A 57,671-nucleotide genomic window follows, 5' to 3' on the forward strand; every position below is an offset into this window, starting at 1 on the left:
CCCGTATGCCCAAAATCGGAAAAACGATGTCTAATGAGCTTACTTCCAAACAACAACCACTATTTCAAGGCGGAGGAATCCTGCGAATGAGTGAGTATACTTGAGATAAACCCTTAAAACCGAGGGAAAGGGGACGTTAGTTTAACGAACTGGCTGCAATTGGTACATTTATCATTCATAAAAAGAACTCTCCAGAAACCGGTACAACGGCTGGCGAAGGCAGTCGTCCTTTCTTGGTGGTCGACCCCGTTCCTTTATCAGACTAATATGAGTAACTTATCACTGGCCCATGGCAATATATGTATGCTACTGTATGGGGGATGGATTTTCACAACGGAGATTGATCGATTGAGCACATTTAATTGAGATCATAGTTTTATTCATCATCCGTTTTGAGTCGCTTGGAAAAGGGGAGGTCGATGAAATGGTTCCAAAGCATATCGTATCTGCGGCAACCATTGTAGTTAACGAGTGCAACGAAATTTTATTGATCAAAGGACCAAAACGAGGATGGGAAATGCCGGGCGGGCAAGTTGAAGAAGGGGAATCGTTGAAAGATGCCGCGATAAGGGAAACAAAGGAGGAGAGCGGGATCGATATAGAAGTAACAAAGTTTTGTGGGATATTTCAAAATGTAGGTGCTAGTATTTGCAATACTTTATTTTTAGGCAGACCAATCGGAGGAGAATTAACAACTTCTCAGGAGTCGTTGGAGGTAGGATTTTTTCCAATCGAGACCGCATTAGAGATGGTAAGCTGGGGAAATTTCAAACAAAGGATGGAGCTTTGTTTAAATGAAGAACGTCATCCTTTCTATGTTGAATTTTCCATTCCGCTAAAGCATTGCTAGGGTGCCACACGTCTTTTCGACGTATTGTCTTTCCTTATGTTTGCCGACAGATTGGAGCTGCCGACGACGATGGAATATCGCCCCGCCCTCTTAAAAACAGCTTCGTGCGCCAGTAAACTGACCGCAAGCGGGCCGAAATGAAGAATATACTGGGTTTGCAAACGTAGAGTGACAAGTGAACGTATTCTTTAGAAACCGCGTAAATCGCGGTTTTTTTACATTCTAAGATTGTTACTGCAAAATCATTAATTGCGGGTGCCAAAGGCTCCTATTTTGTGTAGAGCCCGCATACGGAGACGGTTTTGGCGAAGGCGAACACAAACTGTACACAAAAATGAGCATAACGGGCTTCAGTTCAGTTGGAGTCGAGTCTTTCCCACAAACCTCATCGATAAGCGCCTGAAGCGGAGGTAGCCTTTCCCATTTACGCACACACAAACGTGAGGGTTTGCACGTCAACGTACCGTCTGAACATTCTACTGGTTCTGTACCCCGATAAATACACGACTCCATTTACCATAGCGACCCCATTACGGACAATCAACGTTTTGTATCGCACCATCGAAGTGAAAATTAAGACCATTACAATAGTAGTGACAGTAATGACGACTAGAACTATGTTTATTGCCTTTTACAATAATTCCCTTGCAGCTATAATGAAGACAATTGCTATTGCAATCAGGATAAGGAGCTGATCCACATGCGGAATCATCCGGTCTTTCATGTTCTTCGTTATGCGTTGGGGTTAATTTATGTAGCGGCAGGGGTCAACGGTTTTTTCGTACTGGGGGGACTTGAACCGTTTCTGCCCGAAAGTCCGGAAGCGCTCGAGTTGCTAGGAACAGGCTACTTGCTTGCGATGGAGAAGTCGGTCGAGCTGCTCGGCGGCCTGCTGCTGCTCTGGGGCCGGTTTATTCCGCTTGGTCTGGCCGCACTCTTCCCGCTGACGATGAACATCGCCGCCTTCCATCTGTTCCGCGACCCTCAACTGCTGATACCCGTCCTCGTCATGTCAGCCGCTCATTTGTATCTGTTATGGGTGATCCGTGACCATTACCGGCCGCTCTTTGCCTATCGGCTGTAGTCGATGGGGCAGCACTCGAAAGAATTGATCGAGAAGACTACAACACCGAAGATGGAGCGGCTGACAGGCGACGAGCGGTGGGGGCGGCTGTACCGGAGCAACGGTGAGGAAGTGCCGGAAGGCTCGGACAAATCGCAGTTCAGATGGCGCGGCTACGGGATACGCGACAGTTCGGAATATTGGACATCCGCGAGCTCTCAGGCGTGTCTCCGCGAGCTGACCGAGCTGGAGGAGGACCCTGAGCTGCGGAGACGGGGCTGGCGGTTAACAGGGACAGAGCGCTGGCGTATGTCCGGGAAGCGCTGGCGGAGCCGTTCGACAATGCCAATACGCTTGCCTTCGAGACGGATTGGTGCTTCCTGAACGAGTGGTGGGAGCCGCAGGCGACCGTCGAGGACGCTTTGCGCATCGCCAGCGTGCAGTCCCGGCAGTGGAACCTGCGCTCACCGCGCAAGCATTTCGAAGCGATTCGCGTGCGCGAGCCGCTTTTTGCGGCCTGGTTTGTCGTGCTGGGAACGCTCCGACAAGACGTAGACGAGGGACATCTCTGGATCATCTACGATAAGGCTGCCGTCAGGCAGTCTTTGTTGCGCTATCGGATCGTTGAGTAAGTGCGCTGAGAATCCGGAAATATGCGAAAAATCATCGAGCGGAATGCCGTCGCGTGTATAACCATCCCGGCGATCCGTCAGACCGGGAACCGCACCCCGGACTCTAAAGAGAATTGACTATTGAAGTGCGTTTTTCGTCAGTATGATATAATGCTCCATAGAATTTAATTACTCCGCAGTGACCTCTTCCAAATCACATATGCCTACAACTACAACTACGGCTTCTGCAAACCCTCTACTTTCCCAACATCCGACACTATAGCTCCGCCGACTCGCCATGCTCGAAAGTTGACCGCATCGGGCTCTACTATTCTACATCCATTCAACGAATCATGGGCGCACCGAACTCGCCCTTCCAATCTCTATTAATACAAGGAGGATTTTATGCAGGTAGATGGACACTCTTTTTTTGTCATTACAGGTGGCCCTGGCTCAGGGAAGAGTACGCTCCTCGATTATTTCGAACAACAAGGCTTTCTGCGGTCGATCGAAGCGGGACGCAGCATTATCCAGGAGCAAGCGACGATCGGCGGGAATGCTCTGCCCTGGAAAGACAAAATGCTTTTCGCAGAGCTCATGCTGTCTTGGGAAATGCGTTCATACGAGCAAGGACTGAAGCAAGGAAATACCGTCCCTGTGTTATTTGATCGAGGCGTGCCGGACGTCATCGGGTATCTTCGACTGGAGGGGTTGGACATCCCGGTTCATGTCCAGCGCGCTGCCGACTTATTTCGATACAATAAACGCGTCTTTATAGCACCGCCCTGGCCGGACATTTATCGTCAGGATGCCGAACGAAAACAAGATCTGGAGACTGCCTTCCGAACCTTCGACACGATGACAGCCGTTTACACCGAACTTGGTTACGAATTAGTCGAGCTTCCGCGTTGCAGTATCGAGGATCGCGCTGAATACATTCGATCGAACATACGTTGACCGGGAGTGATGGCGGCTTAGGCAAGCAGGGCAGAGGACATTCATTTTACAAAGGAATATGTTTAGAATTATCGCGTACCTATGCGACACTATCGGGCAACCGGCATCTGGGATCGGAATGTTGGAAGTAATCGATAAGCCGAAAGATCAAAAATTAGTTATCTTCATTAATTATTATCGTCATTAAACATTTTGGAGATGGCTTATGAGATAGTCTTATAAAAATATGTTAACCCCCGTATCAATCTACAGATTTTTTACGTTATATGTAGTGAATGGGCACGGTTTGATGATCTTGACAGCAAAAAGCTAAAATGAAGGATAACGGGAGGAAAGCTGCTATAACATTTTCATCCATGTGACGAATATCCCTTTCTATGATGGACGGACGACAATCCGGTTGCTGAAGAGGAATGTGACTTATCACCCATAAGGGAGATGGGGGAATCAATGTTGCATGATGAAAGAATGGTGAGGTTAACATAATAACTCTTATGTAAACAATGGTTGATATGCACACATTCCCCACCATTGTTTAGCGCTGTCGGAATCAATCGCTGCCTGCTTATGCGAGAGCTCGATATGAGGTCACCTGGTGGGGATATACCGGCGGAATCATTACGCAATCGGGCAAGGATTGGCAAAGTGGAGAAACGGTTGGTAAAAATAATACTGCCGAGGGGACAACAAGTACTCGCATCCTATGAATCCGCGTAAATCGCGGACTTTTTATTTTAAGGATATAGATTCATGTCCGAAAGTTAATGTTAATGCTTCGTATATGGAGGAGACTGGGGCTGCCGACGGAATCGGCGGCCTCGTTATGCTTTCCGGGCTAATAATCTGGTATTAATGGTGTCTAACTGCCGTCATAAATGAACTTATGTTTCATATTACATAACTGTATTGCATTAAACGAAATTAGATAATATAATTTGGTCGAAGACCGGATGGAGAAGCGTCGATTTTCCGCTCAAACTTCTGAAGACAGAGGACTTCTAATGACAATCAAGCAAGCTGTCGGGTGCGGGACGGGAAAAGGGATCTTACAAAACGGAGGAGAAGCGCGAGCGAACGCTGGAGGTTCTTACAGCAGAGCAGGGGGGTCGCGACCGCCAAGGTTCATGTAGGCACAGCCACGACTCTATGAGTGAAGGGAGATGATCGGAATGTAACCGCATACAATTTTTAAAAGTGAGAAAGAGTCCCACTTATGAGGAGTTCAGGGAGAGGTACCTACCGATTGGTGAACTGTAGAGAGTGCTGAACCGATACGATGGAACCATTGATTTTTAAGAATTACTATGGGGGGGAAATTTAATGTTTCGTAAAAGGTACTATTATGTAAGTTTGGCTTTAACCGCATTACTTTCTGTGGGTGTACTATCTGGTTGTGGAACTAGTGAAAAAAATAATGCCAATGAACAAGCTGAGAAAGATTCGGATGTTAAGACGATAAACGAGTATACCGGCCCTCCGGTTGAACTTCTCTTTTTGGATGCAAACACAGGAATTACAATAGAAAAATTCGAGGAGCACTTTGCCAAACCCGTTAAAGCCAAACATCCTAATATTAGTCTCAAGCTGCTAAAAGTAACGAGCCCCGCTAAAGATGGTATTGAAGCTTTAGTCGCTGCAGGAACGATACCGGATATTGTCGCAGATAGTAATACGGGTTTGAACAAATATTTAGATATGGATTATGCTGAGGATTTAAATCCGATGATTAAAAAATTCAATATCGATCTTAATCGATTTGAACCGGCTATAGTCGATACTCTACACGGGTTAGGTCGAAATAAGGGGATATTTGGTTTACCTTTCGCTATGAATTATGGAGCTTTACTCTATAACAAGGATATATTCGACAAATTCGGTGTTAGCTATCCTGAGGACATCATCACCTGGGATAAGTTTATTGAACTAACCAACAAATTAACCCGCAAGGATGCAGAAGTTCAATATATTGGCAGTGCGCCTCCTACTCCAGTGAATTGGTTAAGGCAGTACGGAGCATCTAATTTCGATGAAAAAGATGAAAAGGCCGTACTTACTGATGATAAACATAAATATGTCTTTTCTTTACAAGAGAAGCTGTTTGAAATTCCTGGGTTCGTTGAAGGTAATAAATGGCGCCCAACTAACATGGCTGGCGGTACGATTGCTATGCAGGCTGGCTGGATTATGGCTACCACAACTCTTGTTAGTACCAACCTTCCATTCGATTGGGATCTATCTGCTTATCCAGTATTTAAGGAGAACCCTACTTATGGAAACTCTGTAGACTTTGGCATGCTAATTGTCTCCAAGGCGAGTAAACACAAGGAAGCAGCATACCAGGTAATTATGACGATGATTTCTGATGAAGTACAGGAGCGGCTCAACAAAAATGGTCAGATTACGGCTTTAAAAGATCCCAAATTGAAAATGACCTATGCACAGGATTCCCAAATCTATAACGGTAAAAATTTGCAAGCTATTTTCAAAGTATCCCCTGCGCCGTTACCCGATTACTCCAGATGGAAATCAGCAACGGATACATTTATAAATGCAGTCGCTCAGGATATGGCTTTACAGAAGAAGGATATTAATACAGCATTGCGGGAACAGGAAGAAAAGGCCAATAAGGCCATGCAAGAACTGAAATGATGACATGAAGGCACTTCTAGACGTACGGATTGATCCTAAATGCATGGGCGAAAGGAAGGGGTATAAACAAATGACTAACAACAGGAATAATCAAAATGAGACCGGAACTGAGTCGTTGAGCGATCTGGGCAGCCTGAAGAAGTTGAGCAGAAGGAAGTTGTTGAGTGTTGCCGGTACGGCTGCTGTTGCAGGAATGTTGTTTCCCCGTAGTGTTGAGGGACTGACCGGCCATAGCAATACGGTGACGGGCGACGTGTATGGGAATCAGGAATGTGAGCAGCAATGTTCCGAGCTGCTGACACTAACGGTTCGTGAGTTTCATGAACGAGGAGTAAATTTCAAAAGTCTGGGTGCTGTCGATGATGGAATAACAGATAATAGCGCTATACTCAATCAAGCTTTAATAGATCATGTGCATGTTTTCGTTCCGCCTGGAAAGTTTGTGGTTAAAAATATGAACATTCCATCAGGTTCGATGATTAGCGGAATAGAAGGGTTAAGCGTTCTAAAAGCAAAAAATTACAATGATGTTGGACAATATGTGGATTCTCTATTTGATATTCAGAGTAAAGAAAATTTAATTTTCAGCGGGATTACTTTTGATGGGGGGATTACTTCATCGGCTTACGTAGCAACAGACGATAAAACGAAAGTCCGGAATCTGTTGCGGTTCAGACAAAGTAAACATATCAGATTTGAAAACTGTACATTCACTGGTTTTGTCAGTAATACAATCAATGCGGGAGTAAGGGTACCAGGGGACTTTGTTCGTTGGCATTTGGCCACATTTGAAGAGTGTGATGGAGTTCATTTTGAAGGCGGCCAATTAATCAATACATTCTTAGAAGGCATTTCTGGATACAAAACAAAAAATATGACTTTCGATAAATTCTATTCCAATAATACACGATTATCAACGCCTATTTCTGCGTGGTATTGCGATGGATTTGTTCTTACGAATTCAGATATTCGGGAAGATGTTAACAGAGGAAGCAACGCAGGCAGTGTACTTAACATATACTCGAAAAATGTCAGAATACAAAACAATATCATTCAAGGCGGTACGTCTATCGATTTTGGAAATGAAGCGAAAGACATTACGTTAGGAGGGTTGTTTGTACAAGAAAATGTGTTGTTTGAAAACAACAATGTAATCGGTTGCATAAACGTTATTGGTCCGGATGATGCACACCAGCTTAACAGAAATGTTAAAATCCGAAATAATTTTATCAATGCGTCAGGTTTCTCAAGGGGAATCAATACAGGGAACTGCGAAGATGTAACAATCGAAGGGAATACGATTAACGGGGCAGATGTTGCGTTTACTTATTCATTGAATCGAATAAACAGGTTAAGAATAATCAATAATGTGGTAGTAGATTCTTATAAAATATGCAGATTTGTCGTTGTCGGGAAAGATATTAAAGATGTAGAGATTAGAGATAATAAAGCAATCACACGAACACTTTCTGATATCGGTGGAAACGGTGGATTTGTAGTGTTTTCAAATAGCACCAATACGACAGGAACAGAAGTTGTTGAAAATATAACTATTTATAATAACAATGTAAAAGCTTCCGGTTCATGGGTTTACAATTATCAGACAGGAACGAATAGATTCAAAATTAAAAACATGATAATTGAAGGTAATACATTTGATAGTCTTGAAGGCGGAACGTGTGAAAGAAGCTTATCACCACTTTATGTTGACGGGTTGACAATAAGGAACAACAGAATGTTTAATTCGCAAAAAGGAAATGTATTTTCTATTTGTTCCGATGTAAAACTCGAAGAAAACGAAATGAGTTTAATTAATGTATCAAGTGTGTCTTATCTGTACGATTTCAGGGATAGTTGTACGGGTTTTGTTGAAGCAACGAAAAACATTTTGGTAACAGGAGGTACAGCAATTTCTCATTTTATCATTAGAACTGGTGCGTCAATTAACAGAATTAGAACACAAGGAAATGTTCCGGACACTTATGCAGAAGCTTTTAAGCCTTCTCATTTTGGCCCAACCATTAATCGCCCTAGTGATCCTAAGGTAGTAGGGTTTACCTATTTTGATACGACTCTAAATAAACCTATTTCGTGGAATGGTACAACGTGGGTAGATTCAACAGGAACAGGTGTTTAATTTGTGTTTGGATTTGGAAACAGATGATGTGCAGAACATCATGAGCTACGTTTGAAAGATTGCTTGTATGAATAAATTTATCGGGGCCGTTCTAATTTATTAGAACTTTAAAGAGCGGCCCAAAGATCCCGATGAGCAAGCAAAACAACGCCCGGCGTTTTTTAATACTAATAACATATTCACAAAACCCGTATTTTGTACATATGTGTGCGAATCGAATATGGAGCCAAACGATCTTCCTTCTGAATATCGAAGCTAACGTTCTCGAAGATCTGTCTCTTATTTGTGATACGGTTCACTTATCACCAAAAAGGCGAAATCGCATGGCGCCGCAGCACGTAGGTTTCGCCTGAATTGGGGCATCTTCTGCCTATTGAACGCAACTGCAACTTATTCTCATCAATTGAATCTCGTCAAAACCTGTGCTGATCACTTATGCATGACCTCACCAGTACGAGCGAAACCATACAGGAGTGCCTATACCGTCACCATATTCGGCGGATCTGACACCAACCCTCAGGATCACAACAGACCGGAAGTTATTATAGCATCGATCCTAGGAGTGCCGACGGAAGTGCTAATTATGACTAAATCATTTTGATTTCGAGCAGCTCATACTGAAGATTGCCCATCGGCGCGTTTACGTTAATTATATCCCCTACCTTTTTGCCCAAAAGACCCTTTCCGAGCGGGCTTTCGTAAGATATTTTGTTCTCCGCTACATTAGCTTCAGCCGGACCGACAATGCGGTATTCAATCCTCTCGGCAAATTCAATATCATTCAAGATCACATAAGAACCTACGCCGACTTCATTCAAGTCCACACTGTCCGCACTCACGACTCGTGCCCGCTTTATCATCCACTCCAGGACCAAAATCCGGGTTTCCATGTGCGATTGATCATCCTTGGCAGAATGGTACTCACTGTTTTCTTTAAGATCGCCATAACTAATCGCCACCTTCAACCGCTCCGCCAACTCCTTACGCTTGACCGTCTTGAGCTCGTTGAGTTCTTCCTCTATCTGCTCCAAGCCCTCTTGCGTCAATATTACTTCATCTTTATTCATAGTTATGCCCATTCCTTTCGCTTCGCTCAAGGCACAAAACGGAATGAAATCCGTTCGCCTCGGGCGATTTTTTTGTATTCTAGAGTTGCAGAGATATTCAGTACACTACAAATCACGCGGAGGTGAGTGGGCCACTGCTTTTATCGGGTGACCGCATAGTTATATGTGTAGATTGCCTTTCCAAGCACAAATAAGTGTCGCCTCGAGCACGCAGACTTATCTTTGATAAACAACTCGTTTATAGCTGGGCAATCAGTCCCTGCTGGCTATCTCTGTACCTCACAGAAAGGAGCTTCTCTATGGCCTTAAAAATTGTTTATCCCATTTGCTGCGGAATCGACGTGCACAAAACCTTCGTGGTCGCGTGCATCGCTTCCACCAATAGCAAAGGCGTCACGACTTACAAAAGCCATCGCTTTTCTACCTTCACCAAAGGGTTGAATGAGCTGTCACAGTGGCTTTGTGAGCATGACTGCAAAGATGTCTGCATGGAATCGACCGGGAAATACTGGATTCCCGTGTTCAACATGCTGGAGCATTCCTGCAACATCACACTCGCGCATCCGAAGTACGTCAAAGCCATTCGCGGCAAGAAAACAGACAAGAAGGATGCAAAGTGGATTGCCGACTTGTTCAAACACGATCTTGTCGCTGGAAGCTTTATGCCACCCTTGCCGATCCGACAGTTGCGCGACTTGATGCGTTACCGCTTCAAGCTAACGAACTTTACGTCAAGTGAGAAGAATCGGCTTCAAAACAGCCTGACGGTTTCGAATATCCAGCTTGGCAGTGTCGTTTCGGATACATTCGGCAAAAGCGCCATGAATATCATCGACAAGCTGCTGGACGATCCGGCGGATACCTCTTTTGATCTTGAACCGCTGATTCACGGCTCCTTGAAAGGCAAACTTCCTGAACTTGCGCTTGCGATTGACGGCTTTATTACACCCGAGCAGGCCGGGAAAATCAAAGTCATTAGACAACATTACGAAGACCTTGAATCCCGCAAAGCTGAATTGGAAGCGATTATCCTTTCCCTTGCCGACGCCTACACAGAAGAACTCCACTTGATCTTGACTGTTCCGTCCTTCAAAAACATCTTTTCCGCCATTGCCGTGGTTTCGGAAATCGGTGTAAATATGGACGTGTTCCTGACAGCCAAGCATTTGTGTTCTTGGGCAGGACTTACACCTTCTAATGATCAGAGCGCCGGCAAGAGAAAGTCAGTCAGGATTTCGAGAGCTGGCATCTACATCAAGCCGCTTTTGGTTCAGTGTGCCACCGCTGTCGTCAAAAGCGAAAAGCATCCCGAAATTCGAAACCGCTACTTGCAACTCAAGAGGCGCAGAGGCCACAAACGCGCGATTATTGCGATTGCGCGAATGCTGTTAACGGCCATCTATCACATCATGAAGAACAAAGAACCTTATAACCCTGATTTGTACAAGAAATCCGACATTCGTCCAGTAGACCGTGAAATCACGGTAGAACAGGCGATTAAATTGGCTCAAGCCCAGGGTTACCGTATAATGGCCACTACGACTTGACTTTGATTAAACCATAAATTACCAAAAGTCGTTTAGAGAACGGCTTGTTTGGCATGCTCATTTCCGTTACTGCGTGCGTTGGCTAAGGATTTCAGACTTCAGCCCTCATTCCCTGTAGTCTATACCATATTACCTTACTTGGAGTGCAATAGCTAAAATAGTTATTGGATATTAGGATGGCAGAAAATTGACTTTTCACTATGCTTCGGATATCACAAGGGTTTCGCTTGGCAGACTAGCCTTCCATGCCCGCCACTCCATGTAGAATCAAGTCTTTTTTTACCCATTTCGAGTAGCGAGGAAGCCAAATTCCTCAGTCCCGTCAGGGCGGCGCGAAATTCGGATGGACCGAGCTAAGCGTCTTATTTTTCTATCGGTTATGTTAACTCTCTTTTCAGTAAAGCAATTTCATGTTTATACGGAGGGTTTTATATTTAATAGGTCCTATAGATGGGGTTTCGAGCAGTTTAGGGATAGAAAGTTGAGGATGGTGAACAGTATAGTCCAAGGCTTGTTCTTGGAATCATTAATGTGAAGCACCTTTAACCGATTATGCCCAATGATGCGATCGAACTGATCAATCACACCGTCAAAGTCATGGACAATATCGTATCCGGCATCATGAACGTGGCAAGTGTCCAAGCAAATTGAAAGACACTCATTGTTGGTTACTCCGTCTATAATGCGAGCCAGTTCCTCAAAGCGAACGCCACATTCCGTGCCTTTACCGGCCATCGTCTCTAACGAGATTTGAACTTTTTCATTCCGGGTAAGAACTTCATTAAGCCCCTTAATGATCTTGTTAAGTCCCTTGTCTACTCCTTCTCCAACGTGTGATCCGGGATGCATAACAATCTGTTCCGAACCCAATGCTTCCGTCCGTTCCATTTCATCGCGCATAAAGGTAATGCTATGACTGAATACTTGATTGTTCATAGAATTCCCCAGATGACCAGGAAAGGAGCGTGAACAACAATATTGCTGATTCCATGCTCTTTCATATGCGCATGCCCCTCTAGAATCTTGTAATCAGAGATCGGTTTTCTTTTAGTATTTTGTGGAGCACCGGTGTATATCAGGAAAGTATTCGCTCCATTAGAAGCAGCCTCATTGCTGGCTTTAAGTAACATCTCCTTGCCGCCATGGATACGTGACTTCCGATTAGCATGTATTATCCCCCGAATTCCGCATTTCGTTTAACAGATTATTTTCAGCGCCTGACAGCCACTACATAAGAATCAAAATCAATCTGTGGAGTTTGTTGTCATATTCTTGTCACCTGTGGGGCATGTTGTCGAGTTCTTGTCATTGACCCAAGACAAGAACATGACAACATAAATGAAAAGAGCCGCGATATACGCGACTCTTAATGTTATATTTTTCTTGTCAGCCGACACTCGGAGTGATGTCATTAAAAAATGGATTAATATTGTAGATTCGTAGATTGGAATGTTTAGATTACACAGTGACAATTGCTTCTAATTCCTAATTCGAAACACCATCTTAATATCCCATCGTTCAGACGCTTTCAAAAAAATGAATGAACTGCGTCTTCTTCAGTGCGGCCTTTTCCTGCTACTGCGGACTTAATTTTCATGGGAGCGTAATAACCTGTTGCACACAATCGATAACAATTTCGGAGCTGACTCGCCGGCAAAAATCATCAGATTACGAATATTGTAAATAAAGCAGCTCCGGACATATATGCCGGGACTGCTTTGAACGATGCTTTACTAGCTCATGTTGGGTTTTCCTGTGAAAATGGTGTTGTGATGACTTCCATTTTACACGATTCCATTCATTGGCTTCTTTGTGTTTAGCTGCGGAAAGTTGTTTTTTAACTTCTTTTTCGTTCATCTTCTTTGAATGGATTCCTCCTGCATTTGAGAAAGTATGGAAATTTGCCCGTTATCGCCGAAGTTTAGTCCAAGAACGTTCTCGCGAACATAATCGTGTGCAAAAAGTCCTCGAAGGAGCCAACATTAAACTGGCTTCCGTCGTTTCCGACATTATGGGGCAATCCCTTTCCTCGCAATTATCACATAACGAACCGTTTAGTGTACCTCTGCCATACAACGTGCCGCAGTTCGAACAAAGATCATAATTTTCTTTATGACTCTCACAAACCGCGTTACCTGAATTTGTATATTGAAAAAGAACCGTTAACCTTACAAAGCCCATCTCCATAAATGTACTCATGACCACTAAAAGAAGTTGTATATGCTGTTATTTCGACAACAGCTACAAATCTACCGTGGAACGACGCTTCCTTTTCATAAAAGTCCACAGACACTACATCAAGTGCAGGGGTCCCATCAACACCCAGCATTTCAACATCCGGAGCTGCCATCATCTCTATATTCGCAATTCGATTGTCAATTTCCTTATGTACCGCAAGATGTCCAAATAGCTCTGTATCAGTACATACAATCATATTCTTGCTCGTTTCTTCACTAAACTCTCGGAACAATTCAGGTCTCGTGATCCACTATCCTTTCCCCTGCTTTAATCCAAAAGTGATATGTATGAATCCAGTGTATCAAAGTAGAAAATATTTTCCAACAGCATACTTCCCTGTTATAATTTTCTGTTCGTTGGCAAGGTTATTCCCCTTGCTACAATGTAGCCGTATTTGTGTCATTATGCGACAATATAGCCACATTTGTGCATTTCATGATGGCACAAATGTAACTACATAAAATTAAAAAAGCCTGATTTCTCAAGCTTTTTTGAAATAATTTATGTAGACGGATTTGTGTCATTGGACGATAAACCCCTGCGAATATTGAAGCGCATGATTCTCGTATGAACAAAGAACTGACCGTTATTTCATTTCCATGCGGTCGAGCCGGCTGTTCCCCTCCCAGGCGTGGTTGTAATACAGCGTGTCGTCCGCGAAGTAAAGTGAAGTCGCACGAGCGGTCGTCAGGCCGGTTTCTTCCGTACCGTCAATGCGGAGCTTGTCGATATTGCCGGAGCCCATAATTCTGAAATTACCTGTGCCCATGTAAATCCAGCCCTGGCGGTAATGAATCGCCCTAATCAAATGTGCCGAGGTATACAGCGGAATATCGACCAGTCCGTCCGCACTCATTTTGTTCAATTGTATGCCATTATCGCTAACGTAATAAATCCATCCATCGATGACAACCGCGCGGGTCACCTTCTCCCGAAGCTTCCGGTTTTCAGAGCCATCCAAGTTCATCCGATACAGACTGTTCTGTCTTACATAATAGATCGTATCTCCATCCAGGAAAAATCCGGAAAAGGACGAACTTTGGTCTTTGGCCAGAATCACTTGATCCTCCATACCGTCAGTCTTCATCCTACGGATGCTGTCGGTCCAGTAATAGCCCCCGCCGTTCGTATCGTGCATGTAATAAATCCAGCCGTTGTTCACCCAAAGATTTTCGGCCGGGCCAACGGAAATCTGCATGCGCCCTGTTCCGTCGGTTTTGATCTTATAGATGCCGCCGGGTCCAAATGAAGAACGAATCGTGTAATACAGCCAATCCCCTTCCAGGTTTAGGTTTGCGGCATTGTCGTCCGACAGCTTGATTTCCTCGCTGCCATCCATTTTCCGCTTGACCAACTGACCCGTCCCGAAATACTTGATCTCCGGATTCATGTAGAGCCAATCGCCCTGAACGGCAAGTTGCCCGGTGTTCGCCACATTAAGCGCATCGCTCTGCTTCTCTTGCGTATTCGTTACGCCTCCGCAAGACTCGATTCCGAGACCCTGCTCCGCATCCCAGCTCGTCGCCCATCCGAACACGTCATGCGTAAACCGCCACGTCATCGGAAAATACGTAATATTGCGGTAGAGCAGCAGCGGATACGGTTCAGCCGCATGGTCAATCCCTTGTCCGTTGACTTGCATCGGAAATGTGGCAAGCTCGGCTTCTTGAGTATTAACGTTTGAATGAATTGTGGAATTCAAATCCTGTTGGAGTGGTACGCAGGCATTCGTTTTTGCAAGCGACATCCCCTGCATCGGGTTCCACTGTGCAGTAAGCCCCAGCGCGGTCATGTAGTTCCAGGTCATGGGGAAGTACGTAATGTCCTTATACACGAGGAACGGATATTCGCTGTGCCGCACATCCAGCACGGTACCGTTCACGGTTACGGGAAATTCGGGAAAACTTACCTCGATCAGGTCAGTTGCAGCATTGGAGGCGGCCGGCTGCAAGGCAAGAGGTAAACTCAGTAGTAACGCACTAAGCCAAATGCGGGCTTTGTTCAAATCGAACTCATCTCCCCATGAATTACTTCTTATATTATATAAATAAACGATCGAAATTCCCATAATGTTACAGGAGATGAATGTCGCTGGTGAGGCTCCGTTTCGACTGTTACTTTTAATGGAGATCTGTACGCTTGGCCCATAACCACTTTCTAACCAACCTACCGTTTAGTGATTCAGAATGAATGTAAGGCGTATCCCGGTCCGAAAGCAGGAAAAAATCCTCCCCCCAGTGTCCAGCACAGCCGACTCGGCTCCACTGGCTAAGGAAAGATTCAAAATTACGTCCCAATCGCCAGCCGTGCATTTCCATATTTATGGATAAATAAATCACTTCACCTGTAGACCTCTTGATTCCAAAATAGCTGCCATTCCCATGTCTGCAGAAGATCAAAGAATCCTGCCATTGATTGCGTACTTCACTGTCGTTGAAGGTATTCCCCTCGCGTTCTTCTTCAAGTTCCTCCAGCAGGCTCAAGTCCCATATTCCATCCATGTAACCGCCACTTGAAACAGACATGTTTGTGAAACTCATAATTTGTTCATGGTAACCTGTATATACTCCTTCATTTTTAATAGCGATATTTTCGTTATTGAGTGACCAGAAGAAGTTTAGCTTCCCCGAGTAGTTTAACAACGTATTGCGGAAGGATGCAGGCAGCTTTTGTTTGAGCTTGGACTCCACCTGCCGGATCTCCTCCAACGAAGCAGGGGCACTGCGGTTGTAGCATGCCATGCCGCCACGTTCCAGTATAATGTCATGTACCTTTCGTAACCGCGTATCCATTTCGACAAAATCCAACTTCTCGAATTGCTGCGGTATGCGATTCTCCGGCTGAACTACCATCGGTGGCACATAGTCTTCTCCCATGAAACGAATCCAGTGAGCCAGATCATCTTCCTCGAATGAAAGCTCCTTTAAAAATCTTCGATGTTCCTCGTAAAATTGCATACCTTTATCCGTAACAATATACCAGTCTTCCTTAACGCCAAACGGATCTGTTTTTTTCTCAAGAAACCCCATCTTGGCAAAATCATGTAGAGCCTTTAAGAATTCTTCTTGTGACATTTTGTAGATAAGTCGTGACAGTTCCTGGCTGCACAAAGTCCGATGAATTAGATGAAATAATAATCGCACTTACCGATCCTCCTTGATGTCATTTTTGCACAAAAAGGTTAAGTCCAATATCTCTCTTTAGGAGATGACGTAAGTTTCCATAAACGTTCGAATTATCCTGCCCGTTCAATGAAAAAAGAGCAGTCACCGCGTCATCTGCTCCCGTCTAATTCCATTATCGTACCTGGTAGTTCCATAAATCAAGCTGCAATGTTCCCTAATCGAGATACTTTTCCTTTTTGAAAGTAGGAATAAACCAACCATCCAATGAACGAGCCACTTACATAAAATAAGATATCATTTACATTTAATGCTCCTGTATTGGTTATAAACTGCACCAATTCAATAAACATACTAATGATTAATGTATAAATAACGAATTGGGTCAAAGTTGGAACCTTTAATAATACCGGAAGAAAAAATCCCAATGGAATAAATAGCAAGCTTACCCCTATCGCTGTTGTAAAAAAAGTGATATCAAAAGCATTTCTAGTTGACACCCAGAAAATAGATTGGTAGATTTCACGGTCGATGTTTTTAAAGGGGATCAAGTTTGATGGATAATCTCCCCATTGAAATCTTAATGTAACCGTGCCGTAGTCTTTATCTATCATTCTATCAAATTTACCGATGATCAAGACCATTACCAAAAACCATATGTAAACACACAAAGATAACCATAGTGATACTCGAAAGATTTTTTTAAAGGGATTTAATTCCATCTCCATTTTGTGTTGAAGCAGTTTACTGTCTCCAAAGTCAAATACTGCACACTTTTCTGCAAGATCGTCTGCAAGCCCCTTCTCTATGTATTCCCTCTTTAATAACATCAAATGATCTTGAAACTCTTCAATTAGCTCTTGTTTTATACTCAAATCGCAATCAAGCTTTGAATAAAGTTGTTGAAGGTAATGATGTATATGGCTCATATCGCTCCCTCCGTGACATTTACGATCATGAGATTAAGTTCCTTCCAGTGTCTAATCTTCCGAGTGAATTCAGTCTTGCCGCTTTCAGTTATTCGATAGTATTTTCTTCGGCCGCCATCGCTGGTTTCTCCCCAGTAGGATTCTACAAATCCCTTATTCTCCAAGCGTTTTAAGGCGGGATATAAGGTTCCTTCACTCATATCGTAGAGGTTATTGCTTCTATGTTTTAAGTTTTTAACAATTTCATATCCATAAGAATTGTGTCTGTTTAGTTCAGACAACAATAAAATATCAATACTACCCTTCATCATCTCCTTGTCCACTTCACACACCTCCAATTAAGTTATTCAAATTGTATTACAATGTACATCGCATTACAAGATTAGTTTCACTCCGCTAACCTTTCTGTCAGCATAACGAGGATGCTGATCTACATCGATAGCCATATCTTGTTGTATTATTGAACTCTCGCACCTATAAGAATCGATGCTTTTTCCTCAATGGTACTTCCGAGGAGCATCATCTAGCTTAACGGGCTATCGGCGATAAATTCAAAAAGGAGCTGTCGCGGCGCGACAAGCTCCTGGAAATCCATTTTATTAAATTTTTAATATAAATCTAAGACCATGCTTGCCTTACTCGTCAGCTGAGGGACCGTAGGGGCCCGGTACCGGAATGTCGAGAAGCCGCAAATAAACTCCGAGCTGCGCCCGATGGTGAACCATATGACTTAATCCGAAGGTGCGAAGCGCAATCGCCCGTGGTTGGCACAGGATGATATGATCACCGTTCCGCAAGGTCCACTCCTCGCCAAGTGTCTTCTCGTCGCACTCGGCTAACAGTCTTTCAATCTTGACGACGTTCGCGTCGAATTCCTTCAGCACGTCTTCGCGTCTTTCCAAAGCTTCCCGCCGAAACGGCACCGTCGATAGATCGAATTCCGGATAAAGAAAAATCGCGACTTGCCAGTTCAGCAGGTTGATCAGATGCGTGGTTAGTCCGCCGAGTGTCATCGATTTCGCGTGAGGCTTCCAAGACATTTGCTCATCGGGCAAACGCTCCAGGATGCGGCGCGTAGCAGCCAACTCCTGCAAAGCGTCTCCGACGATCAATTGTTTCACCATAGTTCCCCTCTCCCTCCATATAAAGCTAGCATACAATAAATCCGTTCGAGTGGAAAGGCCGCCGACTCGGAATAAGCCGACCGTACGAAATAAATACTAGATTTACTTACGGTGTCCCTCGCTCGCTGCGGCTGGGCTGGAAAAGCAAAGAAGCCTGCCGATCCACTTTCAATCGTGTAGGCTTCTTTGTCCTCTTTCATTGCCCTGTACTTTCCCGGTGTCACCGCGATGTCCTGAATTGGCCCTCCCCCTTGCGTTACCACTTCGGATACAAGGCTATAATTGCCTGTGTGCGCGATTGCATCCGTCCGTTTCACGCTTTGCGCGGTGGCGTCGGGTACCCATTTTGTCCAAGGGGAAAAGGTGTTTTCGTTACTGCCGCTTTCAAAGTTGCCGTGATAGTTCCGAAAGAAAAAGGCTTGCAGCGTACGATCTTCGTTCGGGTAAACACCGATACTGGAAAAAGGAATAACTCGAATCGCACTCCAGCGATCGCTCCCCATACTTGCATTAGCTGCCCAGCCAGCGTCTGTATGCGGAATCGGCGTCCCCTCCGGCATTTTTCTGTAAACGAACTTCACGCCCTTCGGATTGGTGTAATAACCGGAGTACGCGCCTTCCGGGTTAAGGGTCACATACGTTTCGATCGAGTCGTCCGCGCCGCTTCTCCACCAATCGTTAGGAGCATCATCGCTCGCGACCATATTCGCCAATGCAAGGTCGAAGTTTTCGTATCCGACATACAAGTTTTCGTTATCCCACAACAGCCGTACTTTGGTTTGTACGGGCGCCTCCTGCCATGAGTTCTTCACTAGAAAGTCGGAGAAAGGTTCTGCTTCTGTCCATGGTCCTGTATGGAAATCGAGGGATTGCAAAATTTGCACTTTTGGCGCATTCGTTTTGACTGCGACTGCAGAACTCCCGAATCCGGGAATTTGATCAAGGAATTGGCGCAGCTGCGTGGAGACGACTTGTTCCTGCGGGATCGTCCCGACATAGCTTTGCAGCGCGGAAATAAGCGACATCTGCACGCCGTCCCAAACGCCTCCGTGCAGTGGGGGGTTGAGCGGCAAGTATAACGTCGGATTTCCCGCAAAATCGGTCACCAATTGCATCCGCTTCTGGCCCATCTCATAGCTTTGGACGAGATCCTCCAGCATCAATAGCGCATCTTGCTCATTGGAGGGAGACTCCACAACTCCGCTTCGCGGATAACTGAGCGCAGACGCTTCGTAAAATTCAAACGCGCGTAGCAGCAACCCGGCACGAGCTTGCTGTTTCTCCGTCCCCGCATGCGCGACAGCCAGTTCCAGCAGGCGCCGGCTCTCGGCAATATCCGCTTTCGTTACTTCTTTCAAATAACTGTGCTCGAACAACTTCAGGAAGTTGGAGCGGCTCGGACTGTTTTTCCACTCCAAATACCAGCTCGAGTTAAAGATGCGGGTCGTCCAAAACTGCTCCCACAACTCGTCGTATTGCTGTACGTAAGGTGCCGCTTCTTCGCCGACGGCGCGAACGTACCACTCCTGCAGCAATACCCAGCCTATCGAGCCTTGTGTTTGGCTGATACCCCGTCCAAGGGCTGTCTGTGCTTCAACAATTCGAACGCCAGTAGTTTTATTACGCTGACCAAATCTTATATCACTTCACTAAACTCATATAGTATATTTAATATTATATATTTTGTATTCATTGCATTCAATTGTTACTTCTTTTTCAAACCCCAGGAAGCCATCATACAGATCGGTTATGCTTGCCCAGCTTCGGCCGCAATGTCGTTACCTCAAACTTGCCTTTAGACGTTTCAGCTTCTCCAGGTAATCGATGGCCCGCGGGACAAACCGCTCGGCGATCAGTCTCCCCTTCTCTGGCGTAGCGGAATCGGGATAACCCCAATACCCGTCCGCGCATAATTCGGTCATGTCCAAATAATCCAGCATACTTTGATCCGCTTCGGGCAACACGCCGCCGGGAACCGGCTGTCGGACAAGATCGGGCCGCAGATGCATGATCAACGAAGTTTCTTTCTCACCTGCGTGTATATCACTCGAACCGGGATGTTTGAATGGGCTGTCGTCTCCAATTGCGTTTATGATCGCTCCGCTCAGCAGCACGACCTCCATCTCTGCCTGCCGATCCGCGTAGTCCCGGTTCAGTTGTCGGATCGCAGGTTTTAAAATATAGTTGCCGCCATGCCCGTTAACGAGCAGCAGCTGCTTGAAGCCCGAGCCGTAGAGCGAGTCGGCAATATCGCGGATCACCAGCGCCAAAGTATCTGCACGCAGGTAAACGGTTCCGATTGCCTTGCGATGCTCGATCGAGGAACTGATCGCCAAGGTCGGAAGCAAAAAGGCATCCAGATGCTGCGCCAGCCGTTCCGCATATTCGGCGGCGATCATGCTGTCCGTGCCTATCGGCAAATGACTGCCGTGCTGCTCGAGGGCGCCGACTGGCAAAACCGCGATCTGCGGCTGCGCCTGCTCGAAGTCCCGCCGGGTGTTGTTCATGGATAACATGGAGCTCCCCTCCCAGGTTCAGGTCACCGTCAAATAAAATACGGCTCGCCGTATACCGACACCTCCAGCACGCCGACGATCTCCTCCTCGGAGTTGCGTACCGGGTAATAGACGGTTTCTTCGCCTCCCGAACGGATGCGCGAGGTCGGCATACCGGCAAATGCGCGGCAAAGCTCCGGCCCCATCTCGATAATATGATGTCCTTCGACCGGCAGCGATCTGCCCCCGATCAGTGTCTCCGCTCGGCTCGGATGGTCGGGCCTCCGCACCCATAGACAGCAAGTGACGTCCCGGCGGCTGCGATCGATCCGTTCCGTCAGCAGCAGCGTACGCTTCAGCGCATTGAAGCTGTCCTCGTCAAAGTCAATATCGTCACCGCTGACATAGCTGCGGCGCTCCGGCGTCATTACCTGCTCCAGCCAGTCCCCGCAGAGGAATAGCGAACCGACTCTGGCGATCTCCATCAGCTCGTAAGTATGAGACATTCCCTTTCCTCCCCTTCAATGATCCGCCATAATCGATGCTTGAGCTGCTCGAACAGCAGGGGTGACCGGCCGATATGGAGAGCCGACGGGGACGCTTCACTCAGCAGTTCGTTCGTCCACTCGTAGGGGGGCCGATCGATAAATGCCGGAGGCTCCGGCCAATCGAATGTGCTGTCGCCGTCCAGGATGGAGCCTACGAGCCGGGTCATCTCGCTTCTGCTGGGCTCGCCGTGATCCCGGATCCACTTCTCCATACATTCCGAAACCTGCATTGCATTCCGCAGCACCTTGAGCCGGATCGTCGGGATCGGACCCGGGATCTCGAACAACCGATCGCCCGGATAAAACACGGCCGTTTTGCCGTTGCCGGCGGGCGTCCGATGCCAGTCGCTCCCCCAATCGACGTTGTTCCACAGCACAAACCCGTTCAGCCCTTGAGCAACGCTGGCCAGCGGCGCGATTGCCGAGCCGAGCAGATTGTGATCGATCGGCTGAGCGCCCAGATAATACCAGAACAAGCAGCCGCGGCTTTGCAGATACGACTGTCCTTCCGGATACCACTTCATGATATTCCGGTTAACGACCCAATGCTTGATCACATCCGCGTATTTCCCGTAATGCAGACCGTAATTCCAACTGGAGTCCGTGCGGAAAATAAAACGTGCCCCGTCTTTGCGCTCCAGCACATCCGAAGCAAACCCGTAGAAGATGTCGTTGATTTTCTCATCCCAGATAAACCGGGTTTCGTCGCCGTCGTAGGGGAACAACTTGTATCGCTTCTTATGATTGAAGAACAGCTCGAACCGGGTCGACAACCAGCCGCGTTCAGTGAAATGCTCATAAAACTCGCGAAATACATTGGAGAACTCCGTAGCGTATCCCTTCAGCCCGAACTTCGTATAATCAGCCGGCCAGTAGAAATTTTGCGGCAAATACATGTGGGGAATCGGAATCTCCCCCCGCTTCGTCCCCTTGAATGCCGATCCGTCCAGATAACCGGAGAAATGCTCGTCGAACAAGGACCAATCCTTAACGCGAAGCGACTTGCCTGCGCCTTCCAGCACCGGAGCGAAACTTTCGGGAATGCGCCCGTCATGCGAGTAAGGCAGATTATGGAACACAGTCCGGTGCTCATGCGACATCCGATAAAATTGCTTTTCCACCGCAAAATACGATCCGTCGCGATACCGCTCGGCACGGCGCTCGAGATGGGCGAATTTCCCGGAGATTGAATCGGCGTAGTTGTTCAGACTTGCGGTAATCGTCGATTCATCGGGTACGATCGCCTTCAGAACCGTCAATTGCCACTCATGCTTCTCCTCGCTGGCTCCTCGCCGGACCGTAATCGTCCCCGAATATTCGCCAGGAGCCGTATCGGCAGGTACGAACAGATCCATCCAGATTCCCGCATATTGCTGGCGCGGAACCGCATTCAAGCGGGATACGGACGCAAGGGGGCTGCCGGCCGTTTTCCCTTGTCCCCATGGTACAAGCCCGTCGGGATAGTAACGCTTTCCAATGAGATGGTACCACTGTACATAAGGTGTGTATTCCTCTGCCGAAATGCCCGCATCTCCCTCTCCTCGCAGTGATTCCGGCAAAATATCTATTTCCTCCGGTCCGTCCGCCGTCATGTCCAGAATAATCTGAAAGGACACATATGCGTTCCGAGGCGAAACGGACCGAAATGGACGGTCGACAAAGATTGGCCGATTGCGCAGCTCCTCTTCCGTTTCCAGCGTTTGGCCGCTTTGCGGACAGACGCGCAGCATATCCGTGATCAACCAGCTTCGTTTCATTGCGGCTCCCCCATCCTGTTCGGACTAATTAAACCTGCCACTATCGTAACACCGGCTGCATACGAGCTCTATACGCGAAACCCGGCGTTTACCCGGTCATTTTTATCGTATTTGCCGTGAACCGGATCTGCTTAACGTTATAGCGACAAAGCTGCAGAACTGCAGTTCGGCAAGGAGGAGTTAACAGGATGAGAGAACCTGCCTCAATCCTTCCAAGGACTCCCGGGAGCCGTCCATGATGGAGCCGCTATCCGGTTTGTAGTGGGTTTCGATGACGTAGATTCCCTTGTAGCCGTCTCGTTCCAGTGCCGCGAATTGTTCCTTCCATGGAACGACGCCCCGGCCGATCGGCGCTCCCCTGAACCTGCCATCTCCGCTTCGCCTCGTATCCTTTAGATGCACATGCGCCAGACGCTTTTTGACCGCCTCGTACCCGTCCGGGAACGGACGCAGCCCGAGATATGCTTCGTTGCCGGGATCCCAAACGATCCGCAGCCATGGTGAGTTTACCCGATCCGCCATTTCTCCGGTTTCTCTTGCCGTACCGCAATTGCAGGATCCTTCATTTTCCAGAAGCAGGGTCGTCCGCGACCTTCCGGCGAGCTCGGCGGCCCTGCTCAGGTAGGCCGCGATATCCTCGTTATATCGCTCCGGCTCCTTCTCTCGCCAGAATGAAAATACGCGGATCATACTCGTATCCAACGTCTGGGCCATTTCAATCAATCGCGGCAGCCGCTCCAGATGCCGTTCCGGAGACTCCTCTTCATGTCCGAATACATCGCCGTGAGACGTCTGACGGGACGGGTCGAGCTTGCACTTGAACAACGGCGAAGCAATCGCAGACACAAGCAGCCCGCGTGACCGAATATCCCGCGATACCGTCTGCAGCTCCTCGTTCGTCAAGCTGCTTATGTTCTTCCCGTCGATCATCCGTAATTCGACATTATGCAAGCCTTGCGCGGCGATCCAATCCAGCGCCTCTGAAAACCGCTCCGATACCTCATCGGTAATCACTCCGACTTGCTCCCATCGCATCGTCGTTTCCTCCATTCAATTTGCGTTTGCTTTATCAATCGCCAGCTTCGCCAGCGCCAACGTCGGATCGAACCATTCGTAACGATTGTCCGCCATGAGAAAAGGAATTAACAACGGCAGTTCCGTGCAGCCGGCTATAAAGAGGCGAATGCCTGACGCTGCGTGCCGCTGCACGATTAGGTGGAGTGCGGGCAGCTCTTCATTGTTGTCCAGCTTCCCCGCCTTGACACCTTCGATGGCGTTCCCCACTACGCCTTGCTCCTCCTCTGACGGGAGGCGGATCGGATACTCCGCCAATGCGAATGCACGCTGATACAAGCCGGAGGCAATAGTAGCCTGCGTAGCGAACAGCATCGTCGCGCCCGCGCAATCCGCAAAATCCCGAGTTACCGCTTCAACGGTGCTCCCGATTATGCTGTACAGCGGAATATCGATCGCCTTGGCGATTAGCTCGTGCCAAACGTGAGCGGTATTGCAGGGCATGACGAGAAAATCCGCGCCGGCCCGCTGCAAGACGAGCGCCGAATGTACAAGCGCCGGAAGCGGGCTCGGAGCGCCCGAGCAGATAGCCTGAACCCGGGACGGGATTTTCGGGTTATTGTTGATCAGAATGTGCAGATGATCCTGGTCCGACGCGGCGCAAGTACCGGCTACTAACTTTTGGAAAAAGTCGACGGTCGCCAGCGGTCCCATGCCGCCCAACACACCGATGGTCTTGGTGCCGGCTTCAGCGTTCACAATGGACACTCCTCCCGGAACGGCGTCGTTCTTCACCTTGCGCGTCGCACATGCTCGAGGATTCCAGCAGTTGTATACCAGGGGTCCGCAGTATCGATAGGCAGCTGCACGCGTTCGCCCGTGGAAGCGGATTTGTAGATTGCCGTGATAACCTCGACGACGCGTCGGCCCTGCGCGCCGTTCATCGCCGGTTCCCGCTTCTCAGCGATGGCGCGGAGAAAGTCGTTCATAAGCCGGATATGCACATCACCAGGTTCCTGATTCCCGGCCTGCTCCGATCCGTTCCCGATCCGCTCCAGTTCTCGCGCCGCCGCTACATCGGGGGCGACACTGGCCCCATCCCGAACGAGGAGAGCATGATAGCCGAGCGGATAACTTACAGCCTTCGTATAACCCGATATATCCATTCGAATTTCGGAGCGGACGGCGTTGACCGAACAGCCGAACAGCGCGGGTAAACCGCCCCGGAACCGCAGCATCGCCATCGCGACGTCCTCGACCTCGATGCCCTGCTGAACCGTCTCCATATCTGCCTGTACACTCTCGACCTCCCCCAGCAGCCAGACGAATACGTCGAGTGCATGCAGCGCCTGATTGATCGCCACCCCGCCGGATTGACGCTCCCATGTTCCGCGCCATGGCGCCTCGTAATAATGTTCTCCCCTCCAGCAGGTCGCGTTCAGCTGGGCGAACCGAAGCGGCCCGAGCGCGCCGCTGTCCAGCACCCGTTTCATCCGCTCATAGTCCCGGTTGAATCGGGTCTGCATAGCGACTCCGAGCAGCCTCCCGTTTTCCCGAGCGGCAGCGATCATTGCGTCACAATCGTCAAGCGACGGAGCGAGCGGCTTCTCGCATAACACATGCTTGCCCGCACGCAGCGCCTCGATAACCGGCCCGCGGTGCAAATCCGGCGGCGTGCAGACGGAAATCGCATGAATGTCATCCCGTGCCAGCAGATCTTCCCACGACGCGCATACCCCCGCACTTGCCCCCTCCCACCTTGCCAGCCGCTCCGCCTGTCTCGAATCGATGTCGTATACGGCCCGGACTTCACAAAGTCCCGCCAATTGCAGGTACGCCTTCATATGCATTCTCGACACGGCTCCGCAGCCGAGGATGCCGATCCCGATCGTCATCGTTTTTCCTCCTGAGATGAAATGTCCTTAATCGAGGTAATGGTGTCGGCCAGCACAACAAACGCCAGCGGCAGGCCCCGCCGGCGTTGGTAGTTCGCCCGCTTGTTACTTCGCCGCTTCTTTTTGCTTTTTATAGATCGCGTCAATATCGGCGTGATATTTATCCAGGCCTTTGTCTTTTAATGCTTTTTCCAGCGAGGCCCAGTTCGCCTCCATCTTCGACTCGGCTTCCAGAATCATTTTCGGTACCGCTTTGTTCCACTCGGCGATTGCCTCCGAGTTGAATCTTTTAATATCGTCCGTATAGGCCGAAGTCGTAAAAGGCAAATTTTTGACGGCAGGCCTCACCAGCAGATCCGTGAATGTCTTCGCGCCGTAGGCCTTCAGCGCTTCGCGCATAGGCTCGTTCATCGTTTTCTGGTTCCAACTGACCGAGGATGAATAACGGGCGAAATCACCGTCGGACAAATACGCGCCGGCCTGCATCATCTGCAGCAGCGGACGCGGATAGGAGAATCCGAGACGATCCCAGGCATCCCCTCCTTTCCCCAGCTCCGTTACAACATAGTCGCTGACGACGCGTTTGCCTCCCTCCACGGTATAATATTTTCCTTCGATGCCCCAGCCGACGAGAATTTGGTTTTCGCTCTTGTACATCTCGTCGAAGAATTGTAGGATCCTAACGGCATCCTTAGCGTTTTTCGTAATGCCTACCCACTGGTCGCTGCCGCGCAACGAGCTTGTGGATGTCGCGTTGGACACTTTGGTTCGGCCGGGCGCGACGATATCGAACGAGATATACGATTTCTCCGCCATGTTCAACTTGACGAGATCGTTGGTGCAGCCGGAAGCGAACGACGGCCCGAACACGGCGAGCACGCGTCCCTGCGCGCACTTTGCATTGAATTGATCGGTGGTCTGCACGAGCGCTTCCCGATCGAATAGGCCGGCTACGTTCATCTTGTTGAAAAACTTGAACAGGTCCGTATACCCCGGCGCGAAGAAACGAAGCACCGGTTTGTCGTCATCGCCGATAAATACGTGCGGCAGCGCAGGCATACCCGCATACATCCGGGCCGAAGTATCGAATACGTTATAGAGCTGCGACGTCGCGCCGAAGTTCGAGAAGCCGATCGTTTTGCCGCCGCCGATTTCGGGATATTTCTTGGCGTGCTCGCTAATCAGCTTGTATACGTCATCCAGCGTTTTGAGCTGCGGATAACCGGCCTCCTTAAGCACGGACGCTTGGATGTGCAGCCAGCCTTTGTCCGCCAGATTTTCTATTTTGCTAGTCGGCGGCGCGCGCAATGCCCATATTTTCCCGTCGGGCTGCTTGAGGGAAGACAAATCGTTGTTAAACGCTTTCATAATGGAAGGCGCATGTTTCGGTATAAGTTCTGTCAGATCGACAAGCGCTTTGGCGTCGGCATAGGCCTTGTACGTATCGTCCCACATAGACACGACATCCGGATAATCGCCGGCGGCCAGCCAGACATTCATCTTTTGCCTCTCGTCGCCGGTCAGAACGTCCCACTTGATCGTTCCGCCGGTCCGTTTTGTAATTTCCCTGGCGATGTCGTTGTCCCAGTTCATCGTCGCGACCGTTGTGTTCATGGAAAACGTGATAGGCGCTTTGGACGCACCGGGTGCTTGCGAATCAGGCGAAGGCGATGGAGCTGGTGAGTTGTTCGAATCGCCGGAGCTGCAGGCCGTCAGCGCCAGAATGGCCGTCAACGCGAAGGCGCCGACCGAGCCGATCCCATATCTCTTCTTACTCATTGTTTCATGACCTCCTCATCTTATTTTATTTCATTCCGCTTAGCGCCGGAAAGCGAGGCTTAGCGGTGCGAAATCAATCCTTCATGGCGCCTAGCGTCATGCCTTTCACGAAATACTTTTGTAAAAACGGGTAGACGAGCAAAATCGGAATGGTCACGATAATCGTCAGTGTCGCTTTTATCGTCGTAGGGGAGATCGTCCGCTGAATCTCTTCACCCGAATCTTGATTGACTTGCTGTTCCACGATTTGAATCATTTTCTGCAGCTCGTACTGCAGCACGTTGAGATCCGGATTTCGGCTGTTGTACAAATAATTATCGAACCAGCTATTCCATTCATTTACCGAAATGAACAGTGCGATGGTCGCGAAAACCGGCAGGCTGATCGGCATAATAATGCTTGTATAGATGCGAAAGTCGTTGGCTCCGTCGATATAGGCGGATTCCACCAGGCCTTCGGGGAGCTGCTCGAAATAAGTACGCATGATAAACACATGAAACGCTCCGACCAGCGAAGGAATGATATACACCCAGAAGGAATTGATCAGTCCGAGACTTTTGATCAGCAGATACGTCGGGATCAGGCCTCCGCTCACGTACATCGTCAGCACCAGCATGAAGCTGAACAGACGGCGCAGCATAAATTCCTTGCGGCTGAGCACATAGGCCAGCATCCCGGACAAGAAGACGGAGATCACCGTCTGCAATACCGTTCTCAGCACCGAATTGTAGGAAGCGCGAAGCAAGACCGGATTTTCAAACACATATGCGTAGTTTTCCAGCGTGAACACCCGCGGAAAAAAGGTTAAACCTCCCCGCATCGCATCCGTCGTTTCGTTTAACGACAGGACAAGCAGATAAATAAACGGGTAAACCGTCGTAACTGAGATGAGCGCAAGCCCTCCATACAAAACGGCGTCCGTTACGGTTTCACCGGCGCTTTTTCTAAATAACAAGACAATGCCCCTCCTTACCGGTATTAAAAAATGTTGCTCTTGTAGCGGCGGGCGATCGCATTCACGACGAGCAGCATCGATACGCTTACCGCGGAATTGAACACGCCTACGGCCGTTCCGAACGAGAAATTACCCTGGTTGATCCCGAGTCGAAGCGCCAGGATCGATAACACGTCGGAATATTCCTGCACGAGCGGGTTGCCCAGCAAAAACTGCGATTCGAAGCCGCCTGTTACCAGATTGCCGATAGCCAGAATCGTCAGCAGAACAATGGTCGGCACGATGGAAGGCAAAATAATGTACTTGATCCTCGCCCAACGGCCGGCGCCGTCAACCTTGGCAGCGTCGTACAGGCTGGGGTCGATTCCGGCGATCGCCGCCAAATAGATGATGGCACTCCAGCCGAATCCCTTCCAGGTGACGATCAGCGTATGAATGATCCAGAACCATTCCCCCTTGCTGAAAAAAAAGATCCCCTCTTGGATGAAGCCCATCCGGATGAGCATCGCGTTGATCAAGCCGTTGTCCGGAGACATCAGCATGACGGCGATGTTGGCGATAACGACCATCGATACGAAGTGCGGCAAATACGTCATAGTCTGTACCGTACGGACGAACACCTTGCTCTTCAATTCGCTTAAAACGACGGCAAGTCCAACAGCACAGATCGTGCCCAGCGTCAGAGACAGGACATTCATTGCGATATTGTTGCGCAGGGCATGGCGGAAGTCGCTGTTGCCGAACAACGTCCGGAAATGCTTGAACCCTACCCAGTCTGCTTCGAGCAGACTTTGACCCACGCGGTAATCCTTGAAGGCCATCAGCCAGCCCCATAGCGGCACGTATTGAAACAAGATCAGATGCAGCATAAGAGGAATGGACATCCATAGTAGGATATGCTGTCGTCTTATGCGTTTCCAGCTTCCGCCCCCGTATGGCGCCGCTTTCAAGACTGCCTGGGCTTTCAAGACGGTTTCTTTTTTCAAGTCTGATCTCCTCCACTCGTCTTTTTTCCAGTATATAGCGGCGACTGTATCCGATTGTATCTAGGAAAGTTGTTGTTTACTGGGGGATTATTAATCAGCTGAATACGACACGCTTCACAAGATGATCCTCAGCGATAACGGCCCAGACGGTTTTACGGGACACCAAAGATGTCGAGCAAAAAGACGGAACAGCCTCATCTTCAGCGCTCCGTAAAGTTGTTATACTAGAGAAGCATCGCGTGAATCAGGTTGGGAAAGGAGCAATCCGCACATGAATACCGGTCAACGCAAAGAAATCCATGCCCTGCATTACCGCTCCGGGAAACCTATGAAAATAACGGTAGCAGGAAACCGATTCGAGTCGATCGAAGCGGCGTCCGACGAACCAGCGGGTATGAATTCTCCGCCGGAAGCGCTGCCGATGGTCGGTCCGGGACTTGTCGATCTGCAGATTAACGGATATATGGGGATCGATTTTAATCATTACCCGGTCTCTCCCCGTCACTTGTCGGATGCAACCCGCCTGCTGCAGCTGGCTGGCGTAACCTCCTATTACCCGACCGTGACGACGTCATCGGACGAATATATCGAGGACTCTCTGAAGGCCATCGCCGCCGCATGTTCTACCGATGCCGAATGTGCAGACAGTATCGCCGGCATCCATCTGGAAGGCCCGTTTATCTCGCCGGAGGACGGAGCCAGGGGCGCCCATCTCGCCCGTTATACGAAAGCTCCGGACTGGGAGCTTCTCCAGAGGTGGCAGGACGCGGCCAAGGGCAAAATTCGGATCGTAACGATGTCTCCCGAGTGGCCGGGCTCCACCGCTTTCATTGAAAAATGTAAGCTAAACGGCATCACGGTCTCGATCGGCCACACCTCGGCTTCCCAGGAGCAGATACGCGAGGCAGCCGCTGCCGGCGCGCGTATGTCTACGCATCTGGGCAACGGGGCTCATCTGATGCTGCCTCGCCATCCCAATTACATATGGGAGCAGCTTGCGGACGACTCCCTGCATGCATGCCTGATTCCGGATGGCTTCCATGTCCCGTTGTCCTTCCTAAAGGTAGTGCTGAAGGTAAAGGGTCCGCAAGCGATGCTTGTCAGCGATGCAGTCTCTCTAAGCGGACTTCCGCCGGGAGCGTATCGGTCGCATGGTCGCATCGATGTGATCAAAACCGAGCAGGGCCGCCTGCATCTGGCGGATCAGCCGCAGCTGTTGGCAGGTTCGGCGCAACTGCTGCCTTGGGGAATCGGCCATCTCGCCCGCAGCGGCGTCTGCTCGCTCGCGGATGCATGGGACATGTCGTCCATTCGGCCCGCTGCTTTTATGGACCTGCCTTCACAAGCCGGTCTGGAAGCCGGGGCCCCCGCCGATTTCGTCTTGTTTCATTGGACGGGAGAGCAGATCCATATTCGGAAAACATTCAAGAATGGAATTGAAAGAAGCGGATAGAGGGAATGTGGCGGCAGGGCAACATGCAAGCCGCTCCATAAACCTGGATTACCCTTTTTTCGACGGGAGGCTTTCCTTCATGGACATGGAGAAAATAAACGTATTCGTCAGTCCCGGCTCCGGCGACCTGACCGGAGGAACCCATCTGGCGATCCAGGCGGCGATCGACTATGTCTCCGGATTGGGTGGGGGTGTCGTGCGGCTTGGCGCCGGCATCTATGAGATCGACAGCGCGCTTCATCTGCGCACTGGAGTAGAACTGTGCGGCACGCCGGGCGAAACCGTGCTGCGCAGAGGCGAGGAACGCGTCTCGCCTCTGCTGGCCGACGCCGATCTGCATGAGCGCGAAGTAACGGTGCAATACCCGGATTACTTCCCGATCGGCCAGTCGATCATCGTCAAACTGGCCGATCGCAGCAAAGGATTTCTCGATACGACGGCTACAGTGATCGGTAGACGCGGCAACGTGCTGTACCTGGACCGGGAGCTATATGCGACAATTTTCGTCCATGAAGGCGGCATCGTCTCGACATTGAGTCCTGTTGTCAGCGCCTACGAATGCCGAGATGTCGTACTGCGCCACCTCCACATCGAAGGCAACCGGGAACGCAACTCGCTTGCCAACGGCTGCCGCCTTGCCGGGATTTATTTGTTTCAATGCCACAACGCCCTGCTGGAGCATTGCCAGGTTTACCGGTACAACGGAGACGGCATCAGCTACCAGGGCGGCTCCGACATCGCCGTCGCCCATTGCGATTGCAGCGACAACAGCGGTAAAGGCATTCATCCGGGAAGCGGCACGGATCGCACGCGAATTTCGCACAGCCGGTTTGCCGGCAACGGGATGGACGGCATCTTTTTCTGCTGGCGGGTGCGCAGCGGCATCGTGGAGTATTGCGACTCCTCCGGCAACGGGATGAGCGGCTTCTCGATCGGCCACAAGGACACGGGCAATTGGATCCGGCACAATCGATTTGCAGGCAACCGCTACTACGGCCTATTTTTCCGCAATGAGCCTGATCCGATGGCCGCGAGCCATAACATCGTGCGGCACAATCGAATTGAGGACAATGGAAGCAAGGAAATGGGCTATGTCGGCATTCGGCTGCGCGGCTCTACACGCGACGTCGAGATTGGCTGCAACGACATCCGCTTCCCGAAAGGCGCCGCCGGAACGATCGGCATCTGCATAGAAGAACACGTCCAGGATATTCGTCTTCTGGACAATACGTTTTTGAATTGCTGTAAAGACGTGCATACTCATTGGCTGCTTGACGAGGAAACCCATTAATTCCCTCCTAATCAAATACGCCAGCGGCTGCCGTATGAAGGCCGCTGGCGTATTTATGCCTATCAGGCTGCTGTGGCTGCCTTACCGATCCTTCAGAACCGGATGCGCGAACTCGACGATAGCTCCGCCGTTCGCTCCGTTCCTTACTCGCAATTTGTACGGCTCACCGAAATAGGTCAGCAGCCGATCGTGTACATTTCGCAGACCGACGCCCTGGCGGCCCGACAGCTCGCCCGCTCTATCGGACAGCAGCGTCTCCGCCCGCTTTCCGAACCCCGGACCGTTATCGCTAACCTCGAAGCGGATGCTTTGCCCGTCCAGTCTCCCCTTGATGACAATTTTGATCCCATCCTCCTTGACGTGGCCGATGGCATGCTTGATCGAATTTTCTACCAACGGCTGAAGCAGCAAGCGGAGACATGAAAGCTGAAGCAGCTCCTCCTCCACCAAATAAACGACGCGGATCGGCGTGTCGGTTCGGTTGTTCTGGATTTTGACATAGGCGCGCACATGCTCCAGCTCCCGATCGACCGTCGTCAGCTCTTTGCCGTCGTTCAGGCTGAGCCGCAGCAGCCTGCCCAGCTCGCTGACCATCTCGCTGATATCCGCCGCGTTGCGGCTCTCCGCCTTCCAACGGATCGACTCCAGCGTGTTATACAGGAAATGCGGATTGATCTGATGCGTCAGCACCTGAAACTCCAGTTCTTTCTTATCCTGGGCGGCTTTCTCCACACTTTGCACCAGATGATCGATGCGATGCACCATCTGATCGAAGCCGCGGTACAGCCAGCCGATCTCGTCGTTGCGGTTGATTTGCTGCCGATGACCGGCGAGATTGTTTTGCCCCACCTTGCGCATTGCCTTCACGAGATTCTGGATCGGCCCTGTGAAGCGGACGGTTATATACGCGACGATGACGATCGACAGCAGCAGGTAAAAAAACAGGAACGACAAGCTGAGCGTCTCGATCCAGGCAACCGGCTGTTCCAGCACGGCTAGAGGCACCATACTCAACAGCTTCCAGCCGCTATCGAGCGTAGTAAACGAAGCCGCATATTCGGTCCCATCGATCAGGAACTCGCCGGCCCCCCGCCCTTCACCTCCGATAAAATCGATCAGACGTTCGTCGCGCAGCTTGAAGCCGAGCAGGCTCAAGTCCTGGTGATACAGAATCACCTGGTTCTCGTCGAGCAGCATCAGTTGCTGCGATTCCTGCATTTGCAATGGCGCCAAATAATGATGCAGCGTGGAAACCTTAATATCGACAAGCACAACCGCTGTTTCCTTGCGGCTCGTCAAATGATAGAGCCGTTTGATCTTGGAGAGGATCGGCTCGGTGTAAACGGCCGGGTTATGCTGCGGCAAAAACAACGCCCAAAACGGCGGCGAGCCGTCACGGATTTGGCGGAACCATTCCTCACGCTCGATGTCCAGTGAATGATATACGGAATGCTTGAATCGTTGAAACCGCTCCGGTTCAAGAGGGAAGATACGGATCGAGTAACCGTGCGTCTGATTTTGCAGCACGCCCATATAATTCAGCAATCGTTCGGTAAACGCGAGCTCCTCCAGCTCGTTTGGCACTTCTGCCGACATAAGCTCCTGCAGTTCGCTCGAGAACATCAGCTCGTTCTGGAAGGAGCTGGCCAGATTCAAATAATTGTCCAGGTTTTTCCCGCTCTTGTCCAAAATCTCCAACGAGGCGTCGGTATTCGCCTGCCGGATCGCCTCGATGGACTTGTGGTAAGAAAAGTATCCCACGAAGCCAAATGGGAAAACGATGAGGATAAAAAACAGGAAGATAAACTTGTGGCGGATCGAGAATCGGCTTACTTCGCGGAAACGATTACTTTTCAAGCACACTCACCCGGCTGTTGCGGTACTCTTGCGGAGTCATCCCGAACTTTTTTTTGAACAGCTTGGAAAAATGCACCTTGTCCTGGTAACCGACGATACCGCTGATCTGGTACACCTTCAGATTCAGATCCTTCAAAAGCTCGCAGGCTTTGTCCAATCGGGCGTCCGTTACATATTCGAGAAAATTTTTTCCCGTCACTTTTTTGAACAGCTTGCTCAGCCATACAGGAGTCACATGCACATGCTCGGCGACATATTGAAGTGTAATCGGCTCGCAGAAATGATTCGCGATATACTTTTCCGCTTCGTATACGATCTGATTTTGTCCGACGAATTGCTCCTGGATGCTGGCGGAAGCCCGAATCAGTTGAAGCGTCACCTGCTGCTGCAAAGAATCCAGCGTATCGAAGCGTTCCAGATGTTCCCACAATACGATCGGATTTTGATCCCATTCGGACCCTCTCCATCCCAGCTTCTGGGCGTGGCGGAATACGTTATGCATCCATTCGAACGTTTTTTGCTGCAAATCGTTCGTATGCCTGATTTCCCAGCTGCCTGCGAGTTCCGGGAAACCATGCATCATCAGCCGGATTTCCTCCTCGCTGCTGACGATCAGCCTCTCAGCGCTTGCCTTCACGCTCTGTAAAATACGGATCGAGTCGTTTCCCATAGCTCGCTCGTCGGGTTCGCGGTTAGCCTCCGGGTCCCAGCGCACCCTATGATACACAATTGAGGCCTCCGCTTCCCGAAGCATGGCGTATAAACGCTCGATACCTCCTAGTTCACCGCATACACCGCAGCTGACCAGAATGCCTGAGCGTCTTCGTACGTCATCCATAATTTGGACCCCGACAAGGTCCGGAACAAAGGAGTGCCCCTCCGTGTCCAGCTGCCCATCCGATCCGGCTGAATCTCTGCCTAGAAGGCAGATCCACACCCCTTGCTTCCTTCGCACCAGCACCGATTTCCGTTCTTGCCGATCATCAAGATACGATTGCACGGCAGCTTCGACAGTTGCTTCCATTTCGATGATCTCGCGATCGGTTTTACTTTCAGTTAGCGCTTTCATATTATCGATTCCGATTAGAATCAGCAGGAAAGTCGTACCCGGCAGCCACTCCAGACCAAATTGTCCGAAGCGATGATCCAGCCTTGCTTCATGCTCATTGCGATAAGGACGCTCGAACAGCTCCAGCAGCGTTTCTGTCCGAAGGCGCGGGAGCGCTTCATCCAAACTCTTGTGCCATGCGAGATCTTGCTGCCGCTTGTGCAGTCCGGCGACGGCAATCTGCACCGCTGCGGCCAACTCCTGAAGATTGACGGGTTTCAGCAAATAATCGTTTACGCCCATCTTGAACGCTTCCTTGGCGTAATGAAAATCATCGTAGCCGCTTATGATGATCATTCCCCCGCCATACCCGGCCCGATCGAGCTCGCGGATCAGCTCCAGTCCGCTCATCAGGGGCATACGGATATCCGTAACGACCAGATCGATCGAATGATGAGCCGCGATGTCCAGGGCGCCGGGCCCGTCATCCGCCGTATAGACGTGATCAAATCCCCATTCTCTCCAAGGCGCTTGCGAACCCAACCCGTTGCGGATTTCCTTTTCGTCGTCTACGACCAGCACTCCGTACATCGCGTCATCTCCCTCGTCCTGTTATTAAAACGATGCGATTCGCGTTTTGTAAACCCTTTCATTTTGTGCGAAACTTGTTTATGAAGTGGATCGCCTTCCCGAATTATACCATTAAGATGCACTTATGCGCCGAATTATTTGCCAAACGCCAAGGATCGGACGCATAGACGAAACTGCCCCTTCCTCTAGGGTACAACCAGGCGAACGCTTCGAACAGGGGGCAATGTAGAAGTTAGACGGGGTAAAATTGTCGTTTTCCATTTCTCTTGATAGACCTATTACAAGACGCGGCATGCAACGCAAAACAAGCCTTTTCCCGCAAGGAAAAAGGCTTGTTTCGGTTCATACATGAACGTTCCTGTCCGGGAGACCGGTCCCTAATTAGCCGTTCAAAGACCAGGACTCCTTACGACACATTTGATTCACAGCGCTAAACAAAGCTTTAATAGATGAGGTCATAATATCCACATCAATGCCGCATCCCCAATATACGGTACCGTTCGAAGCCGTGATACCGATATAAGAAATCGCTTGTGATTTTGAGCCCGTTTCCAGGGCATGCTCATTATAGAACAAATCGGTATATTCTACCCCAAGATGAGTTTGGAGCGCATTACTGATTGCATCCAGTCTTCCGTTTCCGGTGCCCGCAATATCCTTGACTTCACTGCCGGATCGTAAGGTGACAATGGTTTGAAAATCTTCATTGTCCGTATAGCGGTATTTGACAAACTCGACAGGATTCTTTATATTCACATATTCTTTCATGAAAATATCGTATATTTCATCGGGCATCAGCTCCTTTTGTTGCTGATCCGATACGTTTTTCACGCAGTATCCGAAATTTTCCCGCATTTTCGCCGGGAGGTTGAGTCCGTACTTCATCTGCAGAATGTACCCAATTCCACCTTTGCCGGACTGGCTGTTAATGCGAATAATATCGCCTTCATACTCCCTGCCGATGTCCTTGGGGTCAATCAGCAGATAAGGGACAGACCAATTACGGGGCTCCTCGTCCTCCCGCCATTTCATTCCTTTTGCAATGGCATCCTGATGCGAACCGGAGAAAGCGGTGAAAACAAGCTCGCCGCCGTAAGGATGTCTTTCGCTTACTCTCATTTTGGTCAATCGTTCATATACGGAGATGATCGCAGGGATGTTCTCAAAATTCAGCTTCGGGTCTACCCCGTGTGAGTACATGTTTAGAGCAAGCGTGACAATGTCCACGTTCCCCGTTCTTTCCCCATTCCCGAACAATGTGCCTTCAACGCGCTGAGCCCCGGCCAGTACTCCCAGTTCCGCATCCGCCACGCCTGTTCCCCTGTCGTTATGCGGATGAAGCGACAAAATAACATGCTCCCGGAAATTCAAGTGCTCGCTCATATATTCGATTTGGCTAGCATAGATGTGAGGCATCGACATGGATACCGTCGCAGGAAGATTGATGATCACCGGGTTCTCTGAGGTCGGCTGCCATACATCGAGTACGCGATTGCAGATGTCCAACGCAAAATCAATCTCTGTACCTGTAAAGCTTTCGGGCGAATACTGGAACTGAAAATTCCCTTCTGTTTCTTCCGCACACTGCTTGAGCAGTTTTGCGCCGCTTACAGCGATGTCGATAATTTCTTCTTTGGATTTGCGAAATACCTGTTCCCGCTGCGCCACGGATGTCGAGTTGTACAAATGTACTACGGCTTTTTTCGCACCTTTAAGGGATTCAAAGGTTTTTCGGATAATATGCTCTCTCGATTGGGTAAGCACTTGGATCGTTACATCATCAGGGATCAAGTCCGTCTCGATTAATGTGCGCAAGAAAGTAAATTCGGTTTCCGACGCCGCGGGAAAACCGACTTCGATCTCCTTGAAACCTATATCTACAAGCAATTTGAAGTATTCCAGTTTTTCCTCCAAATTCATCGGAACGATCAACGCCTGATTTCCATCGCGAAGATCGACGCTGCACCAAATCGGTGCCTCTGTTATATATTCCTTCCGGGTCCAATTCAAGCTTGTCTCTGCCGGCATAAAATATCCTCTTGCATACTTTTCAACATTTTTCATGGTTATCTTCCTTTCATCAATTTCTGCTTGAATTATCCAAAGTTTGACTAAACCCAAAAAAGCCTTTCATCTCCATAAACAGAGACGAAAGACTTTGACATCTTACGCGGTACCACTCCGAATTCATGCCATTGTCGGCATGCACTCTGCGGATAGGGTTGCAAAAAAGCAACCTTGTATCCTCCTGATGATAACGGCCAGGCTCCGGCTCCACTTACTATAATGGTTCAGCGAGCAACTCCAAGGTGAGTTCCGATTTTCTCCACGGCTGTTTTGCACCGCCCAACAGCTCTCTGTTCGCTTAGAAAAACCGTACTATTCCTTCTCAACGTGTTAAAATATTAAGGTTAATCTTAAAGCACTTAAACTTTGGTGTCAAGTATAATGTGAACGTGCCGGGTGTGATCCCCCCGAAAGCCGATGCAATATGGGCATTTTGATTCCGAATGGACTGCCTCGCCTCAGTTACTGCACTCATTTGGTGTCCTAACTGGCTAACCTCAAAATTTCATGTTTACAGCTCGATGCGATTCACGATGGTCAACAAAAAAACACCAACGTCGTTCACGTGGTGTTTTAGTCTGTTGTGTTGCGTCTTTCTCGAGCAATTGCAGGAGCCATGATTTGCTACGCCTGAGCTAACCCGGCAGACGGCTCAAGCATCTTCCTCGGAAACTCCCAGCGCCATGTTTTTCTCCTTGAACTTGGAGTTATGTGAGGAGACGTACGCCATAGGGCTTCCGGTTCCATATACAGTTTGGCGCTATTGACTGCCAGCGCCGCATCTGTGAAGGCGCCAGCAATGAGCGTTAGCTTGCTTGGGTATTTCGCCGAATCTCCAGCCACGAAAATACCCGGCAAATTGGTCGAAAGCTTCTCGTCGACTGTAATATTATAGGGGCCCATCTGCAGCCCCCAGTCCACGATCGGCCCAAAATCGCCGCGCAGTCCGTGGTTGACGATAACAGCGTCTACCTCGAGCCTCATCTTCTCGTCCGTTGTATGGCCCTCCTCGTTAATACGGGCAATCGATACATCCGAGATCGCATCTCCACTCTCGTTGCCCTTCAGCTCCGTCATTATGAAAGGCGTATGTACGCGCACCGACGATTCCTTCATCCGCCGTACGTTTCTCTCATGCCCTCCGAATTGTTCACGGCGATGAACGACCGTTACACTGGCGGCAATCGGCTCCAGTTCGTTGGCCCAGTCGACTGCGGAGTCTCCGCCTCCGGAAATCAGCACTTGCTTGTCGCGGAACTCTTCCAGATCTTGCACGGTATAATGCAGATTGGTGACTTCATAGCGACCAGCGCCCTCTATTTCCAGCTTCGCCATCTTCAACACGCCTCGCCCCAAGGCCAACAAGACTGTCCGCGTATGATGCAATGTCCCTTCGGTAGAACGGTGTGGACTCCGCTTTATATAGCACCATATAAGTTTCCAAGCCAGTGTCGATTGGATAAATCGATAGCTCGGCTCCCTTTCCCCCGTGAAAAATCCCAAATCTCCCAGACTGATAAGAATCATGATTGAGTGTAACACTCGCTGCTCCGCCCTGGGTGTAAATAAACATACTAGTTGGCAGCCTGTATTTTTGCAGCGGTTTATCGGGGTGAACCAGTTGATTACGTACATCTATAAGTGATATCGAAGAGCGCGCCCACAATCGAGCAGCGATCTCAACCGTCCCTTGTGTAAAATAAAGGGTTCCATTACTTTCTTGAAACAACTCCGTTCACTCCTTCACTAAAGCGCTGTATACAGAGTAATTAAATTGATTATGATTATCAATATCAATTATAAAAGTAAGCATAAAATAACCCCCACATGTATGAAGCAGGTAGGGGTAATTTGAATCCACAAATGGATTGGATAAGTTTCTCAATCAGATCATAGAAAAAACTATGTCCCCACATAGTTATTAGTGTTACCTAATAGCACTTTCGCGTTCTATAGTGAAACCAACAAGTCCGATAATGAAGCTGCCTGTAAGACCGAAATATGATCTTTAAACATTTCCATGAAAAGAATAAGTGGAAAAAAGTTAATACTGGGGTGCTATTTCCCTAATAGCGGCTTGTTCCAAGGTTTCTCCAGGTTCTACCGCCCCTCCAGGCAAACTCCAATCGAAGGTACTTCCCCTTTTATTCCGTACCATCAAAACACCTTCTAAAGTTTCGTCAAAGATCAAGGCACTCGCCACATCGACTCTTATCAAACAAATTCCCCTCCCGATTAAACTGGATATTTGCCTGACCAAGTTGCTGCACCATTAGGTGAACGAAGGCAACCGTCGTATTGCCGGCTGCCTTCGTGTGTCTTGATTCCGTTATCGGATTCCGTTAGGTTAGCTTCGATTTTAATATTCATCCTGATGTCGTTCTCCGCCAATTCTAGCTTCCCTGGAAACAATAAGGTAATATACGCTGCTATTGGAAATATTTCTAGAGTGAATGTTGCGGTTCAATTGCAAACATTGGATTTTGCCGGAAACACTCCTCCATGATCCGGATTTGCAGCCAAACGCTCTCGGGCGTGACTGCAGGCGGCTTGCCCTCCGTAAGGGAAGCGTGCAACGACTCGTAGAAAGCGATTTGCGGTGCAGGATAGGGGCTCCCTTCCCCCTTTTTCCAGCCTCCTTCATACCACTTCAGTTGCTCCTTGCAATAGAGCGGATTGCCGTCCGCATCGCTCATCGGAGTCTGCTGCAATTCTTGGCGGGGAGCTTCCTCGGGTTTGAAGTATTTCCATTCCACTTCGGCTAAGGACGCCCGCAGGCTGCCGTTCGTTCCCTGGATCAAGTAAGAATTGGAACTCGGGTAAGCGCAGCAGTTCGATATTTCCAGATCGATCGTCGGCAGTCGCGGGCCGGTCAGGATCAGCTTGCAATAGTCGTCCGCATCGCCAAAGCTGTTCGCGTTGTCCATCCGACACAGCACGGAAGGCATGTCGTCGGTTCCGAGAAACTGAAGCGCTTGATCGAGAAAATGGGCGCCGGTATTCATCAGATTGCCGCCGTTGTACGCTTTGAGCGTCTGCCAGTCCCATCTGCGTGAAAACTGGTTGACTGTCAGGCCGATTTGCACGATACGACCCAAAACGCCGGATTCCAGACATTTGCGAATTTCCAGGAACAGGGGGTTGAACCGCCATTGCTGGAAAATCGTCAGCAGCGTTCCCGCCCTGTCGCGGGCCGCGATCAGGGCATCGACCTCGTCCGACCGGCGGGCGAGCGGTTTTTCGCACAGCACATTGAAGCCCGCCTCCAGCAGCTCCAGCGAGACGGGAACATGGAGATGGCTTGGCGTCGCATTGACGATCAGGTCGAGATCTTCCCGCTTTATCATGTCGCGGTAATCGGCGTACGCCTCGCAGCCATAGTCGCGTTCAGCCGCTTGCCGACGCAGCTCCAGCTCGTCGGAGACGGCGGCGAGCGCAAACCTGTCGGGCAGCTTACGAATCGTCTCGGCATGGATGTTCCGGCCGCTTCGGCCCTGCCCAATGATTCCCACCTTCAGAATGGAGCCACTCATCGTGCGTCACCCGCCCTGCCGACTGCCAAATTCACGCTTTGGCCGGTTTTCCTGCTTTCGTTGGCCGCTTCGATGAAGCGGATAACCTCCAACGTTTCCGAGGCGGGAAGCGGCGAGGCGCCTGTGCGGAACATTTCCATGATGATTTCGAGCAGGCTGGCATACTTCGGCTTCGGGTCCGACTGGGCGTGAACCCATTCGATGCCTTTTTCCCGATGTATCGCCACTCCAAACGAGCCGTTCCCTGTGCGGTTGCCGCGAATGACGCCGATCCGACCGTCGCTCCACAGTCCCGTAGTGACATCATGATCGTTCGAGGTGACGGACGTCACCTGCACGCAGCCTTTCCCCATCACCGCATACAGCATCTCCACGGTATGAATGCCGTACCAAAACAAGCCCGGCTGCGTGGGCTCCAGCGCCATCGGCCCGCACGCGTCCGCCCCGATTATCGGGCTTTTGCCCCCACCCTCGATCGCGTCCTGCAGCGCCTTGACATAGCGCAGCGACGAAGCGCTCATCAGCGGAACCCGATGCGCCTCTGCCAAACGGACCATTTCGCGAGCGTCCGCTGAGCTGACCGCAAACGGCTTGTCGATAAAAACCGGCTTGCCGTAGCCGGCAATACGATGAAATTGCGACAGATGAACACGTCCGTCGACCGAATGAAGCAACACCGCGTCGCTCGCCTCGGCCACTTCCTCCGGGCTGTCCACGATGCGGACGCCGTATTCATCCCGCAACGTAGCCGTATAGCCCGGTATTTTGGTTATGCTGGAAGGGAAATCGGGGGAACCTCCAGGATAAGCCGCCACGACCTTGCCGCCGGGCACATGCCATGGATCTTCCTTGTCGTGCAGCAGCTTCATAAACGCCAATACATGGGACGTATCGAGACCAATCATGCCAATGTTCAGCTTTTGCCGATTTTCCAGAGCCGTCATATTCGTCACCCTTTGCTAGGAATTATCCGTTTCAGGCCGACCGGTATGACACGCACTTACCGGTTTTTTTCCCGGCCCCGTACAGAATAGCAAACGGCGGAACAGGGATACAGGCGACGCCGATGACAGTTTGATGGATTCTCATGCCGGTTTTTGCAGGTATACCGGATTATGATGACTTTGACGCCCTCACCTGCGCAGCTCCACAGGCGGAACCCCCCAATATTTCCGGAATACACGCGAAAAATAGCTGACATCCTTGAACCCAGTTTTTGCAGCGGCTTCGTACACCTTGAGCCCGTTTTCCAGAAACGTTTTGCCGCGTTCCATCTTCAGTTTCCAGACGTACTCCGAGAAGGGGTGGCCGATCTCACGTTTGAACAGCCGGCTCAGATGGGACGGATGCACGTGCAGCCGCTCCGCCACCTCGTTTAAGGACAGCTGTCGATCAAGCTCGCGCTCCAGGATATGTATGACCTCTTGGATAAGCGGATGCACTACCGACTCGGACGACCGGTGCATGTAACGTACCAGGTGGCCTGCCAACGTCTCCAGCAGCGCCATCCCCTGCTCTTTCGTGGCGATCGACTGTAAATTGAACATGGCCGCATAATCCTCGCCGAACACCTCGACCGCCAGCCAGCCGTTTTGTGAAGCTTGGCGGGCGAGCAGCAGGCAGCCTTCGAGCAGATGCATACGCCATTCAACCTCGGCGGAAGCCGCTAGCTTGGTCCGGCTTGCCCACCACTGCCGCAATGCGTCCAACGCCTCGGCATGTCTGCCGGCTTTCCACGCCGCCTCAAGCCGCTTCTCAAATTCCGCGGCGGAGACGGCTTTCCTTGCTGTCGGCGTAATCGCTCTTCTGACCGCCGCAGCGGGCGCAGCCGACGGGATCAGCGCCTCCACGCAAAGCTCCGCCTCGGCCACCTCCCAGTCTTCAATCAGAAGTCGCAAGGTTCCGCGCAGCCGGTCGAATTTCCAACTTCGGCCCGCATCCGGCTTTGAGCGCTTCGGCTGCATCGGAAGCCGGACGCCGTTCAGCGAAAGCCGGGTCGGCTTGTCCCGGACGTGTACGATCAGCTCGTAGTCACGTTTTGCAGGCAAACCCGCATACAGGCCGGCACGCGGTTCGATCCGCACCTTCACCGATTCGGCGGTTTCCTCGCAATACATGACGGTCACAGCGACCTCGCCCTCCTTGTATCCGAACGTGACGCCATCATCCTCATACATCGCAAATTCGCTGCCCCCGTTCGGATAAATATGAAGCGCGATGCGCTCAACCGGCGTCTGCCCGATATTGTCTATATCCGGCCACATCGGGAGAATCGCTCCCCCGCGGACAAACAACGGCCCGCCAGCGTCGTCCGGCAGCTGGCAATCGATCCGCTTCGGCCCTTCGTGCGCTTCTCCCGTCCAATAGTCGAACCAGCGGCCGGCCGGCAAATATACGCAATCGGTATAAGCTCCGACGAGCAGAGACGGCCCCAGCATATATTGATGCAGCAAATCGCTGCACGCGGGATCGTCTGGAAAGTGCAGCGGCATCGCCCGTAAAATCGGCATTCCGGTTCGCGCGGCTACATGGGCCGCAGAATAGATGTAGGGCAGCAGACGGTAGCGAAGCCGGGCGTATGTTTTGAATAATTTCCTCACGCCTTCCTCCAGAAAAGCGGGGTGGCGAAAATACGCCCAGCTGTTGATCTGCGACCATGGCTGCAAAAAGCCGAAATGAATGCCTTCCTTCGTATGAATAAACATGTCGCAGGTCGTATGGACGTGCCCGCTCATGCCGTGATTGAGCATGGAGACGAGCGCCTCCTTGTCGTTGCGCGATTGTCCCGCCCACGTGGCTGCGTATTGCTGAATGCCTGTATAGCCGGCGAGTGTATACATCATAGGGCGTCTTCCCGTCTGCTCCAAATACCCGGTAAACATCTGCTTGGCGAGCAGCACGGGGTACAAATTGTGCATCTCCTCGTCGCTCATACCGTTGGCCCACTGCCGATTGGGGTGATTTTGCAACTGCCGGCTGCCGATTAATTTAAAAGAAGCCGTCCCCTGATCGACAAACGGCCGCAAATGCGCGTACCAGGGCTCCGGCGCTTCCCCGTCTACACGCCCGCCTTCGCGGAGCTCGAATTCTTCGTGAGCGCTCAGATCGTAGTCGCAGTACAGCAGCAGACTGAGCTTGAAGCCGTGGCTTCGCAGCGTGCCGATAAACGTATGCGGTCCGGTAAGCGCCGATTTGGGCGTATAAAACCGCTCCGGGTGCCACGCTTTAACTGTGGAATGATCGTAGCTCCGTTCCATCCACCCCCCGGCCAGCCCGATCATATCGCAAGGAATGCCCTCCAGGCGAAAACGGAGAGCGTCGTCGACAACCTCTCGTGCGTTAAGCGTATCGTGGCTAATAAAGGTCAAGCCGTATGCCCAGATCGGCAGCAGTGTCGGTTTGCCGGCTATTTCCGTATAGCTGTCCAACAATTCGCCGAATCCGCTGCCTGCAAAAAGATAACAATCAAGTTCCCCTTGCGGTCCTTCGACAAGCAGTTCATCATTCTTGGCAGCCCCCAGATCAAACGTATGTCTGCGCGTCGTATTCATCAGGAGCGCCCAGCCTCGGCTGCTCATCACGAACGGAATCGGCGCGTATGCCGAAATATTGGTTACCCGCATGTCCGAAGTCGTCCCGCGCTTCTGCAACCGCTCCCGAGTCACATCCCCGAGACCGTACAAGCTCTCCTCCGCGGCGAGAACAAAACGTAGCTGGAAGCCGCCTTCCGGCCTGAAGCGGGGCGGCTCCGCGGTATGGGTAAGCTCCGTCCCGACTGCATCGCGCAACAGCAAATTCCCGTCCCGCAGATCGACCGCCAGAACGGCTTTACCGGTATCCAGCTCGACCGAGTCGTTCAAACGCCGGATCGCGTATCTCCCCCCGCTGCCGGGCTCGCGCAATATGCCGTAACGGATCAAAGGCGGCTCTGCGAACGACGTTGAATCGTTCAGACGCACGCGAAACGTGCCTGCCGCCAGAACTTCAACGTGCATCCAGTTGCCGCCCGGCAGTTCGAATTGCAGAGATGAATCCGACCAATCCATCGTACCAGTCCCCCAGAATCGAATGAATGTTCTTTTTTCCTATCTGCATCTTATCATACTACCAGACAGGTATCATCAAAATACATGAAGCGCTTACAAATCGTCATTTAAGTACATGACAAGCGCATAAGCCTCCTCTGTTATCCCGACCGGACCGCTCTTATACTGAAGCTGTACGCAACAAACCAAATCAGAGGAGGCATAACGATGCGTAAGAAAGGAGCAATGGCTTTGATCCTGTTGCCGCTAGCCATGGTGCTTGGCGCATGCTCGCAAAACAATGGTTCGGCGGACGACAACGGTGCGCGGACGCCCGATTCCGCTATCCAGGCGGACAAGAAGGAGCCGGTCGAACTGGTCTTTTATTACCCTTCCGCCAACGACTGGACCGCGGATACGTTCATGGACACATTCGGGGAGCCGATCAAGAAAAAATTTCCGCATATTACGCCCGTATTCATGCAATACGGGAAAGGGACGAGTTTGCCCGAACTGCTGGCGGCGGGCCAACGGATCGACATCTATTTCGGCTCGCCGGGGGCGACTAGAACGCTGGAGGACCATCGGCTCCAGTACGATATTATGCCTCTCATCCAAAAGTACAAATACGATCTGGATCGGTTAAACCCGGGACTTGTAAGCGTAGCGAGAGCATTGGCGCACGGCGGTATGAACAGTCTGCCGGTATACGTGCCCCCTTCGGCCATTTATTACAATAAAGACATCTTCGACAAGTTCGGAGTCGCTTACCCGAAGGACGATATGACTTGGGATGATCTGTACGAGATCAGCAAAAAGCTGACGCGCACGGACAGCGGTATGAATTATCTCGGCCTGACCGCTCCGGTCGGCACGTTGAATCCGCTGAACTCGCTCTCTTTGCCGCTAATCGATCCGACAAGCGAGAAGGCTAACTTTCAAACGGACCCGTGGAAGTCGTTCATCACGAATATTTCCCGGAATTTTATGCTGCCGGGCTACGACAACGATTTAAAAGCGCTCGATGTCGGGCGTCAGCGGAATTTCTTCTTCCAGGAACAGCGCGCAGCCATGTGGATCGCCCTGACGAACCTGCACAAGCAGCCGGAAATCACGAATGCGCTAAATTGGGACATCGCCGCCATCCCAACATTCAAGGAAGCTCACGGCGTCGGCCCCCAGGCGTATCCGACCTTGTTCAGCATAACGGCCTTGACGCCCCATCCCGATGAGGCGTTCGAAGCGATCGCTTATTTGACATCGGACGATTTCCAGATGCAGCAGTCCCGTGCAGGCATGATGCTGCCTGTCCTACAGAACCCGGCGTTCCTTCAGGCGTTTAGCCAGGATTCGCCGCTTTACAAAGGCAAAAATGTGAAGGCGCTGGTCCCTGCCAAATACGCGGATTCGATTTCGTTCACCGCCTACAACGGGTACGGGACGACCGGGCTGCTCAACGCGATGATCGATTATGTGCTCAAACAAAAAGACATCAACACGGCGCTGCGCGAGGCAACGGAATTCACCAATCAAAGCATTCAAACGGCCAAATCGGGAAAGTAGTCCAATTATAAAACGAAACGGAGTGCGAAGTTTATGAATCCCATCGAACCTATCGAAACGAAAACGATGAGCAGGAGAACGCTGGTCGCATCCATGGGTATGGCCGGGGCCGGCATGCTGCTCGGACAGTTCTCCCCCGTCCCCCGCGTCGCGCATGCCAATCCGCTGCCGCTGGAATGGAACGTCGTGACCGATTTCGGCGCCGTCGGAGACGGAACGACCGACGACACGTCGGCAATCCAGAGTGCATTAAACGCGACCGCAACCGGCGGCACCGTCTATTTCCCGATGGGGACATACCTGATTTCCTCTCAGCTTACGGTTAGCAACAAAGAAATTCATCTGTTCGCGACCGGGAAGGCCGTGATCAAGGAAGCGTCCGTATTCGGCATCCCCATGCTGAAGCTGCTCTATGCACACGGCTCTACGGTAACCGGCTTGTCGTGCGATGGCGCGGAGACATACGCCGGTTTTGCCGGCGCGAGCAGCTTGTTCAACGCCTTTATCCAGTTGGACCGCTGCAACCAGGCCGTCATCACCGGCTGCTCTGTGAAAGACAAAACATATCCGTTCCTGCTGTCGGTCTGTCAGGAATGCCATGTGACCGACTGCTACGTCGTCGGGTTCTTGAACGCCGGCAAGGCTGGCGCCAATTATTGTTCCTGCTGCTATATCAGCGGCGGATCGAACAATAGCGTACGCGGGCTTGTCGGCAAAGATATGGGCTCCGGCATTCTTGTCGGCGCTGAAGGAACCAACCATCATATCAGCGATTGTTATTTTGAAAATATGTGGGACAATGGGGTCTACGTATCGTCGGGCAAAGGGAATCTGATCGAACATGTCACCGTCAAGCAAACCGGGGGCTCGGGCATCAAAGCAAGAGGGCATCGGCATATCGTCAGTAACTGCCATATTCAGGATTGCCTAATCGGATTTACGATAACAGGGAACGGCGCGACGCCGGACAGCCTCGGCTACAATGGCTACGGCACGATTCTGGAAGGATGCGTGGCGGAACATTGCCGAAGGGACGGCGTGCTGATGAACGCCCAGGACGGGTATCTGCCGCGGAATATCAAGATTGTGAATAATACGTTTATCCATTGCGCAACGGAAGGCGGCGGATATGCGGGCGTGCGCATGACCGCCGGGGTCGACACCGAGGTGTGCGGCAACACGTTCCACCATTGCTCCGGCTCGTTCGGCATTTTGATCGTCGGTCCGTTGTCGGCCCCGGTCAGCGGATTGAAAATCATGAACAATTTCGTGTCCGAGACTCGGGAGGGCATCCGGCTTCAATACGTAACGCACAGCGTCATTACCGGCAACCATGTCCGCGATATCGACACGTACGGCATTCAGTTAATCAATTGCAATAATAATATAATCTCGAGCAATATCGGGCAGGAGCAGGTTACTTCCGGTTTGCTGCGTTGCCTGACGGCGGACGGAAGCTCCAACAATACGATTATCGGCAACCGGGCGACCTTGATGGACGTCAGCCGGGAAGCGAACATACTGATCGGCAATTTGCCGGACACCGTCAATTTCACCGACGACATTACGGGTACGCCGCTTTACGCCGGGCAACAGGCGATCGTATCGGGCAACCTGTACATGGCGGCCGGCTCCACATCTTCGACAGACTGGAAGCAGATCAGCTAACCTTCATGAAACATTCGCATTTATAATACAATATTCAGTTCCATCGAAGCAGCGTTCCCCGATCGTAATCACTCTATCGGTCGGGATTTGTTTTCGTGATGAATCTATCGAACTAACGACTTACGTCACGTTACCAGCTGGCACACTGGTTTCCAATCGCGGTACATACGTCTCCACCAAACAAAAAGCCGTCGAATTCCTCGGCGGCTCTTGTATATCTTTTTTATATCATTCAGCTGCTTGACAGGTGAATCTACGAGTAGCGGCCAGAAACGCCGCTTCCCGATGTTTGGCATGCTTCGGTATCGTCCAGAAGATCACCTGCGGTTGAGGCCCAACCTCCGATGCCCCTGCGGAGAACACCGGATAAGTCGCTGCATCCCAATTCATAGCCGGCACGAGAGGCAAAATCCGCCAAATGCGCATCGCAAAAGCAGCCTCCCCACAGCAGCGGGCGATGATTGTGAAACCGGAAATCGTCCTCGATCCAAAGGCAATGAGGTTCAAGCTCCGCATAAGCGGCGGGCGGGGACGAAACTGATTGGGGGAGGAACCGGTCCATCTTTTGAATTGTCTGGAGAAATGGCTGACGGTGGCAAAGCCGAGTCTGCGGGAGACTCTTCGCCCACTGTCAGTTCCCCTACGCCTTCCCAGCAGTAACACAGCTCGAATAAATGATGATGATGCCTGGGGATACGACCAGTCCGCCGACTTCACCCCGAATTGGCAGCCGACAACCTGCAGCGTATGGCTCGTATTGGAAATGCTGATCTCCATGCTCACGGAATCCCCTTCTCCGAAACGTATCAACAAGCAGCCGGTATAGCTGAGCAAAAACAGCCGATCGTTTTGACGGCTGCCTTCGAGTTTGTATGGATCTCTCGCATTCGTGTAAGCCCCGTTAGATCCTCGCGAACGTGATGTAATCGATTTGGGCAGGCTCTGCCGATTCGTTCCGAAGTGCCCGGTTGATCTGTCCCCGGTGATATTGCCCGTGCAAGAGGACCTGTGACAGGATGTCCCGGACAGACGTCCGGAACGGAACCCCGCTCTGGTTCGCATAGTCGATCATCTCGTCCAACGCGGACTCCTCGAGTCCTTCGATATAGACTCGATATAACTCGGCGTTATCTTCGAACATCGTCCGGATCGCCGCCAGATCTTCCGCTTCCTCCCACAACGAATATGGCGCGTTGCCCTTGCCCTGCAATCGGGACAACCAGACTCGCTCCGCGACCGCAACATGCCGAACCAGCTTCAGAAGGTCCTTGTTCTTCGTCTCACTCTCCTCGAGCGCATCCAGGATGCGTAAGTTCGCCCAGTACAGGTGGTCCATCATACACTTGATCGTTTTCATTTCGATCCTCCCTCTCCGTCTCATCGATTATTGGAATTTGCTATTATCCTATGCTCATAGCGATAGAAATTTATAGCAGCGGCAGGTCGATCGACAACTCACAACCGACCGGTTCGCCTTCGGCATCGGCGGAGGATCGGATATCCACTCTTCCGCCCAGCAGCTGCACCCGTTCGATCATGGACGACAGCCCGAAGCCGGGAACGGCCGAGCCGTAAGGCTCTCCATCGCTGACCAGCCGAAACATCAGCATCCCGTTGGACGAGCGCAGCGAGAATCGAACGCGATTACACTTGCCATGGCGTGCGCCATTGGTCAATCCTTCCTGCAGCGCATGATACAATACCTGCTCCGTCAACCTGCCCGGCTTCGTATTCGAGGACAATGAAATATCGGTTTCGATGGCGATTTCCATCGTATCTTCCGTATATTGAATCAGCTCGCGGAGCGCCGCCTCCAGTGTCATCGTCTCCGCATCATCCGAGCGGATCAGCTTGACCGCCCTGCCGACATCTTCCATCCCTTTCCGCATAAGCCCGCTTAGCAACTCCAGCTTATCCCACGGAACGCGGTCTTGTTGTTCCGCAATCTTCTTCGCCGCTTCCAGTTGGACGATCGCCGAGGTTAGCGTGTACCCGACCGTGTCATGGATTTCATACGCGATTCGGTTGCGCTCTTCCAGCACCGCCACTTCTGCAAGCGTCTCCGCCTTCTCGCGAAACGACGAGGCCAATGAGCGGCTCGCTTTCTCCAGCGCGGCCACCCGCAGCTCCACCGTCTGTTCCAGGCTGTGCCGCAATTGCGCTAGCTCTTGATTTTTCAGGTGCAGCTCCGCCGCACTTCGTTTCGCTTCCTGGCGAAGCAGACGCATCCGGATCGAGATCGCCGCCAATCCGCACACGGATACGGATATGTTAACAAACCCGACGTACGGCAAACGATCAGATAGTTGGGAATGTAAGCTTAATGCTTCAGACGCGAGACTTACGATCCGATACGGATCAAAAAGTCCCGTCGGGCCGAGCAGATACGCTGTGCAAGCGATCGCCAGCCACACGATCGGGCGCCTGTGGTCAGTCGGCTGAAGATCGTTATCGGCGTGAATCGCTTGCAGCGACCATAACAAGAAGGCGAATCCGGCATATACCGTGACCACGTTTCCATCCAGGACAGGCACTCCGAGCACCGGAGGCAGCAACAGCACAGCGATTAGAGCAGCATGCGCGAGCCGATCCGTCCGATCCTCTGCGGCTGTGGTAAGCAGTTTCTGCTCCAAATTCCCCTTCCCTTTGATTCCGATATCGTATAAGGTCATTTGTTCATCACCTCGACTTCATCCATCATACCGACGGTCCATTCCCGACCGCAAGGGTCCCATTCCCGGGAGGGCTGGGAATTTTGCAGAGGCGGCCGGGAGGTTGCAGATTCAATGGAACCGCTTTGATATTTTGGATGATGCAATCGGGTGGAAAGGACTATTCATAGGGTAGAACAAAACGGACGGTATTCGAATTCGTCGAAGGGGGTGATGATGTGTATATTCTATCGTTCACAAGAACTGCGTTGCAGCAAATGGTTTACGAATTGTTCGGGAGCTTCGCTTTCAATAACGATTTTGTTAAATTCATGCTCTTTCAAATCAAGAATGACTACTTTACTGGCATCACGGTAAGATATCAAATGTTTCTTTCCATTAATGACGAAAACCCCGCTTTTATAAGTTAAAGCAGAAATGCCGGTTCTTTTTATCGCAGTTAAGGGAAACTCAAAAGCACCCGCCTGCATTTTATCAATCGATGTGTACGGAATTTCAATTTTGTTTCTCAAGTTAGCGATGGCTGCCCAGCCTGAAAAATTCAAAATAAGAGCAAAATCACCCAATGCAGCTTGAATACTCATTATCGAATCCGCCTCCTTATTTGTGTGATTGTCCTTTTGATTTCTGGGGAATAAACATCCCTGCAAACATACGGGGAGTGCGCTCGGGCGTCGGTTCGTTCTGGATCGCTCTTTCGATGTAGGTATTAATCGAGTCGATGAGCTCCTGAAACTCGTCATTCGTCAAATGCATAGGCGCAAACCAATATCCGAATCCATTCTCTTTGTATTGGCTTGGGGGATTTTCCGTAATATACGAAGTCGCAAGCTGAAGCAAATTAGCATGGAATGCGGAAAAATGCCGCAAATGATCTTCCTGTGAAGTGACTTCGGATTCCTTTTCCGAAATCTGTATATGATCTTTCTTCACCGAAAATACCCGTTCTTCCGTTCCTTTCACGTTGTTCGTATCAACTACTTCGATCATATCCGCTTCGATCAACAGATGAATGTGGCGATACAACGTCGCTTGTGGAACATCGCCAAGCTCTACCAACAGTTGTGCGGCCGTCAGCGGTTTCCCCAGCATGAGTTGTTGGATAATCCGCATTCGGATCGGATGAAGCAGCAGATCCGCTTTTTTTGCCATTTCATGGACCTCCAACATTATCATTTTATATAATGATAATATAACAAATCCTCTTCGATTTCAACCATTTCACTGGACCGTAATTCCCGATCTTGTTACAGCTCCGCACCGCCTTCGATCTAATTCGTAAACGGATCGGGTGACCGGCCTAGCGCAGCAACCTTCTTTGTTCACCTAGAATACAAAGTTTTTCAACTTTCCCCAGTCGCATTTGTCGCTGCACCTCCAAATTTGGTTTTAGTTGAAGAAAGTGAACATTAATTTAATGCGCTTTCAAGATGGATGCCGTCGGAAATGAATTTTCTCTGCTGTGATTCGTATCCCCCTCCTTGACCGGTCCCCTAAAGCGTAACAAAACTTAATTTTGCCCACAATTAGCAAACAGGACATGTTTTCCAAAAGCGTGTCCGGAGCAGTCGAACGATGTCGCTACGTGCGGCGCGGGTAGAATCACGCGCAACACAGCAAAGCCTGCCCGCATAACGGCACGGGCAGACTTGGTCACAGGAGGCGTCGAGTTCCTCCATTTTTATACGTTTGCTCGGTTGAATCAAGCGGTAAGCGGCGATTCCGATTCACTGTCTCTGTTGTGCTGCTTCATCTTGATCATATCGTTTTTATTGGCGGTGCAGGTCTGCTGCTTCATGCGCGGATATGGCGGCATCAAACAACTCAACTTCACGAATTTTACCTGAAAAATGGGATTGCGGCCCTTTGCCCAGCACAAGCGGCGTACGGCCCAATTCACTGAGTTTCGCCGGGTCAATCGGCGCCGAAGATACAAGTACTCCATCCAGGTACAGAGAGATGCGCTCCAGATCATAAGTGATCACGGCGCGATGCCACCCGTCTGTCACAGAACGATCCAGTGTCACAAGCGGATCATTTCGCAAGCTCCAAACTTTGCCGCCAGGCAATGTGCCCGCATAAAGCTCGCCGCCATATACAGCCATCGACCATACCCGGCGGTAACGAATGTCCGGATTTTCCGGTTCAAGGACGCCGGACAGCGTCCATTCGCCATCTCCGGCATAGCGGTATACATGACCGCCTGGCAATGTACCGCCGTACAGCTTGCCGTTGAACATGGAGATCCCCATCACTTCCAGCTCAGATCCCATCAACCCGTAATTGCTCCATTGTTTGTCTCCCTCATAGCGCAGCATGCGCGCTTCCGGCCAGACCCCCATCAGCAGGTCGTTATGGTACACCGCAAAACAATAAACTTGATCGCATTTTTCTACTTTTCCTTCATACACCCAGTCTTCATCCAACGTGCGGCTGTACACACCTTGGAGCTCGTTGCAACCGATATACAATCGTTCCCGGTAAGTCGCCAAAGTCATGGTCCGCGTCTTTCCTTCCGGTCCTGGCGCACCCAGATCCTCACATCCCCCAGTTTCATCATAAGCATACACGCCCGGAGTATAAAAGGACATCGCGATCAGTTTGCCCTGATAAACTACCATCGAAGCAACACTATCTGAACCGGGAACCTCAGCGAACAACGACCACGTACGACCGCCCTCATATCGGTAAATTTTGCCGCCCGGCTCCATATTGGGCGACTCCGGCAGAGCAGAGCCGGACGCTTTGTAACGCATCGTACTCGCATACAGCTTGCCTTTGTACTCGATTAACGACCATACCGAATTACTGTCATCCGGATTGCCGCAGTCGATCCACTCGTCATTCTCGCCCAGTTTGTATACCCTGCCTTTGTTGTCGCGCGCATCATCGAACACTCCGGCATACAGCCATCCCTCATACACGCATAAGGTACAAATCATACGGCTGTTGCCCGGGGTGCCTCGATCCTGCCACTGCTCTGCTGCCGATTCGTGCAAGCTCCAGCCAAGCTGCAAGTTCCGCCAGTTCGGTTGAGTGGAAGTGACCCCTGCCTGCGTCAGCACGGACAAATGCCAGCCGGCCATCTGCTCCTCCGCATACCGGCTGCATATTCCTCCGGGAAGCGTTCCTTTCTCATCATGAATTTCGAATTCCATGGAGAGGGTGAAGGGATGGGCGCCATTCGTCAACTCCGAATCCGGCAGCACAATGGCCGATTGCTCCCCGTCGAAGACGGCTCCGTCCTGGAAATGTACGGCTACCGCTTGCCCGTGATGCTGATGCGTCGAGGCATCCCAACTGTCCTCGCGCAACGGCCAGTACCCGATACGCGCTCTGCTTGTTTTCGTTCCTTTTTGTTCCATCCCGATCATTCCTTCTACAATATTTGGATGTATTCCGGAGAACATGATCCTTCCATCCTGCTCCTGCCTCTATCCTAAATCATGAAAACCGGCAGCACATGCCGAAAATTTGATAACAACTGCCATTTTCCGTTTCAACGGGTCCTGATTTCAGGTTTACAGTCTGATGGATGTGAGGTTTAATGAAGGAAATGCTCTCTGTGAAACTGGCGAATAAGGATGATTCTTTTGGATAACACATTTTATCTGGAGTATCAGGGGGACATCGACGATATTCCGAGATTCCGGGAAACGCAGGAACGGTTTGGCATCCTTCATACGAACGTTTCACGAACCGAACTGCACTATCACGACTATGCGGAACTATCGTACTTCACAGGTGGAAACGGTTACGAAACCATCAATGGCGTCCGTCATCTGCTGCGGCAAGGTACGGTCTCTTTCCTTTTGCCCAATCACATGCACTCGATCTCAAGCGCGCCCGGCCAGCACGTTTCCAAATACTGCTGTCTGTTTGACATTCAATTGGTATTCGGACAACAGGAGGACAGCGAGTTTTCCAGATTGCTTGACTCCATCGGCACCGACTTGCCTTCCTTCCTGGACTTCGAAGGTGCTGAGAATGAGAAAATGAAACAAATTTTCGAATTCTTATTAGAGATTTCCAGCGAACCCGATACTCCCATTCACCGCCATCTGATCCGCACCAAGCTTACGGAAGCGATCCTGAACTACATCCGCAGCGCGAGCCGCCGGCAATCCGATCCGAACCCGCTCGTCGCAGTCAGAAAGTCGGCAGCACGCACACAGCTGTTTTGGCCCGTTCTGCGTTATGTCCATCTCCACTATCGGAAGCCGCTCAGCCTGGAAGATCTGGCACAGCGGTTCGAACTCAGTGTCTCTTATATCAGTTTGTCTTTTAAAAAGTACACCGGCCACACCTTTGTGAAATATATCCATCACCTGCGAATTGAAACGGCTGATAATATGCTGCAGCATACGAATATCAGCATAACGGATATTGCTATGGAAGTCGGGTTTGAATCGTTTCGCACGTTTGCCCGCGTATTCCGTGAAATGAAAGGGATAACGGCCAACCAATTTCGCAGCTTGTCCAAACAGAAGCACGATAGTCATCCGGTTAAATAACGATCGATACAAAGCAAAAAAGTCACCTTACGGTGACTTCAGCTGAATCGTTCTTCGCTGGAACGATCCGAAATCGCCTCAAGGAGTCAACACCAATTCGCGGTTTGCGGTATCCTCGGCTTCGCGCAGCGCGCTGTTCACATCAGCCTGTCCCTCGATCACCTTGTTAAGCGCCGTTTGCAAATACGGTCTGACTTTCGTATCGTGCATCGTACCGGCGAACGGAGGAGCGAAGCTGCTTTTGAAAATGCCTTGAATATTTTTGCCTTGGACGCTCTTAAGATTTTGCCCGTACAGCGCTTTGATGGCCGGATCTTTTAACGATGTAAATCGCCCCCGCTGAGTCATCGTCTTTTGGTTTTCCGCGCCGACCAGCACCTCGATGACCCGGAATGCGTCCTGCTTGTTCGCCCCCAGCGAAGAAACCATCAAATAATGGCCGGTCGAACCTGCGCTTACATTGGGACGTTCGGGAAATGACGGCAATTGCGCCACATCCCAATTGAAATCAGCCGGCGTTCCATACACCGCCTCCAGATTATGAAATCTGGCATCGTAGCTGAACATCATCGCGACACTCTGCTCCTTCATAAAGTGATCCAGATTCGTTCCGCGATTGCCGGGGATGAGTTGGAACTGCGCGATCAGGTTCACCATCCGTTTCCAGCCATCGGTATTGATGCTGACCTTCTTGGTTTCCGGAGAGAAGTAAGGCAAGGTGAGCTGGCTGCTTAGATCGAACAAGCCGGTCATCATCGCCCCGCGGTATTGAACGCCTCCCGTCGTTCTGGAAAACCGCTTGGCTGTCTCCAGGGCATCATCCCAGGTCATGCCGTCCGGCGGATAAGGCACGCCAAAATTGTCGAACAGATCCTTGTTGTAAAAAGTAGCCAGAAAATTCAGCGAAAACGGGATGGCGGACAGCTCTCCCGGCTTGCTGTATTTTCGCACCGTGTCCAGCGGGACCGAATCAAACCGGTTCAAATCCATGCCGCTTTGTTTGACCAACGGAGTCAAATCGGTTGATGTAGCCATTTCGCGGTGAATGGCGATCCGGGAAAACGAAGTCAGGATCAGTTCGGGGAAATTCCCTCCCGTAACGAGCTGCTGCAAGCCTTCATCGCTTTTCGTATTGATCTGCAGCTCCACGGTCAGATGCGGATACTTGGCTTTGAGCGGAGCCTGCACCAAGGTCTGAAATTCCTCTTCGGTCATCGTAGCTCCGTCCTGAAGCAGGCGGATCACGGCCGGTTTTGGTTCCTCCGGCGGCAACACCGTCTTTTCCGTCTCCCCTGCGGTTTTTCCGCAAGCACTCGCCAACATGGACACGCTTAGCAAAATCCCTGTCTCTTTCCAGCCGATTCTCATAAGGACTGCCCCCTTCAACATTTCAATAGGATCTGCGGGTATGTCCTCAGTATAGGCGCCCGGCTTCCCGGCTGCCATCGGCGAAACGGCCATAGCGCTGTTCATTTCAGTCAACTTCGGAATTTGATTCGGTAATTTCCGGGGGAGAACCCGGTTTTCCTTGTAAACAGCTTGCTGAAAAAGGAAGCGTCTTCATAACCGACCGCTTCCGATATGGCCGCTATGGTCTTATCGGTATCGGCCAGCAAACGTTTGGCTTTTTCGATTCGCGTTTTATGAATATATTCAATCGGACTGC

The 57,671-nt window shown here is 50.6% G+C and carries 44 protein-coding genes, 4 pseudogenes and 1 other annotated feature (1 of these 49 running past the window's edge); of the genes and pseudogenes, 14 read left to right on the top strand and 34 right to left on the bottom strand.

What is annotated here, in order from left to right; genetic code table 11:
• Positions 1-424: 424 nt before the first annotated feature.
• From PV433_RS03760 to PV433_RS03790, 7 genes are all read left to right on the top strand, one after another.
• Positions 425-850 (top strand): NUDIX hydrolase, encoded by a 426-nt coding sequence (locus PV433_RS03760; RefSeq protein WP_332070858.1) that lies wholly within the window; start codon positions 425-427, stop codon positions 848-850.
• A gap of 700 nt (positions 851-1,550) precedes the next feature.
• Complete coding sequence (locus PV433_RS03765; protein WP_332070859.1) at positions 1,551-1,934, top strand: DoxX family membrane protein; 384 nt, start codon at positions 1,551-1,553, stop codon at positions 1,932-1,934.
• A 3-nt stretch (positions 1,935-1,937) separates the two neighbouring features.
• Positions 1,938-2,297 (top strand): hypothetical protein, encoded by a 360-nt coding sequence (locus tag PV433_RS03770; RefSeq protein ID WP_332070860.1) that lies wholly within the window; start codon positions 1,938-1,940, stop codon positions 2,295-2,297.
• Between the two features lie 38 nt (positions 2,298-2,335).
• Positions 2,336-2,545, top strand: coding sequence for a hypothetical protein (locus PV433_RS03775; protein WP_332070861.1), 210 nt, complete (start codon positions 2,336-2,338; stop codon positions 2,543-2,545).
• A 384-nt stretch (positions 2,546-2,929) separates the two neighbouring features.
• Positions 2,930-3,481: an AAA family ATPase gene (locus PV433_RS03780; RefSeq protein WP_332070862.1), complete on the top strand. Its 552-nt coding sequence runs from the start codon at positions 2,930-2,932 to the stop codon at positions 3,479-3,481.
• 1,320 nt (positions 3,482-4,801) lie between these two features.
• Positions 4,802-6,130, top strand: coding sequence for an ABC transporter substrate-binding protein (locus PV433_RS03785; protein ID WP_332070863.1), 1,329 nt, complete (start codon positions 4,802-4,804; stop codon positions 6,128-6,130).
• A 70-nt stretch (positions 6,131-6,200) separates the two neighbouring features.
• Complete coding sequence (locus PV433_RS03790) at positions 6,201-8,267, top strand: hypothetical protein (RefSeq protein ID WP_332070864.1); 2,067 nt, start codon at positions 6,201-6,203, stop codon at positions 8,265-8,267.
• A gap of 587 nt (positions 8,268-8,854) precedes the next feature.
• On the opposite strand, the gene greA is transcribed toward PV433_RS03790, so the two are convergent.
• Positions 8,855-9,334 (bottom strand): transcription elongation factor GreA, encoded by a 480-nt coding sequence (gene greA / locus PV433_RS03795; protein ID WP_332070865.1) that lies wholly within the window; start codon positions 9,332-9,334, stop codon positions 8,855-8,857.
• Positions 9,335-9,633: 299 nt separating this feature from the next.
• On the opposite strand from greA, the gene PV433_RS03800 reads away from it, so the two are divergent.
• Positions 9,634-10,881, top strand: a complete 1,248-nt coding sequence (locus PV433_RS03800; RefSeq protein WP_332070866.1) for an IS110 family transposase — start codon at positions 9,634-9,636, stop codon at positions 10,879-10,881.
• Between the two features lie 377 nt (positions 10,882-11,258).
• On the opposite strand, the pseudogene PV433_RS03805 reads toward PV433_RS03800, so the two are convergent.
• Positions 11,259-12,049: pseudogene (locus tag PV433_RS03805) on the bottom strand (deoxyribonuclease IV).
• Between the two features lie 729 nt (positions 12,050-12,778).
• Here PV433_RS03805 and PV433_RS34005 point away from each other — a divergent pair.
• Positions 12,779-12,904: pseudogene (locus PV433_RS34005) on the top strand (IS110 family transposase); the annotation flags it as partial.
• 108 nt (positions 12,905-13,012) lie between these two features.
• On the opposite strand, the gene PV433_RS03810 reads toward PV433_RS34005, so the two are convergent.
• The 16 genes from PV433_RS03810 to PV433_RS03885 form a co-directional block, all read right to left on the bottom strand.
• On the bottom strand, positions 13,013-13,315 hold the full coding sequence (locus PV433_RS03810) for a hypothetical protein (protein WP_332070867.1): 303 nt from the start codon (positions 13,313-13,315) through the stop codon (positions 13,013-13,015).
• 390 nt (positions 13,316-13,705) lie between these two features.
• The gene (locus PV433_RS03815; protein ID WP_332070869.1) at positions 13,706-15,124 is read right to left on the bottom strand and encodes a DUF5050 domain-containing protein; all 1,419 of its coding nucleotides are present in this window, start codon (positions 15,122-15,124) and stop codon (positions 13,706-13,708) included.
• 115 nt (positions 15,125-15,239) lie between these two features.
• The gene (locus PV433_RS03820) at positions 15,240-16,262 is read right to left on the bottom strand and encodes an SMI1/KNR4 family protein (RefSeq protein WP_332070870.1); all 1,023 of its coding nucleotides are present in this window, start codon (positions 16,260-16,262) and stop codon (positions 15,240-15,242) included.
• Between the two features lie 179 nt (positions 16,263-16,441).
• Entirely contained in the window at positions 16,442-17,170 is a 729-nt protein-coding gene (locus tag PV433_RS03825; RefSeq protein ID WP_332070871.1) for a VanZ family protein, read from the bottom strand.
• On the bottom strand, positions 17,167-17,493 hold the full coding sequence (locus tag PV433_RS03830) for a PadR family transcriptional regulator (protein WP_332070873.1): 327 nt from the start codon (positions 17,491-17,493) through the stop codon (positions 17,167-17,169). Before PV433_RS03830 ends, PV433_RS03825 begins: the two co-directional genes overlap by 4 nt.
• A gap of 312 nt (positions 17,494-17,805) precedes the next feature.
• Positions 17,806-18,294 carry a DinB family protein gene (locus PV433_RS03835; protein WP_332070874.1) on the bottom strand — a complete coding sequence of 163 codons (489 nt, stop codon included), beginning with the start codon at positions 18,292-18,294 and terminating at the stop codon, positions 17,806-17,808.
• Positions 18,288-19,829: a hypothetical protein gene (locus tag PV433_RS03840; RefSeq protein ID WP_332070875.1), complete on the bottom strand. Its 1,542-nt coding sequence runs from the start codon at positions 19,827-19,829 to the stop codon at positions 18,288-18,290. The genes PV433_RS03835 and PV433_RS03840 overlap by 7 nt, the downstream gene beginning before the upstream one ends.
• A gap of 243 nt (positions 19,830-20,072) precedes the next feature.
• Entirely contained in the window at positions 20,073-20,810 is a 738-nt protein-coding gene (locus tag PV433_RS03845; RefSeq protein ID WP_332070876.1) for a creatininase family protein, read from the bottom strand.
• 29 nt (positions 20,811-20,839) lie between these two features.
• Complete coding sequence (locus tag PV433_RS03850) at positions 20,840-21,295, bottom strand: hypothetical protein (protein WP_332070877.1); 456 nt, start codon at positions 21,293-21,295, stop codon at positions 20,840-20,842.
• Positions 21,274-23,094, bottom strand: a complete 1,821-nt coding sequence (locus PV433_RS03855) for a hypothetical protein (RefSeq protein ID WP_332070878.1) — start codon at positions 23,092-23,094, stop codon at positions 21,274-21,276. The genes PV433_RS03850 and PV433_RS03855 overlap by 22 nt, the downstream gene beginning before the upstream one ends.
• 180 nt (positions 23,095-23,274) lie before the next feature.
• The gene (locus PV433_RS03860; RefSeq protein WP_332070879.1) at positions 23,275-24,129 is read right to left on the bottom strand and encodes a sugar phosphate isomerase/epimerase family protein; all 855 of its coding nucleotides are present in this window, start codon (positions 24,127-24,129) and stop codon (positions 23,275-23,277) included.
• Positions 24,130-24,144: 15 nt separating this feature from the next.
• A complete protein-coding gene (locus PV433_RS03865) occupies positions 24,145-24,867 on the bottom strand; it encodes an aspartate/glutamate racemase family protein (RefSeq protein WP_332070880.1) in 723 nt (240 codons plus the stop codon).
• Positions 24,868-24,899: 32 nt separating this feature from the next.
• Positions 24,900-26,003 carry a Gfo/Idh/MocA family protein gene (locus PV433_RS03870; protein WP_332070882.1) on the bottom strand — a complete coding sequence of 368 codons (1,104 nt, stop codon included), beginning with the start codon at positions 26,001-26,003 and terminating at the stop codon, positions 24,900-24,902.
• A gap of 105 nt (positions 26,004-26,108) precedes the next feature.
• The gene (locus tag PV433_RS03875; RefSeq protein WP_332070883.1) at positions 26,109-27,782 is read right to left on the bottom strand and encodes an extracellular solute-binding protein; all 1,674 of its coding nucleotides are present in this window, start codon (positions 27,780-27,782) and stop codon (positions 26,109-26,111) included.
• A gap of 73 nt (positions 27,783-27,855) precedes the next feature.
• The gene (locus PV433_RS03880; protein ID WP_332070884.1) at positions 27,856-28,737 is read right to left on the bottom strand and encodes a carbohydrate ABC transporter permease; all 882 of its coding nucleotides are present in this window, start codon (positions 28,735-28,737) and stop codon (positions 27,856-27,858) included.
• A 23-nt stretch (positions 28,738-28,760) separates the two neighbouring features.
• The gene (locus PV433_RS03885) at positions 28,761-29,723 is read right to left on the bottom strand and encodes an ABC transporter permease (protein ID WP_332070886.1); all 963 of its coding nucleotides are present in this window, start codon (positions 29,721-29,723) and stop codon (positions 28,761-28,763) included.
• A gap of 271 nt (positions 29,724-29,994) precedes the next feature.
• Here PV433_RS03885 and PV433_RS03890 point away from each other — a divergent pair, with 271 nt between their 5' ends.
• Entirely contained in the window at positions 29,995-31,176 is a 1,182-nt protein-coding gene (locus tag PV433_RS03890) for an N-acetylglucosamine-6-phosphate deacetylase (protein WP_332070888.1), read from the top strand.
• A gap of 79 nt (positions 31,177-31,255) precedes the next feature.
• Positions 31,256-32,467, top strand: a complete 1,212-nt coding sequence (locus PV433_RS03895) for a right-handed parallel beta-helix repeat-containing protein (RefSeq protein WP_332070889.1) — start codon at positions 31,256-31,258, stop codon at positions 32,465-32,467.
• 81 nt (positions 32,468-32,548) lie between these two features.
• On the opposite strand, the gene PV433_RS03900 is transcribed toward PV433_RS03895, so the two are convergent.
• The 8 genes and pseudogenes from PV433_RS03900 to PV433_RS03935 all read right to left on the bottom strand — a co-directional run bounded on the left by PV433_RS03900 (position 32,549) and on the right by PV433_RS03935 (position 45,609).
• Entirely contained in the window at positions 32,549-34,324 is a 1,776-nt protein-coding gene (locus PV433_RS03900; RefSeq protein ID WP_332070891.1) for a cache domain-containing sensor histidine kinase, read from the bottom strand.
• Entirely contained in the window at positions 34,314-35,963 is a 1,650-nt protein-coding gene (locus PV433_RS03905) for a response regulator (RefSeq protein ID WP_332070892.1), read from the bottom strand. Before PV433_RS03905 ends, PV433_RS03900 begins: the two co-directional genes overlap by 11 nt.
• A 381-nt stretch (positions 35,964-36,344) precedes the next feature.
• The gene (gene leuA, locus PV433_RS03910; RefSeq protein WP_332070893.1) at positions 36,345-38,027 is read right to left on the bottom strand and encodes a 2-isopropylmalate synthase; all 1,683 of its coding nucleotides are present in this window, start codon (positions 38,025-38,027) and stop codon (positions 36,345-36,347) included.
• Between the two features lie 77 nt (positions 38,028-38,104).
• Positions 38,105-38,365 (bottom strand) — a binding site (T-box leader).
• A gap of 317 nt (positions 38,366-38,682) precedes the next feature.
• A pseudogene (locus tag PV433_RS03915) lies at positions 38,683-39,416 on the bottom strand (NAD(P)/FAD-dependent oxidoreductase); the annotation flags it as partial.
• Between the two features lie 676 nt (positions 39,417-40,092).
• A pseudogene (locus tag PV433_RS03920) lies at positions 40,093-40,248 on the bottom strand (NUDIX hydrolase); the annotation flags it as partial.
• 226 nt (positions 40,249-40,474) lie between these two features.
• Positions 40,475-41,563, bottom strand: coding sequence for a Gfo/Idh/MocA family protein (locus tag PV433_RS03925; protein WP_332070894.1), 1,089 nt, complete (start codon positions 41,561-41,563; stop codon positions 40,475-40,477).
• Entirely contained in the window at positions 41,560-42,507 is a 948-nt protein-coding gene (locus PV433_RS03930) for a Gfo/Idh/MocA family protein (RefSeq protein ID WP_332070895.1), read from the bottom strand. The genes PV433_RS03925 and PV433_RS03930 overlap by 4 nt, the downstream gene beginning before the upstream one ends.
• Positions 42,508-42,696: 189 nt before the next feature.
• Positions 42,697-45,609, bottom strand: coding sequence for a TIM-barrel domain-containing protein (locus PV433_RS03935; RefSeq protein ID WP_332070896.1), 2,913 nt, complete (start codon positions 45,607-45,609; stop codon positions 42,697-42,699).
• Positions 45,610-45,816: 207 nt separating this feature from the next.
• Here PV433_RS03935 and PV433_RS03940 point away from each other — a divergent pair, with 207 nt between their 5' ends.
• Entirely contained in the window at positions 45,817-47,151 is a 1,335-nt protein-coding gene (locus PV433_RS03940) for an ABC transporter substrate-binding protein (protein ID WP_332070897.1), read from the top strand.
• Between the two features lie 33 nt (positions 47,152-47,184).
• Positions 47,185-48,819, top strand: coding sequence for a right-handed parallel beta-helix repeat-containing protein (locus PV433_RS03945; RefSeq protein ID WP_332070898.1), 1,635 nt, complete (start codon positions 47,185-47,187; stop codon positions 48,817-48,819).
• A 228-nt stretch (positions 48,820-49,047) separates the two neighbouring features.
• Here PV433_RS03945 and PV433_RS03950 read toward each other — a convergent pair whose 3' ends face one another.
• The 6 genes from PV433_RS03950 to PV433_RS03975 form a co-directional block, all read right to left on the bottom strand.
• The gene (locus tag PV433_RS03950; protein ID WP_332070899.1) at positions 49,048-49,596 is read right to left on the bottom strand and encodes an AraC family transcriptional regulator; all 549 of its coding nucleotides are present in this window, start codon (positions 49,594-49,596) and stop codon (positions 49,048-49,050) included.
• A gap of 124 nt (positions 49,597-49,720) precedes the next feature.
• The gene (locus tag PV433_RS03955; protein WP_332070900.1) at positions 49,721-50,176 is read right to left on the bottom strand and encodes a DinB family protein; all 456 of its coding nucleotides are present in this window, start codon (positions 50,174-50,176) and stop codon (positions 49,721-49,723) included.
• A 70-nt stretch (positions 50,177-50,246) separates the two neighbouring features.
• Positions 50,247-51,491, bottom strand: coding sequence for a sensor histidine kinase (locus tag PV433_RS03960; protein WP_332070901.1), 1,245 nt, complete (start codon positions 51,489-51,491; stop codon positions 50,247-50,249).
• Positions 51,492-51,718: 227 nt separating this feature from the next.
• Positions 51,719-52,075 (bottom strand): PH domain-containing protein, encoded by a 357-nt coding sequence (locus tag PV433_RS03965; protein ID WP_332070902.1) that lies wholly within the window; start codon positions 52,073-52,075, stop codon positions 51,719-51,721.
• 16 nt (positions 52,076-52,091) lie between these two features.
• The gene (locus PV433_RS03970; protein WP_332070903.1) at positions 52,092-52,643 is read right to left on the bottom strand and encodes a helix-turn-helix domain-containing protein; all 552 of its coding nucleotides are present in this window, start codon (positions 52,641-52,643) and stop codon (positions 52,092-52,094) included.
• Between the two features lie 617 nt (positions 52,644-53,260).
• The gene (locus tag PV433_RS03975) at positions 53,261-54,856 is read right to left on the bottom strand and encodes a LamG-like jellyroll fold domain-containing protein (protein WP_332070904.1); all 1,596 of its coding nucleotides are present in this window, start codon (positions 54,854-54,856) and stop codon (positions 53,261-53,263) included.
• Positions 54,857-55,084: 228 nt separating this feature from the next.
• On the opposite strand from PV433_RS03975, the gene PV433_RS03980 reads away from it, so the two are divergent.
• On the top strand, positions 55,085-56,005 hold the full coding sequence (locus PV433_RS03980; RefSeq protein WP_332070905.1) for an AraC family transcriptional regulator: 921 nt from the start codon (positions 55,085-55,087) through the stop codon (positions 56,003-56,005).
• 78 nt (positions 56,006-56,083) lie between these two features.
• On the opposite strand, the gene PV433_RS03985 is transcribed toward PV433_RS03980, so the two are convergent.
• On the bottom strand, positions 56,084-57,373 hold the full coding sequence (locus PV433_RS03985; RefSeq protein WP_332070906.1) for an ABC transporter substrate-binding protein: 1,290 nt from the start codon (positions 57,371-57,373) through the stop codon (positions 56,084-56,086).
• 110 nt (positions 57,374-57,483) lie between these two features.
• Positions 57,484-57,671, bottom strand: partial view of an AraC family transcriptional regulator gene (locus PV433_RS03990; RefSeq protein ID WP_332070907.1) — the final stretch only. It continues 700 nt past the right edge of the window; 188 of the gene's 888 nt are visible here — the last part of the coding sequence; its start codon lies off the right edge, out of view — the gene reads right to left on this strand; it ends in the stop codon at positions 57,484-57,486.

Source organism: Paenibacillus sp. GYB004 (genome assembly GCF_036577605.1).
Taxonomy (GTDB): domain Bacteria; phylum Bacillota; class Bacilli; order Paenibacillales; family NBRC-103111; genus Paenibacillus_AB; species Paenibacillus_AB oceani.

What these genes read in the sequence shown, in the direction of transcription:
- PV433_RS03905 (WP_332070892.1), bottom strand. Translation starts at nt 35,963, where the DNA reads ATGTACGGAGTGCTGGTCGTAGACGACGAAAAGGAAATCCGCAACGGG.
- PV433_RS03800 (WP_332070866.1), top strand. Translation starts at nt 9,634, where the DNA reads ATGGCCTTAAAAATTGTTTATCCCATTTGCTGCGGAATCGACGTGCAC.
- PV433_RS03935 (WP_332070896.1), bottom strand. Translation starts at nt 45,609, where the DNA reads ATGGATTGGTCGGATTCATCTCTGCAATTCGAACTGCCGGGCGGCAAC.
- PV433_RS03940 (WP_332070897.1), top strand. Translation starts at nt 45,817, where the DNA reads ATGCGTAAGAAAGGAGCAATGGCTTTGATCCTGTTGCCGCTAGCCATG.
- PV433_RS03875 (WP_332070883.1), bottom strand. Translation starts at nt 27,782, where the DNA reads ATGAGTAAGAAGAGATATGGGATCGGCTCGGTCGGCGCCTTCGCGTTG.
- PV433_RS03975 (WP_332070904.1), bottom strand. Translation starts at nt 54,856, where the DNA reads ATGGAACAAAAAGGAACGAAAACAAGCAGAGCGCGTATCGGGTACTGG.
- PV433_RS03950 (WP_332070899.1), bottom strand. Translation starts at nt 49,596, where the DNA reads ATGGAGATCAGCATTTCCAATACGAGCCATACGCTGCAGGTTGTCGGC.
- PV433_RS03860 (WP_332070879.1), bottom strand. Translation starts at nt 24,129, where the DNA reads ATGCGATGGGAGCAAGTCGGAGTGATTACCGATGAGGTATCGGAGCGG.
- PV433_RS03765 (WP_332070859.1), top strand. Translation starts at nt 1,551, where the DNA reads ATGCGGAATCATCCGGTCTTTCATGTTCTTCGTTATGCGTTGGGGTTA.
- greA (WP_332070865.1), bottom strand. Translation starts at nt 9,334, where the DNA reads ATGAATAAAGATGAAGTAATATTGACGCAAGAGGGCTTGGAGCAGATA.
- PV433_RS03960 (WP_332070901.1), bottom strand. Translation starts at nt 51,491, where the DNA reads ATGACCTTATACGATATCGGAATCAAAGGGAAGGGGAATTTGGAGCAG.
- PV433_RS03825 (WP_332070871.1), bottom strand. Translation starts at nt 17,170, where the DNA reads ATGAGCCATATACATCATTACCTTCAACAACTTTATTCAAAGCTTGAT.
- PV433_RS03855 (WP_332070878.1), bottom strand. Translation starts at nt 23,094, where the DNA reads ATGAAACGAAGCTGGTTGATCACGGATATGCTGCGCGTCTGTCCGCAA.
- PV433_RS03965 (WP_332070902.1), bottom strand. Translation starts at nt 52,075, where the DNA reads ATGAGTATTCAAGCTGCATTGGGTGATTTTGCTCTTATTTTGAATTTT.
- PV433_RS03925 (WP_332070894.1), bottom strand. Translation starts at nt 41,563, where the DNA reads ATGAGTGGCTCCATTCTGAAGGTGGGAATCATTGGGCAGGGCCGAAGC.
- PV433_RS03870 (WP_332070882.1), bottom strand. Translation starts at nt 26,003, where the DNA reads ATGACGATCGGGATCGGCATCCTCGGCTGCGGAGCCGTGTCGAGAATG.
- PV433_RS03770 (WP_332070860.1), top strand. Translation starts at nt 1,938, where the DNA reads ATGGGGCAGCACTCGAAAGAATTGATCGAGAAGACTACAACACCGAAG.
- PV433_RS03850 (WP_332070877.1), bottom strand. Translation starts at nt 21,295, where the DNA reads ATGTCTCATACTTACGAGCTGATGGAGATCGCCAGAGTCGGTTCGCTA.
- PV433_RS03895 (WP_332070889.1), top strand. Translation starts at nt 31,256, where the DNA reads ATGGACATGGAGAAAATAAACGTATTCGTCAGTCCCGGCTCCGGCGAC.
- PV433_RS03945 (WP_332070898.1), top strand. Translation starts at nt 47,185, where the DNA reads ATGAATCCCATCGAACCTATCGAAACGAAAACGATGAGCAGGAGAACG.
- PV433_RS03810 (WP_332070867.1), bottom strand. Translation starts at nt 13,315, where the DNA reads ATGATTGTATGTACTGATACAGAGCTATTTGGACATCTTGCGGTACAT.
- PV433_RS03835 (WP_332070874.1), bottom strand. Translation starts at nt 18,294, where the DNA reads ATGGTGAAACAATTGATCGTCGGAGACGCTTTGCAGGAGTTGGCTGCT.
- PV433_RS03790 (WP_332070864.1), top strand. Translation starts at nt 6,201, where the DNA reads ATGACTAACAACAGGAATAATCAAAATGAGACCGGAACTGAGTCGTTG.
- PV433_RS03970 (WP_332070903.1), bottom strand. Translation starts at nt 52,643, where the DNA reads ATGGCAAAAAAAGCGGATCTGCTGCTTCATCCGATCCGAATGCGGATT.
- PV433_RS03760 (WP_332070858.1), top strand. Translation starts at nt 425, where the DNA reads ATGGTTCCAAAGCATATCGTATCTGCGGCAACCATTGTAGTTAACGAG.
- leuA (WP_332070893.1), bottom strand. Translation starts at nt 38,027, where the DNA reads ATGAAAAATGTTGAAAAGTATGCAAGAGGATATTTTATGCCGGCAGAG.
- PV433_RS03780 (WP_332070862.1), top strand. Translation starts at nt 2,930, where the DNA reads ATGCAGGTAGATGGACACTCTTTTTTTGTCATTACAGGTGGCCCTGGC.
- PV433_RS03785 (WP_332070863.1), top strand. Translation starts at nt 4,802, where the DNA reads ATGTTTCGTAAAAGGTACTATTATGTAAGTTTGGCTTTAACCGCATTA.
- PV433_RS03955 (WP_332070900.1), bottom strand. Translation starts at nt 50,176, where the DNA reads ATGAAAACGATCAAGTGTATGATGGACCACCTGTACTGGGCGAACTTA.
- PV433_RS03985 (WP_332070906.1), bottom strand. Translation starts at nt 57,373, where the DNA reads ATGAGAATCGGCTGGAAAGAGACAGGGATTTTGCTAAGCGTGTCCATG.
- PV433_RS03845 (WP_332070876.1), bottom strand. Translation starts at nt 20,810, where the DNA reads ATGTTATCCATGAACAACACCCGGCGGGACTTCGAGCAGGCGCAGCCG.
- PV433_RS03930 (WP_332070895.1), bottom strand. Translation starts at nt 42,507, where the DNA reads ATGACGGCTCTGGAAAATCGGCAAAAGCTGAACATTGGCATGATTGGT.
- PV433_RS03890 (WP_332070888.1), top strand. Translation starts at nt 29,995, where the DNA reads ATGAATACCGGTCAACGCAAAGAAATCCATGCCCTGCATTACCGCTCC.